The sequence below is a fragment of the Streptomyces sp. NPDC008313 genome (assembly GCF_042956125.1).
Lineage (GTDB): Bacteria > Actinomycetota > Actinomycetes > Streptomycetales > Streptomycetaceae > Streptomyces.
In genome coordinates this window covers 1-55662 of sequence record NZ_JBIBFR010000011.1, presented here as the reverse complement: position 1 = coordinate 55662, position 55662 = coordinate 1, and the positions used below count along the sequence as shown (strand labels likewise).

Annotated in this window: 53 protein-coding genes, 1 rRNA gene, 3 pseudogenes and 1 riboswitch; of the genes and pseudogenes, 19 read left to right on the top strand and 38 right to left on the bottom strand. The window is 72.2% G+C overall.

Annotation, left to right across the window (positions count from 1 at the left end; genetic code table 11):
- Nucleotides 1–11 precede the first annotated feature (11 nt).
- Nucleotides 12–569, bottom strand: coding sequence for a YbaK/EbsC family protein (locus tag ACFY93_RS16485; protein WP_391358787.1), 558 nt, complete (start codon nt 567–569; stop codon nt 12–14).
- A 43-nt stretch (nt 570–612) separates the two neighbouring features.
- Nucleotides 613–1185 (bottom strand): cupin domain-containing protein, encoded by a 573-nt coding sequence (locus ACFY93_RS16480; RefSeq protein ID WP_391358784.1) that lies wholly within the window; start codon nt 1183–1185, stop codon nt 613–615.
- Between the two features lie 93 nt (nt 1186–1278).
- On the opposite strand from ACFY93_RS16480, the gene ACFY93_RS16475 reads away from it, so the two are divergent.
- Nucleotides 1279–2145 (top strand): EamA family transporter, encoded by an 867-nt coding sequence (locus ACFY93_RS16475; RefSeq protein ID WP_391358780.1) that lies wholly within the window; start codon nt 1279–1281, stop codon nt 2143–2145.
- A gap of 11 nt (nt 2146–2156) precedes the next feature.
- Here the strand turns inward: ACFY93_RS16475 and ACFY93_RS16470 are convergent, their stop codons facing one another.
- A complete protein-coding gene (locus ACFY93_RS16470; protein ID WP_391358777.1) occupies nt 2157–2957 on the bottom strand; it encodes a DapH/DapD/GlmU-related protein in 801 nt (266 codons plus the stop codon).
- 139 nt (nt 2958–3096) lie between these two features.
- On the opposite strand from ACFY93_RS16470, the gene ACFY93_RS16465 reads away from it, so the two are divergent.
- On the top strand, nt 3097–3630 hold the full coding sequence (locus tag ACFY93_RS16465; protein WP_391359345.1) for a DapH/DapD/GlmU-related protein: 534 nt from the start codon (nt 3097–3099) through the stop codon (nt 3628–3630).
- Between the two features lie 69 nt (nt 3631–3699).
- On the opposite strand, the gene ACFY93_RS16460 is transcribed toward ACFY93_RS16465, so the two are convergent.
- Nucleotides 3700–4362 carry a VTT domain-containing protein gene (locus ACFY93_RS16460; RefSeq protein WP_391358775.1) on the bottom strand — a complete coding sequence of 221 codons (663 nt, stop codon included), beginning with the start codon at nt 4360–4362 and terminating at the stop codon, nt 3700–3702.
- A gap of 176 nt (nt 4363–4538) precedes the next feature.
- Nucleotides 4539–4976 carry a DUF4442 domain-containing protein gene (locus tag ACFY93_RS16455; RefSeq protein ID WP_391359342.1) on the bottom strand — a complete coding sequence of 146 codons (438 nt, stop codon included), beginning with the start codon at nt 4974–4976 and terminating at the stop codon, nt 4539–4541.
- A gap of 85 nt (nt 4977–5061) precedes the next feature.
- On the opposite strand from ACFY93_RS16455, the gene ACFY93_RS16450 reads away from it, so the two are divergent.
- Together ACFY93_RS16450 and ACFY93_RS16445 are read left to right on the top strand one after the other, a co-directional pair.
- A complete protein-coding gene (locus ACFY93_RS16450; protein ID WP_391358773.1) occupies nt 5062–5988 on the top strand; it encodes a hypothetical protein in 927 nt (308 codons plus the stop codon).
- 66 nt (nt 5989–6054) lie between these two features.
- Nucleotides 6055–7062: a hypothetical protein gene (locus tag ACFY93_RS16445; RefSeq protein ID WP_391358771.1), complete on the top strand. Its 1008-nt coding sequence runs from the start codon at nt 6055–6057 to the stop codon at nt 7060–7062.
- 151 nt (nt 7063–7213) lie between these two features.
- Here ACFY93_RS16445 and ACFY93_RS16440 read toward each other — a convergent pair whose 3' ends face one another.
- Together ACFY93_RS16440 and tuf are read right to left on the bottom strand one after the other, a co-directional pair.
- On the bottom strand, nt 7214–8059 hold the full coding sequence (locus ACFY93_RS16440; protein WP_391358768.1) for a fused MFS/spermidine synthase: 846 nt from the start codon (nt 8057–8059) through the stop codon (nt 7214–7216).
- Between the two features lie 90 nt (nt 8060–8149).
- A complete protein-coding gene (tuf, locus tag ACFY93_RS16435) occupies nt 8150–9331 on the bottom strand; it encodes an elongation factor Tu (protein WP_391358765.1) in 1182 nt (393 codons plus the stop codon).
- Between the two features lie 445 nt (nt 9332–9776).
- Between tuf and ACFY93_RS16430 the strand changes: the two genes are divergently transcribed.
- Entirely contained in the window at nt 9777–10583 is an 807-nt protein-coding gene (locus ACFY93_RS16430; protein WP_391358762.1) for a VTT domain-containing protein, read from the top strand.
- A 202-nt stretch (nt 10584–10785) separates the two neighbouring features.
- On the opposite strand, the gene ACFY93_RS16425 is transcribed toward ACFY93_RS16430, so the two are convergent.
- Both ACFY93_RS16425 and ACFY93_RS16420 read right to left on the bottom strand, forming a co-directional pair.
- Nucleotides 10786–11802, bottom strand: coding sequence for a DUF6807 family protein (locus tag ACFY93_RS16425; RefSeq protein ID WP_391358759.1), 1017 nt, complete (start codon nt 11800–11802; stop codon nt 10786–10788).
- Nucleotides 11799–13061: a Gfo/Idh/MocA family oxidoreductase gene (locus tag ACFY93_RS16420; RefSeq protein WP_391358756.1), complete on the bottom strand. Its 1263-nt coding sequence runs from the start codon at nt 13059–13061 to the stop codon at nt 11799–11801. Before ACFY93_RS16420 ends, ACFY93_RS16425 begins: the two co-directional genes overlap by 4 nt.
- A gap of 251 nt (nt 13062–13312) precedes the next feature.
- Between ACFY93_RS16420 and ACFY93_RS16415 the strand changes: the two genes are divergently transcribed.
- Nucleotides 13313–13492 carry a hypothetical protein gene (locus tag ACFY93_RS16415; protein WP_391358753.1) on the top strand — a complete coding sequence of 60 codons (180 nt, stop codon included), beginning with the start codon at nt 13313–13315 and terminating at the stop codon, nt 13490–13492.
- Between the two features lie 73 nt (nt 13493–13565).
- Here ACFY93_RS16415 and ACFY93_RS16410 read toward each other — a convergent pair.
- Nucleotides 13566–14308: pseudogene (locus tag ACFY93_RS16410) on the bottom strand (SDR family oxidoreductase).
- 275 nt (nt 14309–14583) lie between these two features.
- On the opposite strand from ACFY93_RS16410, the gene lnt reads away from it, so the two are divergent.
- A complete protein-coding gene (gene lnt / locus ACFY93_RS16405; protein WP_391358750.1) occupies nt 14584–16248 on the top strand; it encodes an apolipoprotein N-acyltransferase in 1665 nt (554 codons plus the stop codon).
- On the opposite strand, the gene ACFY93_RS16400 is transcribed toward lnt, so the two are convergent.
- Nucleotides 16166–17077 carry a Gfo/Idh/MocA family oxidoreductase gene (locus tag ACFY93_RS16400; RefSeq protein ID WP_391358746.1) on the bottom strand — a complete coding sequence of 304 codons (912 nt, stop codon included), beginning with the start codon at nt 17075–17077 and terminating at the stop codon, nt 16166–16168. The two genes, lnt and ACFY93_RS16400, sit on opposite strands and share 83 nt — an antisense overlap.
- A gap of 303 nt (nt 17078–17380) precedes the next feature.
- Between ACFY93_RS16400 and ACFY93_RS16395 the strand changes: the two genes are divergently transcribed.
- Complete coding sequence (locus ACFY93_RS16395) at nt 17381–17839, top strand: hypothetical protein (RefSeq protein WP_391358744.1); 459 nt, start codon at nt 17381–17383, stop codon at nt 17837–17839.
- A 37-nt stretch (nt 17840–17876) separates the two neighbouring features.
- Here the strand turns inward: ACFY93_RS16395 and ACFY93_RS16390 are convergent, their stop codons facing one another.
- From ACFY93_RS16390 to ACFY93_RS16360, 7 genes are all read right to left on the bottom strand, one after another.
- On the bottom strand, nt 17877–18395 hold the full coding sequence (locus ACFY93_RS16390; protein ID WP_391359339.1) for a hypothetical protein: 519 nt from the start codon (nt 18393–18395) through the stop codon (nt 17877–17879).
- A gap of 319 nt (nt 18396–18714) precedes the next feature.
- Complete coding sequence (ung, locus tag ACFY93_RS16385; protein ID WP_391358741.1) at nt 18715–19398, bottom strand: uracil-DNA glycosylase; 684 nt, start codon at nt 19396–19398, stop codon at nt 18715–18717.
- Between the two features lie 164 nt (nt 19399–19562).
- The gene (locus tag ACFY93_RS16380) at nt 19563–21146 is read right to left on the bottom strand and encodes an ABC transporter substrate-binding protein (RefSeq protein WP_391358739.1); all 1584 of its coding nucleotides are present in this window, start codon (nt 21144–21146) and stop codon (nt 19563–19565) included.
- 191 nt (nt 21147–21337) lie between these two features.
- On the bottom strand, nt 21338–22099 hold the full coding sequence (locus ACFY93_RS16375) for a glucose 1-dehydrogenase (protein WP_391358736.1): 762 nt from the start codon (nt 22097–22099) through the stop codon (nt 21338–21340).
- A 17-nt stretch (nt 22100–22116) separates the two neighbouring features.
- Entirely contained in the window at nt 22117–22878 is a 762-nt protein-coding gene (fabG, locus tag ACFY93_RS16370) for a 3-oxoacyl-ACP reductase FabG (protein ID WP_391358733.1), read from the bottom strand.
- A gap of 204 nt (nt 22879–23082) precedes the next feature.
- Nucleotides 23083–23436, bottom strand: a complete 354-nt coding sequence (locus ACFY93_RS16365; RefSeq protein WP_391359336.1) for a DUF3037 domain-containing protein — start codon at nt 23434–23436, stop codon at nt 23083–23085.
- A gap of 98 nt (nt 23437–23534) precedes the next feature.
- A complete protein-coding gene (locus ACFY93_RS16360; protein WP_391358730.1) occupies nt 23535–24296 on the bottom strand; it encodes a HipA family kinase in 762 nt (253 codons plus the stop codon).
- Between the two features lie 190 nt (nt 24297–24486).
- Here ACFY93_RS16360 and ACFY93_RS16355 point away from each other — a divergent pair, with 190 nt between their 5' ends.
- Complete coding sequence (locus ACFY93_RS16355; protein WP_391358728.1) at nt 24487–24975, top strand: Rieske 2Fe-2S domain-containing protein; 489 nt, start codon at nt 24487–24489, stop codon at nt 24973–24975.
- Nucleotides 24976–25125: 150 nt separating this feature from the next.
- Here the strand turns inward: ACFY93_RS16355 and ACFY93_RS16350 are convergent, their stop codons facing one another.
- Nucleotides 25126–26028, bottom strand: a complete 903-nt coding sequence (locus ACFY93_RS16350; RefSeq protein WP_391358726.1) for a LysR substrate-binding domain-containing protein — start codon at nt 26026–26028, stop codon at nt 25126–25128.
- A 73-nt stretch (nt 26029–26101) separates the two neighbouring features.
- Here ACFY93_RS16350 and ACFY93_RS16345 point away from each other — a divergent pair, with 73 nt between their 5' ends.
- Nucleotides 26102–27172: an EamA family transporter gene (locus ACFY93_RS16345; protein WP_391358724.1), complete on the top strand. Its 1071-nt coding sequence runs from the start codon at nt 26102–26104 to the stop codon at nt 27170–27172.
- A gap of 54 nt (nt 27173–27226) precedes the next feature.
- On the opposite strand, the gene ACFY93_RS16340 is transcribed toward ACFY93_RS16345, so the two are convergent.
- Nucleotides 27227–28558 carry an aminotransferase class I/II-fold pyridoxal phosphate-dependent enzyme gene (locus ACFY93_RS16340; protein WP_391358722.1) on the bottom strand — a complete coding sequence of 444 codons (1332 nt, stop codon included), beginning with the start codon at nt 28556–28558 and terminating at the stop codon, nt 27227–27229.
- Nucleotides 28559–28594: 36 nt separating this feature from the next.
- On the opposite strand from ACFY93_RS16340, the gene ACFY93_RS16335 reads away from it, so the two are divergent.
- Nucleotides 28595–29284: a pyridoxamine 5'-phosphate oxidase family protein gene (locus ACFY93_RS16335; protein WP_391358719.1), complete on the top strand. Its 690-nt coding sequence runs from the start codon at nt 28595–28597 to the stop codon at nt 29282–29284.
- 222 nt (nt 29285–29506) lie between these two features.
- On the opposite strand, the pseudogene ACFY93_RS16330 reads toward ACFY93_RS16335, so the two are convergent.
- From ACFY93_RS16330 to ACFY93_RS16315, 4 genes and pseudogenes are all read right to left on the bottom strand, one after another.
- Nucleotides 29507–30484: pseudogene (locus ACFY93_RS16330) on the bottom strand (DMT family transporter).
- Nucleotides 30485–30790: 306 nt separating this feature from the next.
- Nucleotides 30791–31858, bottom strand: a complete 1068-nt coding sequence (locus tag ACFY93_RS16325; RefSeq protein ID WP_391359335.1) for an EamA family transporter — start codon at nt 31856–31858, stop codon at nt 30791–30793.
- Between the two features lie 86 nt (nt 31859–31944).
- Nucleotides 31945–32613, bottom strand: coding sequence for a Clp protease N-terminal domain-containing protein (locus ACFY93_RS16320; protein ID WP_391358717.1), 669 nt, complete (start codon nt 32611–32613; stop codon nt 31945–31947).
- A gap of 303 nt (nt 32614–32916) precedes the next feature.
- The gene (locus ACFY93_RS16315) at nt 32917–33591 is read right to left on the bottom strand and encodes a helix-turn-helix transcriptional regulator (protein WP_391358715.1); all 675 of its coding nucleotides are present in this window, start codon (nt 33589–33591) and stop codon (nt 32917–32919) included.
- 246 nt (nt 33592–33837) lie between these two features.
- Here ACFY93_RS16315 and ACFY93_RS16310 point away from each other — a divergent pair, with 246 nt between their 5' ends.
- From ACFY93_RS16310 to ACFY93_RS16295, 4 genes and pseudogenes are all read left to right on the top strand, one after another.
- Complete coding sequence (locus tag ACFY93_RS16310; RefSeq protein ID WP_391359333.1) at nt 33838–34200, top strand: MarR family transcriptional regulator; 363 nt, start codon at nt 33838–33840, stop codon at nt 34198–34200.
- Nucleotides 34197–35630, top strand: coding sequence for an MFS transporter (locus ACFY93_RS16305; protein WP_391358712.1), 1434 nt, complete (start codon nt 34197–34199; stop codon nt 35628–35630). The genes ACFY93_RS16310 and ACFY93_RS16305 overlap by 4 nt, the downstream gene beginning before the upstream one ends.
- Nucleotides 35631–35664: 34 nt before the next feature.
- A pseudogene (locus tag ACFY93_RS16300) lies at nt 35665–35959 on the top strand (DUF1330 domain-containing protein).
- Nucleotides 35960–36178: 219 nt separating this feature from the next.
- Entirely contained in the window at nt 36179–36988 is an 810-nt protein-coding gene (locus ACFY93_RS16295; protein WP_391358708.1) for a PhzF family phenazine biosynthesis isomerase, read from the top strand.
- A gap of 69 nt (nt 36989–37057) precedes the next feature.
- Here the strand turns inward: ACFY93_RS16295 and ACFY93_RS16290 are convergent, their stop codons facing one another.
- Together ACFY93_RS16290 and ACFY93_RS16285 are read right to left on the bottom strand one after the other, a co-directional pair.
- Entirely contained in the window at nt 37058–37858 is an 801-nt protein-coding gene (locus ACFY93_RS16290; protein ID WP_391358705.1) for a type II CAAX prenyl endopeptidase Rce1 family protein, read from the bottom strand.
- Between the two features lie 381 nt (nt 37859–38239).
- A complete protein-coding gene (locus tag ACFY93_RS16285; protein WP_391358702.1) occupies nt 38240–39736 on the bottom strand; it encodes a glutamate-cysteine ligase family protein in 1497 nt (498 codons plus the stop codon).
- A 156-nt stretch (nt 39737–39892) separates the two neighbouring features.
- Here ACFY93_RS16285 and ACFY93_RS16280 point away from each other — a divergent pair, with 156 nt between their 5' ends.
- From ACFY93_RS16280 to ACFY93_RS16270, 3 genes are all read left to right on the top strand, one after another.
- On the top strand, nt 39893–40036 hold the full coding sequence (locus ACFY93_RS16280; RefSeq protein WP_391358700.1) for a hypothetical protein: 144 nt from the start codon (nt 39893–39895) through the stop codon (nt 40034–40036).
- 246 nt (nt 40037–40282) lie between these two features.
- Entirely contained in the window at nt 40283–40867 is a 585-nt protein-coding gene (locus tag ACFY93_RS16275) for a hypothetical protein (protein WP_391358697.1), read from the top strand.
- A 326-nt stretch (nt 40868–41193) separates the two neighbouring features.
- Nucleotides 41194–41400: a DUF5999 family protein gene (locus ACFY93_RS16270; RefSeq protein ID WP_391358694.1), complete on the top strand. Its 207-nt coding sequence runs from the start codon at nt 41194–41196 to the stop codon at nt 41398–41400.
- Between the two features lie 109 nt (nt 41401–41509).
- Here the strand turns inward: ACFY93_RS16270 and gcvP are convergent, their stop codons facing one another.
- Nucleotides 41510–44395 carry an aminomethyl-transferring glycine dehydrogenase gene (gene gcvP / locus ACFY93_RS16265; RefSeq protein WP_391358692.1) on the bottom strand — a complete coding sequence of 962 codons (2886 nt, stop codon included), beginning with the start codon at nt 44393–44395 and terminating at the stop codon, nt 41510–41512.
- Between the two features lie 176 nt (nt 44396–44571).
- Nucleotides 44572–44667: riboswitch (glycine riboswitch) on the bottom strand.
- A gap of 136 nt (nt 44668–44803) precedes the next feature.
- Here gcvP and ACFY93_RS16260 point away from each other — a divergent pair.
- On the top strand, nt 44804–45172 hold the full coding sequence (locus ACFY93_RS16260) for a PRC-barrel domain-containing protein (protein ID WP_391358689.1): 369 nt from the start codon (nt 44804–44806) through the stop codon (nt 45170–45172).
- Here ACFY93_RS16260 and ACFY93_RS16255 read toward each other — a convergent pair.
- From ACFY93_RS16255 to rrf, 11 genes are all read right to left on the bottom strand, one after another.
- Nucleotides 45097–46599, bottom strand: a complete 1503-nt coding sequence (locus ACFY93_RS16255; RefSeq protein ID WP_391358687.1) for a DNA polymerase IV — start codon at nt 46597–46599, stop codon at nt 45097–45099. The two genes, ACFY93_RS16260 and ACFY93_RS16255, sit on opposite strands and share 76 nt — an antisense overlap.
- A 94-nt stretch (nt 46600–46693) precedes the next feature.
- A complete protein-coding gene (locus tag ACFY93_RS16250) occupies nt 46694–47368 on the bottom strand; it encodes a MerR family transcriptional regulator (protein WP_391358684.1) in 675 nt (224 codons plus the stop codon).
- A 185-nt stretch (nt 47369–47553) separates the two neighbouring features.
- A complete protein-coding gene (locus tag ACFY93_RS16245; RefSeq protein ID WP_161300298.1) occupies nt 47554–48027 on the bottom strand; it encodes a bifunctional nuclease family protein in 474 nt (157 codons plus the stop codon).
- 85 nt (nt 48028–48112) lie between these two features.
- The gene (locus ACFY93_RS16240; protein WP_391358682.1) at nt 48113–48856 is read right to left on the bottom strand and encodes a MerR family transcriptional regulator; all 744 of its coding nucleotides are present in this window, start codon (nt 48854–48856) and stop codon (nt 48113–48115) included.
- 41 nt (nt 48857–48897) lie between these two features.
- The gene (locus ACFY93_RS16235) at nt 48898–49872 is read right to left on the bottom strand and encodes an FHA domain-containing protein (protein WP_391358679.1); all 975 of its coding nucleotides are present in this window, start codon (nt 49870–49872) and stop codon (nt 48898–48900) included.
- A 61-nt stretch (nt 49873–49933) separates the two neighbouring features.
- Nucleotides 49934–50812 (bottom strand): DUF881 domain-containing protein, encoded by an 879-nt coding sequence (locus ACFY93_RS16230; RefSeq protein WP_391358676.1) that lies wholly within the window; start codon nt 50810–50812, stop codon nt 49934–49936.
- 5 nt (nt 50813–50817) lie between these two features.
- A complete protein-coding gene (locus tag ACFY93_RS16225) occupies nt 50818–51150 on the bottom strand; it encodes a small basic family protein (protein WP_003988855.1) in 333 nt (110 codons plus the stop codon).
- Nucleotides 51147–52052 (bottom strand): DUF881 domain-containing protein, encoded by a 906-nt coding sequence (locus tag ACFY93_RS16220; RefSeq protein ID WP_391358674.1) that lies wholly within the window; start codon nt 52050–52052, stop codon nt 51147–51149. Before ACFY93_RS16220 ends, ACFY93_RS16225 begins: the two co-directional genes overlap by 4 nt.
- Nucleotides 52053–52160: 108 nt before the next feature.
- Nucleotides 52161–54656, bottom strand: coding sequence for a sugar phosphate nucleotidyltransferase (locus tag ACFY93_RS16215; RefSeq protein WP_391358671.1), 2496 nt, complete (start codon nt 54654–54656; stop codon nt 52161–52163).
- A 114-nt stretch (nt 54657–54770) separates the two neighbouring features.
- Complete coding sequence (locus ACFY93_RS16210) at nt 54771–55379, bottom strand: CDP-alcohol phosphatidyltransferase family protein (RefSeq protein ID WP_391358668.1); 609 nt, start codon at nt 55377–55379, stop codon at nt 54771–54773.
- 171 nt (nt 55380–55550) lie between these two features.
- A 5S ribosomal RNA gene (gene rrf, locus ACFY93_RS16205) occupies nt 55551–55662 on the bottom strand; the annotation flags it as partial.

Sequence of the window (55662 nt, the reverse complement as noted above, 5' to 3'; positions counted from 1 at the left end):
CGGGGCGGCCGTCAGGCCACGCCCAGGCCCTCCAGCACCACCGCGTTCGGCAGTTCGGCGAACGCCTTGCCCGGTACGAGGAGTTTGCCCCGGCGGCGGCCGCTGCCGACCAGGACGTACGGCAGGTCGACGACGGCCTGGTCCACCAGCACCGGCCAGTCGCCGGGCAGTCCGACGGGCGTGATGCCGCCGTACTCCATGCCGGTCTCGCCGGTCGCCGTGTCCATCGGGGCGAACGAGGCCTTGCGCGCGCCGAGGTGGCGGCGCACCACACCGTTGACGTCGAGGCGGGTGCCGGAGAGGAGGACGCACGCGGCGAGCGTGGCCTCGCCGCCGCGCTTGCCCGCGACGACGACGCAGTTGGCGGACGTGTCGAGGAGTTCCTTGCCGTAGTGCTCGACGAAGGCCGCGGTGTCGGCCCGGCCGGGGTCCGTGTCGACATAGAGGATCTGGTCGGCGGGCACGCCGCCGCCCCAGCGGCGCACGGCGTCGGCGACGGGGGCGGTCAGTTCGCCGAGGCAGTCGGGAGCGGGCGTGGCGTGGTCGAAGTCTCCGATGGGTGCGCGCATGGCGGCACGCTAACAGCCGGGTGGCCGGTGCCGGCCGGGCGTCTCAGTGCACCGGCGGGACGGAGACCGTCATGATCAGCTCGACGGGCACGTCGCCGTCGTTGCCGTACGTGTGCGGGGTGTTGGCCTCGAAGGAGGCGCTGGCGCCGGCCGGGACGCGGTGCTCCACGCCGTCGACGGTGAGGGTCAGTTCGCCGGTCGTGACGTGGATGAGTTCGACGGTGCCGCCGGGGTGCGGATCGGAGGGGCTGCCCTCTCCGGGCATGAGCCGCCAGTCCCACATCTCCAGGGGGCCCGGGGCCTCGGTGCCCGCGAGGAGCCGGTTGTAGCTGCCCCCGTCGGTGTGCCACAGCCGTACGGCCTGCTCGGCCGGGACGATGCGGACCTTCGGGCCCTGCTCGTAGTCGAGCAGGGTCGTGATGCTGACGCCGAGCGCGTCGCCGATCTTGACGACCGTCCCGAGGCTGGGGTTGGTCCTGGCCTGCTCGATCTGGATGAGCATGCCGCGGCTGACGGCCGCACGGGCGGCGAGCGCTTCCAGGGTGAAACCGCGCTCGGTGCGCCAGCGTTTGACGTTGCGCGCCAGGGACTGGGTCAGCAGGTCGAGGTCCGACACATTCCGTCCAATATTCTGGATGACAGAGTTCAGTGCAATGAACTACGGTGTGGTGCACCCGATCGTTCACCGCACTGTACTGCGAGGCCTCCCATGACAGCACTCCTCGCCCTGGCCACCAGCCTCCTGTGGGGGCTGGCGGACTTCGGCGGCGGGCTGCTGACCCGCCGCGTCCCGGCCCTCACCGTGGTGGTCGCCTCGCAGACGGTGGCCGCCGCCGTCCTCGGCGCGATCGTGCTCGCCACGGGCGGCTGGAGCGAGGCCGGACCCCAGCTGTGGTTCGCCGTCGCCGCGGGCCTGGTCGGCCCGGTGGCGATGCTCGCCTTCTACAAGGCCCTCGCGCTCGGTCCCATGGGCGTCGTCTCGCCGCTCGGCTCACTGGGCGTCGCCGTCCCCGTCGGTGTGGGCCTGGTGCTGGGCGAGCGCCCGGGCCTGCCGCAGTTCGCGGGCATCGCGGTCGCCGTCGCCGGCGTGGTGCTCGCGGGCGGTCCGCAGCTGAAGGGGGCGCCGGTGCAGCGGCAGGCGATCCTGCTCACGCTGGTCGCCGCGTTCGGTTTCGGCGCGGTGATGTCCCTGATCGCGGAGGCGTCGACGAACCTCACGGGGCTGTTCCTGGCACTCTTCGTGCAGCGCGTGACGAACGTCGCCGCGGGCGCCGCCGCGCTCGGCCTCTCCGTACGGCGCGGGGCGAGGGCACTGCCCGAGGACGGCGGCATGGCGGTCGTGCGCCGGGCCCTGCCCGCGCTCGCCTTCGTCGGCCTCGCCGACGTCGCGGCCAACGGCACGTACTCCGTCGCCGCCCAGACGGGCCCGGTCACGATGGCGGCCGTGCTCGCCTCCCTCTACCCGGTCGTGACCGTCCTCGCGGCGCGCGGCTTCCTCAGCGAACGCCTGCGCGGCGTGCAGGCCGCGGGCGCGGGCCTCGCCCTGGTCGGCACGGTGCTGCTGGCGACGGGCTGAGCCCGCCCCGCTCAGGACTCCGCGCGCACGTCGTCGCGGGCACCGTCCCCGTCGAGGGTGTCCAGCCCCGCCAGGCCCGCGACGCTCTCGTCGTCGAGTCCGGCCAGGGCCAGCAACTGGTCCGGCGTGACACCCTCGGGGACGGGGACCGGCGCCGGGGTGCGCATCGGCGGCTGCCAGCCCTCCCGCGGGTCCCACCGGCGTACGACGCGCGCGGGGGCGCCCGCCACGACGGCGTGGTCCGGCACGGTGCCCCGGACGACCGCGCCGGCCGCGACGACGACGTTCCGCCCGATCCGCGCCCCCGGCAGGATCACCGCACCGGTCCCGATCCAGCAGCCCGGCCCGATCTCGACCGGCTCCATCCGCGGCCACTGCTTGCCGATGGGCTGGTGCGGATCGTCGTACGAGTGGTTCGTGGACGTGACGTACACGTACGGCCCGAAGTAGCAGTCGCTGCCGATGGTGACCGTGGTGTCGGCGATGACGTGGCTGCCGCGGCCGAGCACGACGCCGTCGCCGACGCGCAGGATCGGGTCGGGGCCGAGGTCGAGGTCCGGCATCAGACCGGCCGTCAGCGTCACCTGTTCGGCGACGATGCAGTGGGAACCGAGGTGGATCCACGGCTCGCCGAAGACCGTGCCGAGCGGGAAGGCGAGCCGGGTGCCCGCGCCGATCGCGCCGAAGCGCAGCCGCCCCGGCCGGTCGGCGCAGACCGCGCCCGTGCGCTGCACCCACGCCCATCCCGCGTGCACGGCGCGCTGCGCGAGACGTCGTCGCCATGATGTGAACGTGTTGCTGCTCCTGGGCACCCGCTCACGGTACTCAGCGTGACGTGCGCCGACGGCGCCCGCCTCCTGTGATCTTCGCCCCACCCGGCCACGAAGGGCCGGCGGTCATCGCCTACCGTGCCCGTAGCGACGGCCGGTGACGAGGGACGAGGAGACGGCGATGACGCACGAGGCGCTGATCACGGGCGTGGGCGGCAAGGCCCCGGAGGTGGACCCGGACGCGTTCGCGGCCCCGACGTCCGTGGTGCTCGGCGAGGTGACGCTGCACGCGGGCGCGAGTGTCTGGTACGGAGCGGTGCTGCGCGCCGACTGCGGGCCGATCGTCATCGGCACGGACAGCAACATCCAGGACAACTGCACGCTGCACGTCGATCCCGGCTTCCCGGTGACGGTCGGCGAGCGGGTCTCGGTCGGACACACCGCGGTGGTGCACGGCGCCACCGTCGAGGACGACTGCCTGATCGGGATGGGCGCCACCGTGCTGAACGGCGCGGTGATCGGGGCCGGTTCACTGGTGGCGGCGCAGGCGCTGGTCCCGCAGGGGATGCGGGTGCCGCCGGGCTCGCTCGTCGCGGGCGTGCCCGCCAAGGTCAAGCGCCCGCTGACCGACGAGGAGCGCGAGGGCATCTCGTTGAACGGCACGATGTACGCGGAGCTGGCCAGGGCCCACCGCGCGGCGCACGAGGAGAGCTGACCCGGCGTCCGGCGGGCCGGAGAATGTCCGACACATGGGCGCGACGCCGCGGGCATGTGCCGGACACCCCTACTCGGCGGCCGCGACCGGCTTCGGCTCGGCCGGCTCCAACGCGGCGGCCGCCTCGGCCGCCGTCTTCCTCGCCTTGCGCTTGAGGACCAGCATCGAGGACAGGCCGATGAGCACCGCGACGACCAGGCCGAGCCACGAGAAGCGCTTGAGCCAGTCCTCGGCGACCACGCCCACGTAGTAGATGACGGCGGTGGTGCCGCCCGCCCAGATGATCCCGCCGAGCACGTTGGCGATCAGGAACTTCCAGTACGGCATCCGCAGCACGCCCGCGAGCGGGCCCGCGAAGATGCGCAGCAGGGCGACGAAGCGGCCGAAGAAGACGGCCCACATGCCCCACTTCTGGAAGGAGCGCTCGGCCGTCGCGACATGGCTCTGACCGAAGTGCCGGGGGAACTTCGCGCCCAGCCAGGCCAGCAGCGGACGTCCGCCCTTGCGGCCGATGGCATAGCCGATGGAGTCGCCGACGATGGCTCCCAGACTGGCGCAGACGCCGAGGACGACCGGGTTGATGCCCGTGTGCTGCGAGGAGAGCAGCGCGGCGGACACGAGGATGATCTCCCCGGGCAGCGGGATGCCGAGGCTCTCCAGCATGATGACCAGGGCCACCAGGGCGTAGATGCTGACCGCCGGCACCGTCTCGAGCCACTCCTGGACGTGCAACGCCGGTTCCTCCCGTTGTCCCTGTGCGTGAGCTGTGCCGGGGCCGTGCACGCGCGGAACACGCGTCACATGCGTCGCACACGCACAGGAGAACGGCCCCGGCGTGCGCGCGGCGTGCGCTCCCCCCGGAGCGCACCCCGAAAGCCTACCCGCTCACCCGCGCGGACGGCGTCGGCTCAGCCGTGGGGACGGAGGGTCCAGACGACGGTCATCTCGCCGGTCACCGCGCCGTCCTCGCGCCGGATGGCGATGGAGACGGGGAATTCCGGACGCTCGCCGGCGTCGAGTTCGGCGACGACGCCGGCGGCGGGACGGCCCAGCGTGGCCGTGGCCGTGACCGGACCCATCGCCAGCTTCCGGTAGGCGATCTCGGCGCTGACGGCGAGGGGCACGGCGCGCGACAGCTGCTCGCCGAACGCGGCCAGCACGATCGCGCCGCTCGCCGACTCGCCGAGCGTGAACATGGCTCCGGCGTGCGGTCCGCCGACATGGTTGTGGAAGTCGCCCTGGTCCGGCAGGGACACCACGGCCTTCTCCGGGGTGGTCTCCAGGAACTCCAGGTGAAGGGTGCGTGCCATCGGCACCGTGGCGGCGAGCATCTCGCCGATCGACATCTGTTCTGCGCTCATGGCGCGAGGTTACCCGTGAGTAGCACCTGGTGAACAGGCCCTGCCGATGATCGTCGTATCGTTGCCGTCCATGCGGCCAGGAGAGAACCCACCGGACGGCGGACAGCCCAACCCGTACCGGCAGCCGGGGTATCGGCAACCGAACCCGTATCAGCAGCCGGCGCCCTGGGACGCCCCGACGGTGACCGCCGGCGCGACGACGCCCCCTCCCCCGAGCGGCGGGGGCAGCCGCACGAGGATCGTCGCGATCGCCGCCGCGGCGGCCGTCGTGATCGCGTCGGGCGTGACCGGCTTCGCACTGCTGGGCGGGGACGGGGACGACGGCGCGGACCCCGGCCCGACCGCCTCGCCCACGCGGACGTCGAGCCCGTCCGGCGACGACCGGGCACGCGACGACGGTCCGAAGCCGACCGTCGCGGGCTGGAAGAGCGTGGTGAACCCCGAACGCGGCATCGCCTTCGACGTGCCCTCCGGCTGGAACCTGAAGTCCACCAGCTGGGCCACCTTCGTCACGGACCCCGACGACAAGCCCCTCATCGGCTTCCGGGCGCCCGCCTTCATCCAGGAGAAGTGGTGCGGCTCGGACGACGACAGGGACGGCACCAAGGAGTACTCACCGCTGGGCGCGGCGGGCACCCGGCGCGTCAAGGGCGCCAGGAACACCGAGGAGGCCGCCCGCGAGAACGCGGCGACCTGGGTCTACGGCGCCTTCGCCCAGCCCGACAGGAAGCTGGTCACATCCGGCCCGGTGACCTCGTACACGACCAAGTCCGGCATCAAGGGCAGTCTGGCCACGGCGTCGTCGTCCGGTGTGGAGAAAAAGCAAAAGTGTGACAGCGACGGCAAGGCCACGGTGTTCGCCTTCGAGGACCCCTCGGGCGACATCGTGTCGTGGGCGTTCTTCGGCGCGAAAGGCGTGTCCGACGAGGTGTCCGACGCGACGGTCCGGAAGATCGTCGCCACCGTACGCCTCTACGACGACCCCACCGGATCCTGATCCGGTACACGGCTGACAAGAGGCAGTGACCTGAACGTGTCACAGGCGGCATTAGTGTTGCTGCCCATGTGGCCAGGACAGCAGCCGCCCGGGGGCGAGCAGAACCCGCAGGATCAGAACCCGTACCAGCAGCCGGGGTACCAGCAGCCGAATCCGTATCAGCAGCCCGGATATCAGCAGCAGAACCCTTACGGCCAGTCGCAGCCGCAGTGGGGGGCTCCCACGGAGCCGATCGGGGCTCCCGCCCCCCCGAGCGGCGGTGGCGGCAACAGGACGAAGCTCACCGCCGTCATCGCGGCGACGGCCGTGGTCGTGGCCGCCGGCGTCACCGGTTTCCTCGTACTCGGAGGGGACAAGGACGACGAGGCCGACGGCGGCGGCAAGAGCGCCAAGACGTCGAGTGCCGCGCCCAAGGACCCGACCTCGTCCGCCTCGGCCGACAACCCGCGCGGCGGCGAGGAGGAGAAGGCGACCGTCCCGGGCTGGAACGTCGTCATCAACCCCAAGTGGGGTACGGCCTGGGACGCCCCGTCCGACTGGACGGTCGAGTCGCCCGACACGTTCATCGGCTTCGAGGACGAGCAGAAGGACGACGGCTCCGCGATCATCGGCATGTCGGCACCCGCCTACTACAAGGACAAGTGGTGCTCGTCCGACGACGACAAGGACGGCAACAAGGACTACACCCGGCTTGCGGCGGCCGGCACCAAGGGCCAGAACGGCGCCAAGAGTCTCGCCCAGGCCGCCCGCAGCGACTCGGCGACGTGGGCCTTCGCGGGCTACACGGGCCAGTCGAAGGCCGAGGAGAAGAAGATCAAGATCGGCAAACCCAAGGACTACACGACGAAGTCCGGCCTCAAGGGCAGCATCGCGACGAGCTACACGACCGGGGTCGAGAAGAAGAACAAGTGCGACTCCAACGGCAAGGCCACGACGTTCGCCTTCAAGAACTCCAAGGGTGACTTCGTCTCCTGGAGCTTCTACGGGGCGAAGGGCGTCGACGAAGAGGTGTCGGAGGAGACGATCATGAAGATCGTCGACACGGTACGGCTGCACGGGGAACCGACCGGCTGACCGGGACCCACCGGCGCCCGCACGGACGGGCGCCGGGCCACGGACCCCTGCCGCTCCCGGCCCGCGCGGTCACGGCCCCGCCCGACCGCGCCGCGTGCCCGTCACGGGACCGCGCGGGGGCGGGACCGTGCCCGTCACGGTCCCGCCCCGCTCATCCGATGCCGAAGGCTCCGCTCGGCGGAACCGGGGACGGGACCGCGTCTGTGTCGTGCACGGGCTCGGCGGTGCCGATGAAGTCCCGTAGCGCCGCGCCGTGTTCCACGCGCGCGGGGAAGGCGTCCGAGGCGGTACGGCGGGCCAGCGCGGCCGTGTCGAGCGGCCGGTGGGAGGCCAGCAGCACCGCGTTGCCGAACCGGCGCCCGCGCAGCACCCCCGGTTCCGCGATCAGCGCCAACTCCTCGAACACGGTGGCGAACGTGGCCAGCTGGGACCTGAGGAAGGCGAACGGCGCCGCGTCGGCGAGGTTGGCGAGGTAGACCCCGTCGGGGCGCAGCACCCTCTCGGCCAGCCGCGCGTACGTCACGGACGTGAGGTGGGCGGGGATCCGGGAGCCGCCGAAGACGTCCGCGATCACCACGTCGGCGCGGCCGGGCTCCGCGTCCTCCAGCCAGCCGCGGGCGTCCGCTCCGTGCAGGGTGATCCCCGCGTCTCCGGGCACCGGAAGACACTCCTCGACCAGGGCCAGCAGGCCCCGGTCCGCCTCCATCACGTCCTGCCGCGAGCCGGGCCGGGTCGCGGCGAGATACCGGGGCAGGGTGAGCGCGCCGCCGCCGAGGTGCAGTACGTCGAGCGCGGCCGCGGGCCGGGCGACCAGGTCCAGCACGTGCCCGAGCCGGCGCGCGTACTCGAACTCCAGGTGCGTGGGCACGTCCAGGTCGACGTACGACTGGGGCGCCCCGTCGACCGTGAGCAGCCATGCCCGGTCCCGGTCGACGTCGGGCAGCAGCTTGGCACGCCCGTGATCCACGTCCCGCGTCACGGGTATCGGCTCGTCCACGGATCCATTGTGCCGTGAGCGGCAATCCGTCACGGCGCGCGGGGAAGCGTGTGCCCGCCCGTCCCCCGGAGGGACGGGCACACGCGCCGGTCAGCCGACGGAGGTCACCGTTCCGGCGCCGACCGTCCTGCCGCCCTCGCGGATGGCGAAGCCCAGGCCGGGCTCCAGCGGCACCTCGCGGCCCAGCTCCACCGTCATCGTGACGGTGTCGCCGGGCCGCGCGAGCGCCGTCCCACCGAGGTCGACGTCCCCGACCACGTCCGCGGTGCGGATGTAGAACTGCGGCCGGTAGCCGGTCGCCACCGGGGTCGTACGGCCTCCCTCGCGCGCCGACAGCACGTACACGCGCGCCGTGAAGCGGCGCGCGGGCGCGACGCTACCGGGCGCGGTGACGACATGCCCGCGTCGCACCGCGTCGCGCGGCACCCCGCGCAGCAGCAGCGCCACGTTGTCGCCGGCCTGGGCCTCCTCCATGGGCTTGCCGAAGGTCTCCAGGCCGGTGACGACGGTCTCCACGGACGCGCCGAGCACCTCGACCCGGTCGCCGACGCGGACCGTGCCCCGCTCGACGGCGCCGGTCACGACGGTGCCGCGCCCGGTGATCATGAGCACGTTCTCGACGGGCAGCAGGAACGGCGCGTCGAGGTAGCGCTCGGGCATCGGCACGTACGTGTCCACGGCGTCGAGCAGCGCGTCGATCGACGCGGTCCAGCGCGGGTCCCCGTCGAGCGCCCGGAGCCCCGACACCCGGACGACGGGTACCGAGTCGCCGCCGTAGCCGTGCGCGGTGAGCAGCTCGCGGACCTCCAGCTCCACGAGGTCGGCCAGCACCGTGTCCTCGCCGTCGTCGACGGCGTCCGCCTTGTTGAGGGCGACGACGATGTGGTCGACGCCCACCTGCCGGGCCAGCAGCACGTGCTCGGCGGTCTGCGGCATGATCCCGTCGAGCGCGGACACGACGAGGATCGCCCCGTCGAGCTGGGCGGCGCCCGTCACCATGTTCTTGACGTAGTCGGCGTGGCCCGGCATGTCGACGTGCGCGTAGTGCCGGGTGTCGGTCTCGTACTCGACGTGCGCGATGTTGATGGTGATGCCGCGCGCGGCCTCCTCCGGGGCCCGGTCGATCCGGTCGAACGGGACGAAGGCGGAGGAACCGCGGTCGGCGAGGACCTTGGTGATGGCGGCGGTCAGGGTCGTCTTGCCGTGGTCGACGTGACCCATCGTGCCGATGTTGAGATGCGGTTTGGTGCGGACGTAAGCCGTCTTGGGCATGGCTCTGCCTCGAAGCCTCTTCTGCGGGAAACGCGTGATGGTCCCGGCGGGCGGGACGGGGACCCCGAGAACCTGCCGACCCTCCCCCTGCGGGGTCCGCCGGACGATCCGGGGAGGGTCAGCTTCGTGCGCCGTCGACGGCGGCGAGGATGACGGGGACGGCAGCCTTCGGGGCATCCGCGACCGCGGATGCTGCGAGGAGGAAGGCGTGCCGGAACATGAGACAGATCATCGCCGACGCGTGACGCCACGTCGAATGGTTTTGGGACTGGGGGAGTTGTCGCCGCGGCGGCCGGGCTCCGCGCACCCGCCTCCCCGCCGATGCCCCGGCTCCTCCGTGCCCCCGTGACGCCGGGACGCTGTGACGCCCGGATGCCGGGACGCTGTGACGCAGGTGAGACGGACCCTACGGCGATCACACACATTTGTCGGTTAGTGTCACCGGATGCTCGATGCCACCACCCGCTCTGGGGGCACCGCCACGGCCTCTCCCCCGGCCACCGCTTCCGTCACGGCGCCCGGCGTCGCGGCGCCCGGTGTCTCGGCGCCCCTCGCCCTCGACCCGCCGAGAGCCGCGGGTTTTGCCGCCCGGTGCACGAGAGCACTGCTCTCCCCCTGGTCACGGCTCTCGCTGCTCGTGGCGCTGCTGGGCGGTGCGGCGTCGTGCGTGCTGCTGTTCCAGCCGCAGCGGCTGCTGTCCGACGGCTGGCCGCCCCAGCTCGGCGGTGCCGCGGCGGCGCTGGTGTTCGCGGTGGCGTACGGACTGTGCACCGTCGCGTTCGTACCCCGGCCGCTGCTCAACCTCGCGGCGGGCGCCCTCTTCGGCTCCCAGCTGGGGATCGGAGCCGCGCTCGCGGGCACGGTGCTCGGGGCAGGGGTCGCCTTCGGACTGGGCCGGATCCTCGGACAGGACGCCCTGCGCCCCCTGCTGCGGGCCCGCTGGCTCAAGGCGGCGGACGGTCAGCTCAGCCGGCACGGCTTCCGCTCGATGATGGCCGTCAGACTCTTCCCGGGCGTCCCGTTCTGGGCGGCGAACTACTGTGCGGCCGTCTCCCGCATGGGCTGGCTGTCGTTCCTGCTCGCGACGGCCCTGGGCTCGATCCCGAACACGGCGGCGTACGTGGTCGCCGGGTCCCGCGCCTCGGCGCCGACGTCACCGGCGTTCCTCATCGCGATGGGTTTCATCGCGGTACCGGCCCTGGCGGCCACGGTCGTGGCCTGGCGCAAGCGCCATCACCTGCGCGGCCACTGACGCGGCGAGCCCGCTGAAGGCCCTCCGGCGCCGGAGGAGCGGGCCCGGGGCGGCGCCCCGGAATCGGGACGGGAAGGGGCGGAGGGGGCGGAAACCGCCGCAGGCGCCCCACCCGCCGCAGGCCCGCTCCTGCGCGACCGACGAGGCAGGCACAGCGGGCTGGGCCGGTGGCCCGCGCCACCCGCACGACCGAACCCGCCCCTCACCACGGCCGCCCCCGCAGATACCCCTCGACCTCCTCCCGCCCCCACACCCCGTCGGCCACGACGACCCGGTAACGCCGGGTCAGCGTGTCCCCCACTCCCAGCTCCAGCTCCTCGTGGAACGCCCACGACGGGGCGACCGCCGCGAACGGCTCCACCCGGACGAACCAGTGCGCCGGATGACCCCCGGCCCGCCCCGCGTGGTCGTTCTCCGGCGCGTGCGCGAAGACGACCGTCGCGTGCCCGTCCGCCCCGTCGTGCTCCCCCGAGTACGCGAGCCACGGCGCCTGCCGCCCCATCAGCCCGCCGTCCGCCGGACCCGTCTCCGCCCCCGCGCCCGCGCGGTCCGCTCCCTGCGAGCCGGAAGGCGCCGCCGGGCCGGCCGGCTCCGGGCCGGGCCCGGTGACCCGGCCGCCCCGGAAGCCCCTCGGCCCGCGCCAGAACAGGCCGGTGTACCCGGCGCCCTCCCGCCCCGCCGTGCCCGGGCTGCCGAACCTCAGCGGCGTGTCCCGGCGGTTGGTGACGGCCGTGGTCCAGGTCAGCGCCCACGACCGCGACCCGAGGTCGACGTCGTGCACCTCGATGCGGCGCTCCTCCTCGGCCCACAGCTCGCCGCCGTGCGGATGCCAGGTGAGCCGCTCGGCGATGACCGCCCGCCCGCCGCCCGAGGCGACCTCGTCGAACGCGACGTGCGCCATGGACCCGACCCGCTCCGGGAGTTCGAGATACCCCTGCCCGTGCACGTAGGTGTTGCCGCCCCACAGGTTCTGGCCGGAGAGGTGCGAGGCCGTCATCTGCAGTCCCTTGTGCCAGCGGTGGTCGTTGGGGCGGTAGTCCGTGACGACGTCGCCGGCCAGCGTCCGGAGCGGGTGCAGATACGGTTTCGGGGCCTCCCAGGCCGCCTCCGGACGGTAGACGTAGCTCAACAGCTCCACGCCGGTGACCGGTTCCGTGACCGTGATCCGGTCGCCGAGGACATGGACGACGCGCAGGCCGTCCGGCGGGGTCGCGCTCACGGGGCCGCCTTCTCCCCGGCCGGGGTCCCGCACGGGCCCCGGTCCCCGGCGGAGACGGCCGCCGGCGCCCAGCCCGGCGCTCCGCCGTGCAGCGCGGTGTAGTAGGGATCACCGGGGCCGATGTCCCCCGCCCGTACCGTGGTGTCCGTGAACGCCGACTTGTAGAGGGCGGTGATCAGTTCCAGGCTGTTGCGGCCGTCGGCGCCGCTGGCACGCGGCCGCTCGCCCGCGCGCATGCTGGCGACCAGCTCCCGCAGCTGGGCGAGGTGGGAGCTGGGCACGTCGGTGCCGAAGTCCCGCCAGGCCGCCACGTCCGCCTCGGCGGTGCCCGGAGCGGGGGTGATGCGCCAGTCGGCGTTGCCGTGTCCGTAGAGGTGGGTCAGTTCGACGGTGGCGCGTTCGCAGTCGATGCGGATGCGGCTCACCTCGTCCGGGCTGAGCACGCTGTTGACGACGGTGGCCATCGCGCCGTTCCCGAAGCGGACCAGGGCGGTCGAGACGTCCTCCGTCTCCACGTCGTGGACCAGGCGCCCGGCCATGGCGCGGACCTCGCTCCACGGCCCCAGGAGGTCGAGCAGCAGATCCATCTGGTGGATCCCGTGTCCCATGGCGGGGCCGCCGCCCTCGGTCCGCCAGCGCCCCCGCCACGGCACCGCGTAGTAGGCGGCGTCGCGGTACCAGGTGGTCTGGCAGTGGGCGACGAGCGGACGGCCCATGCTCCCTGAGGCGAGCAGCCGCCGTACGTGCCGTGCCCCCGAACCGAAGCGGTGCTGGAAGACGATGGAGGCGTAGGGACCGCCGTGCGTCCCCTCCTCCGCCTCGATGGCGTCGAAGTCGGCCGGCGTCGGCACCGGTGGCTTCTCGCACCACACCCAGGCCCCGGCCCGCAGCGCGGCGACGGTCTGCTCGCGGTGCAGGGTCGGCGGGGTGCAGACGGCGACGAGGTCCGGCCGCCGCTGAGCGAGCATCAGGTCCAGGTCGGTGTAGGCGTGCGGGATGCCGCCGCTCGCGCAGAACGCCTCCACCGCGGCGGAGTCGATGTCGACGGCGGCGACGATCTCGACCTCGCCCTCCGCGGCGAGTTCGGCGAGGGCCGGCAGCTGGCAGAGGCGCGCGATGGCGCCGGTACCGACGACGGCGGCCCTGATACGCCGGCCGTCCAGCGGCGCCGGGCCCCGGCCGGGGGACGGCGTGGGACCGGGAGCGGCGAGGGACGCGGAAGCCGTCACGGAACCGGCCGGGGTGCGGGAGGTGGGCATGGACGTGATCAGCGCTCCATCGAACGGGACGTCGGACGCGGACCGGCACTCGCCGTTTCGGAGACCCGATGACAGCAAGCGCTTTCTCCGACTGCCGCAACGTATGCGCCGCTCCGGGTTCCGGTCAACACCGCTCCCGCGCCGCCTTCCGGGTGACGCGGCCGCCCCGCCGGTCCGCCGTGAGCAAGCACATACGGTGTGCGTAGCCGACCGGTAGCGGAGTGTCAGTCCCTGCCCCTAGGCTTGCGCCCATGTCCCGCGATGTCACGCCCCTTGGTTCCGTGCGGTCTGCCGCCGCGTTGAACGAGCAGATCCGCGCGCTGTGGACGCGCGCGGGCGGTTCCCTGTCCCCGCAGGAGCGCAGGGAGTACGAGCTGCTGGTCGTGCGATGGGCGGAGGCGATACGCGACGAGGTCATCGAGGCGGCGTGAGACCGCCGGGGTGAGCGCCCTTCTCCCCGGCGGCCGGCCTCCCCGTGCCCCCGCCGGCTCCCGCCCGCCGCGCTCAGCGCCCGCCCGACACCCGCAGTACGGCCCCCGTGGCGTACGAGGCGTCCGGGGACAGCAGCCAGGCGATGGCGGCGGCAATCTCGTCCGCCCGGCCGGGGCGGCGCAGCGGGACGGTGGCGGCCGCGCGTGCGGCGCGTCCCGGGTCGCCCATGGTGGCGTGCATCTCGGTGTCGATCACTCCCGGCGCGACCGCGTTGACGCGGATGCCGTCGGGGCCGAGCTCCTTGCCCAGTCCCACGGTCAGCGCGTCGATCGCCGCCTTGGTCGCCGCGTAGTGCACGTACTCGCCGGGGCTGCCCAGGGTGGCGGCCGCCGAGGAGACGTTGACGATGACGCCGCCCCCCGTGGCCGTCATGGACCGGGCGGCCCGGCGGGAGCAGAGCAGCGTGCCCAGCAGATTGACGTCCACGACCCGGCGCAGCACGGTGGTGTCGGTGTCCGTGAGCCGGCCGAGCGGGCCGGTCACCGCCGCGTTGTTCACCAGGCCCGTCACGGGGCCGAGTTGCGCCTCCGCGGTGTCGAAGAGCCGTTCCACGTCGGCCTCGACCGCGAGGTGTCCATGCGGACGGTGACGCAGCGCGCCCCGGCCGAGCGCACCGCGAGGGCCGTCGACTCCGCGGCCTCGTCGTCGCTGACGTACCCGATCGCCACGTCGTGCCCGTCGGCCGCGAGACGCCGGCTGGTGGCGGCACCGATCCCCCGGCTGCCGCCCGTGACCACCGTGACCGGACGTGACATGCGTGCCTCCTGGCGTCGTCGGGGACCGCGCCGTGGCGGTCGCGCCGTAGAGGCCGCCGCGCAACGGATCGCGTCGTGACTGATCACCTCACGATCGCAGACGGCCACGAGGCGAACCGATCCGGCCCGGCCATGTCCGGACTGGATCACAGCCCGCCGGGTACTGGCCCTCTCACCAGGCCGGATGCCTGACCGCCCCGCCGGCGGACGCCCCCTGTCGGAGATCCACTCGGGCGCGCACACTGGAGACCACGCACGACGAGGGAGGCCACCGCATGAGGTTGCCAGACATCCGGGAGCCGGTCGTCGGCCGTCGGTCCGGCCGACGCTCTCCCGGGCGGCCCTCCTCCGGGCGGCCCTCCTCCGGCCGGTGGCAGGACCGGCTCGGCTCCCGCTGGTGGCGCGGTGCCGCGGCCCTGGCGGCGGGAGCGATACCCGCCGTCGCCTTCCCCGCACCCTCCCTGTGGTGGTTCGCGTACGTCGCCCTGGTGCCCTGGATGCTGCTGGCCCGCTCGGCCCCGATCGGCCGGCGGGCCGCGTACGACGGCTGGCTCGGCGGGCTCGGTTTCATGCTGGCCGTGCACCACTGGCTGCTGCCGAGCCTGCATGTGTTCACCGTCGTCATCGCCGCGCTGCTCGGGGCGCTGTGGGCGCCCTGGGGCGCGCTCGTGCACCGGTTCCTCGCGGGGGTGCCCTCTCACGGCCGGGTCGGGGCGGCGCTCATGGTGCTGCCGTCGGGCTGGCTGATGGTCGAGCTGGTCCGGTCGTGGCAGGGCCTGGGCGGCCCGTGGGGACTGCTCGGGTCGAGTCAGTGGCAGGTGGAACCCGCCCTGCGGCTCGCGTCCGTCGGCGGCGTGTGGCTGCTCAGCTTCCTCGTCGTGGCCGTCAACGTCGCCGTCACCGTGCTCGTGGCCGTGCGCCGGTCGCGGATGCCCGCCGTGGCCGGGCTGGTCGCCACCGCCGCCGCCACGTCGGCGGCGTGGGTGTGGTCGCCGCGCCCCGATCTCGACGGCAGCGTCGCCGTCGCGGTCGTCCAGCCGGGGACGGTCGCGGACGGCATGGGCAGCGCCGAGCGGCGGTTCGACCGGGAGGAGGCGCTGACCCGGAAGCTGGCGGGGCGCGACCCCGATCTGATCGTGTGGGGCGAGAGCAGCGTCGGCTACGACCTCGCCGGGCGGCCCGACCTCGCGGACCGGCTCGCCGCGCTGTCGCGCCGGACGGGCGCCGACATCCTCGTCAACGTGGACGCGCGCCGCTCCGACAGCCCCGGCATCTACAAGAGTTCGGTCCTCGTCGGTCCGCACGGGCCGACGGGCGACCGCTACGACAAGATGCGGCTCGTCCCCTTCGGCGAGTACATACCCGCGCGGTCCCTCCTCGGCTGGGCGACCTCCGTCGGCAAGGCCGCCGGCGAGGACCGCAGGCAGGGGACGCGGCAGGTGACGATGGACGTGGGGCACGGACTGCGCGTCGGCCCCATGGTGTGCTTCGAGTCCGCCTTCCCCGACATGAGCCGTCATCTCGCCCAGGACGGCGCCGAGGTGCTGCTCGCCCAGTCGTCGACGTCGAGCTTCCAGCGGAGCTGGGCGCCCGAGCAGCACGCCTCGCTGGCCGCGCTGCGGGCCGCCGAGACCGGCCGTCCGATGGTGCACGCCACCCTGACCGGCGTCTCGGCGGTCTACGGCCCGGACGGCACCCGCGTGGGCTCCTGGCTCGGGACGGGGACGAGGGGATCGGCCGTGTACGAGGTGCCGCTGGCCCGGGGCGTCACCCCGTACGTCCGCTTCGGCGACTGGCCGCTGGGCGTGGCGCTGCTGACGCTGGCCGCGCTGTGCGCGGCCGAGGGCGCGCAGGCGTTCAGGCCGCGGCGGAGCTCTCCTCTACCGCACGTACCACCCGTTCGCACAGCTCATGAGTCTCCAGCGCGTCCCGGGCGCTGAGCACCCTGCCCTCCCGCACGGCGTCCAGGAAGCCGGTGACGCACTGCTCGATGCCGCGCTGCCGCGCCACCGGCACCCAGTCGCCGCGCCGCCGCACGGTGGGCTGCCCCTTGTGGTCGACGACCTCGGCGAGGTGGAACACCTGCCGCTTGGTGTCCTGCCCCGAGACCTCGAGGATCTCCTCCGTCGAGCCGCTCAGCCGGTTCATCACACCCAGCGCGGTGAAGCCGTCGCCTGCGAGTTGCAGGACGACGTGGTGCAGCAGCCCGTCCCGCGTCCGTGCCCGCACGGTCACGTCGTCGATCACTCCCGGCACCAGGAACCGCAGGGTGTCCACGACGTGGATGAAGTCGTCGAGGATCATCGTGCGGGCCTGCTCGGGCAGCCCGACCCGGTTCTTCTGCATGATGATCAGCTCGCGCGGGTGCTCGGCACACTGGGCGTACCCGGGCGCGAGGCGCCGGTTGAAGCCGACGGCCAGGCTGACGCCGCGCTCCTCGGCGAGCCGTACGAGCCGCTGCGATTCGGCGAGCTCGTAGGCGATCGGCTTGTCGACGTAGGTGGGCACTCCCGCCTCCAGGAGCCGGCCGACGATCTCCGGGTGCACGGCCGTGGGCGCGTGCACGAAGGCGGCGTCGAGCCCCTGGGCGATGAGCCCGGAGAGGTCGGTGTGGCAGCGCTCCGCCGGGACATGGAGGCTGCCGGCGACCCTGGCGAGCGTCGCGGGCGTCCGGGTCTGGAGGTGCAGCTCGATTCCCGGCTGGACGGCGAGCACCGGCAGATACGCCTTCTGCGCGATGTCACCGAGTCCGATGCAGCCGACCTTCACGGGGGTCTCCTCAGGGAATGCGTACGGGCTTGCCGACCTCGCCGGAAGCATACGGCCGGCCGGGGCGGACGCCGGCCGGGGGCCCCGCCCGCGGGGACCGTCCCGGTGCCGGAGCGGGCGCGCGCGTACCCGGCCGACGCCACCCGCGACGGGCCCCGGCCCGGGTGCGGGCCGGCTTCCTCGGCGCCGCCTGCGCAACCTGTCCGAAAACAGCTGGGCAGGACGGGTGGAGCGCTCACTCATGCGGGGCATCCTGCGCCTGTCCGCTCCCCAAGGGCTGCCCGGCGCAGCAGAGTTGCCCGGGTGTATCGAACGACGACCACCGCAGCGCTCCTGGTCACCGTGGCTGTCACGGCCCTCTCCGGCTGTATGACCGTCCACCGGCCGTCCCCTTCCGACCCCGCCGCCGGGCAGCACCGTCCGCCTGCGCCGCACGCGGACGGCAGAACCGCTCCCCCCGCCGTGCAGGGCCCGGCGGGCGAGGCCCTGCAGCGCGTCGGGCCGCCCCGAAAGCCCACGAAGGGCGAGGCCGCCCCGTCCCGGACGGCCTCACACGCCCCTGCGGCACCGGCCGCTCCACCGCACCGCCCGCACACCGACCCGCGCCCCGCACCCCGCCACGCCGTACCGCCCGGCGTCCCGGTGGCGCCGCCGCGCAAGGTGCCGCGCAACGCGGACGTCTGCGCCCTCGGCCGCACCTACGGGGGCTGGAACCCGGGCAGCCCGGAGTCCGTGATCTGCAAGGGGACGTACGGAGGCTGAACCCTCCCCCTGCCCTCGCGGCAGGGGAAGGTGACGGTCAGGGCCGCTGTCTCGGCGGTCCCGGCATCCAGCCGCCGGGCCCCCGGGGTCCGGGAGCGGGGCCCGCGTCGCCGTCGCCCTCGCCGTCGAGGCGCCGTTCCAGACGGGTGAGGGCCGCACGGACCCCGTCGCCGTAGGCGTCGTCGCCGAGTGCGCCGACGGCGCCGCGGGCCCGGCGCAGATGACCGCGGGCGGCCTCCGAGCGGCCGAGTCTCACGTAGTCGGCCGCCAGGTTCAGATGCAGCGACGGATAGAACGCGCGGACCGCGAGCGACCGGTGCTGCTCGGCCAGGCGGTCGTCGGTGAGTTCCTCGGCCGCCGACAGGGCTCTCAGGTCCCAGGCGAGCTCGTCGGCGGGGTCGTCCTGGGTGTCGGCCATGTAGTGGGCGAGGGTGCAGCGGTGCAGGGGGTCACCGGCCTCCCCGATCTCCGCCCACAGGTCGTGGAAGCGGAGCCGGGCCTCCTCACGGTCTCCCCCGTGGTGCAGCATGACGGCCTGCCCGATCCGGGTCATCATGGCGTCCGGCGCCGCCTGCTCCCGCTGCTCCGCCACCGCGTCCTCCACACTCGTCACCGTCGTGCACGAAGCCGGGGCCTGCCCGGCGCGACCGCCGCGGCGCGGGACCCGGCCCGCACGTCCGCTTCGATCAGTCGTCGTCGCGGTCGTCGTGGCGCACCCGCGACCCGGCCCGCCGGACAGACCCTAGAGCCTGACCGGCCGAATCACACCGGAGACACGGCTCCCTCCCCCGCACCGGTCGGCACGGCGGTCCGGCCGGAGGGCGGCGGGGCGGCCCACCGCCGGTCCCTCCCCCGCCCGGCCGCGCCGGACGGTCTCAGCCGAGGTCCGGAATGCGCCAGTCGATCGGCTCGTGGCCCTGCGCGGCCACCGCCTCGTTGATCTGCGTGAACGGGCGCGAACCGAAGAACCGCTTCGCCGACAGCGGCGAGGGGTGCGCCCCCTTCACCACGACGTGCCGCTCCTCGTCGATCAGCGGGAGCTTCTTCTGTGCGTAGTTCCCCCACAGGACGAAGACCGCCGGGTCGGGGCGGCCGGCCACCGCGCGGATCACCGCGTCGGTGAACTTCTCCCAGCCCTTCCCCTTGTGCGAGTTGGCCTCTCCGGAGCGGACGGTCAGCACCGCGTTGAGCAGCAGGACACCCTGCTCGGCCCACGGCATCAGACAGCCGTTGTCGGGGATCGGGGTGCCCAGCTCCTCCTTCATCTCCTTGTAGATGTTGCGCAGCGACGGCGGGGTGCGCACTCCGGGGCGGACGGAGAAGCACAGACCGTGTCCCTGGCCCTCGCCGTGATAGGGGTCCTGGCCGAGGACCAGCACCTTCACCCGCTCGAACGGCGTCGCGTCCAGGGCGGCGAAGACCTCCTCGCGCGGCGGGTAGACGGGACCCCGCGCGCGCTCCTCCTCCACGAACTCGACAAGCTCCTTGAAGTAGGGCTGCTGCAGTTCCTCGCCGAGGACGCCGCGCCAGGACTCGGGCAGCATGGCGGTATCGGTCACGTCAACTTCCTCCGGTGTGCGGTTGCTTCACGACCGCACAGCGCGCGGCCGCCGTGCGGGCGCACAGGGTGCGGCCGCGCCGGCACCACAGAACCTACCGCCGCCCACTGACAATCGGACCGGGGGCCGCCAGGGCCCGGCCCCGTCCGCGGGCGGGCGGGGGATCACCAGCTGGTCTTGCGGTGCAGCTGCCACATCATCATGATCGTCGAGGGGTCCAGGGCCTGTTCGCTGCCCGCGATCTCCTCGCTGGCCGCGATGAACTGCTTGCCCTGCCACAGCGGCAGCAGCCGGACGTCGTCGACGAGGATCTGCTGGGCCTTCTCGAACTCCTTGACCACGGCGCCGCGGTCGCTCTCGCGTCGCGAGCGGGGCAGCAGCACGCCGGTGATCCGGGGGGCGTCGTAGGGCGTGCCGAGGGCGTTCTCCCGGCCCACGAACGGCGCGATGAAGTTCTCGGCGTCCGGGAAGTCGGGGAACCAGCCGCGCCCGAACACGGGGTACTCGCCCTTGCGGTAGCCCGCCTCGTACGTCTTCCAGGGGCGGCCCTTGACGGTGACGTCGAAGAGGCCGGACTCGTTGAGCTGGCGCGCGATCTCCTTGAACTCGGGCGCGGTCTCGGAGCCGTAGCGGTCGGTCGTGTACCAGAGCGTGAGCGGGACGCGTTCGGTGATGCCCGCGTCGAGGAGGATCTTGCGGGCCTTGGAGGAACTGGGGTCCCCGTAGTCGTCGAAGAAGCCCGTCGTGTGGCCCGTGAGGCCCTGCGGGACCATGGAGTAGAGCGGGTTGACGGTGTCCTTGTAGACCTTGTGGGCGATCGCCGCCCGGTCGATGATCTGAGCGACCGCCTTGCGGACCGCGGGCTTCTCGGCCCACGGGTCCTTCGGGTTGAACACCAGGTAGCTGATCTCGGTGCCGGCGCCCTCGATGAGCTGGACGTCCTCCTCGGCCCGGTCCTGGAGGGAGACGATGTCCTTGGAGGCGAGACCGCGGAAGGTGACGTCGATGTCCTTCTTGCGCAGGGCGTCGACCATGTCGGCCGAGGTCGTGAAGTAGCGGATGGTGACGGCGTCGTTCTTCCGGTCGGCGTAGCCCTTGTAGTGGTCGTTCTTGACCAGTTCGGCCTTCTCGCCGTCCTTGTAGGACCGCAGGCTGTAAGGCCCGGAGCCGAAGACCTCGCCGTCCTTGCGGATCGCGTCGGCCGGGTAGTCGTCGGGGTCGACGATCGACATGGCGGGCGTGGCGAGGACGAACGGGAAGGTGGCGTCGGGCTTGTTGAGGTGGAAGAGGAGTTCGCGGTCGCCCCTGACCTGGACGCGGTCGAGACTGCCGAGCAGACCGGCGGGGCCGCCCTTGAGGTTGATCTTCCTGATCCGGTCGATCGAGTACTTCACGGCCCGGGCGTCCAGGGTGTCGCCGTCGGAGAACTTCATGTCCTCGCGCAGCACACACCGGTAGGTGAGGTTCGTGTCGTCCGTGAAGCGGCAGCTCTGCGCGGCGTCCGGCTGCGGCTCGGTCGCGCCGGAGGGGTAACTGAGCAGCGTCTGGTAGATGTTGCGGAACAGCTCCCAGGAGCCGTCCCAGGAGGCGGCCGGGTCGAGCGTGCTGGGCGCGCTGGTCGTGCCCACGACGATCGGTCCCTCGTCGTCCGAGGAGTCCGACGACAGGACACCGCATCCGGCCACCAGCGATATCGACGCGATGACTGCCACCTCACGCAGGCACCGATTCCGGTTGAACACGCGCACGCTCCTCGATCTGCCGTACCAAGGGTCGGCAGACCATACCGCAGTGCCCCGCCGGGTGAACCCTTTCCCGGCGGGGCACTTGATCAGCATGTTTATGACTACGTTGTCATGCCCCTGTTGATCTTGGAGCGGCGCTCCGGGGGCGGCGGACCGGCCGGCCGGAGTGGGCCGGCCGGTCCGCCGTCACGGGGTCAGCCGACGCCCGCGTTCAGGAAGATGCCGCCGTCGACCACCAGCGTCTGGCCGGTGATCCAGTCGGACTGGTCCGAGGTGAGGAACGCGGCGGCGCCGCCGATGTCCGAGGGGACGCCGAGCCTTCCGAGGGGGTAGGCCGCGGCGGCCTCCGCCTCACGGCCCTCGTACAGGGCCTGCGCGAACTTCGTCTTGACGACGGCGGGCGCGATGGCGTTGACCCGCACCTTGGGCGCGAACTCGTGCGCCAGCTGCAGGGTCAGGTTGATCATCGCCGCCTTGCTGATGCCGTAGGCGCCGATGAACGGCGAGGCCGAGACACCGGCGACCGAGGCGATGTTGACGATCGCACCGCCGTTCTCGCCCTGCCATGCCTTCCAGGTCTGCTGCGCGAAGCCGAGCGCCGAGACCACGTTGGTCTCGAAGACCTTGCGCGCCACGTTCAGGTCGAGCTCGGCGATCGCCCCGAACACCGGGTTGGTACCGGCGTTGTTGACCAGGTGGTCGACCCGGCCGAAGGCCTCCATGGTGCGCTCGACGGCGACGGCCTGGTGGGCCTCGTCGTGCGCCTTTCCTGCGACACCGATGGCGCGGTCGGCGCCGAGCGCCTCGACCGCTTCCTTCAGCGCGTCCTCGTTGCGGCCCGTGATGCAGACCCTGTCACCGCGTGCCACCAGTGCCTCGGCGATGCCGTAGCCGATGCCGCGGCTGGCACCCGTGATCAGCGCGACCTTGCCGGAGAGTTCCGGACGTTCCGTCATGTCCCTGTCTCCCGGATTCAGTTGAGCGGTCCGCCGGCCACGTACATCACCTGGCCGGAGACGAATCCGGCCTCCTCGCCGGTGAAGAACGCGATGGCGTTGGCGATGTCGTCGGGCCTGCCGACGCGCTGCACCGGGATCTGGGTGGCGGCCGCGGCCTGGAAGTCCTCGAAGCCCATGCCCACGCGGGCGGCGGTGGCGGCCGTCATGTCGGTGACGATGAACCCGGGCGCGACGGCGTTCGCGGTGACGCCGAACTTGCCCAGCTCGATGGCCAGGGTCTTGGTGAAGCCCTGCAGCCCGGCCTTGGCGGCGGAGTAGTTGGCCTGGCCGCGGTTGCCGAGCGCGGACGACGACGACAGGTTGACGATCCGGCCGAACTTCGCGTCCACCATGTACTTCTGGACGGCCTTCGACATCAGGAAGGCGCCCCGCAGGTGGACGTTCATGACGGTGTCCCAGTCGGACGCGGCCATCTTGAAGAGCAGGTTGTCGCGGAGGACGCCCGCGTTGTTCACCAGGATCGTCGGCGCGCCGAGCTCCTCGGCGATGCGCGCCACCGCGGCCTCGACCTGCGCCTCGTCGGAGACGTCGCAGCCGACCGCGAGAGCCCTGCCGCCCGCGGCGGTGATCTTCTCGACGGTGTCCTTGCACGCGGCCTCGTCGAGATCGATGACCGCGACGGCCCGGCCCTCGGCGGCCAGTCGTACGGCGGTCGCGGCGCCGATGCCGCGCGCGGCACCGGTGACTACGGCAACGCGCTGCTCAGTGGTGGACATTGCTGGTTCTCCTCGCCCTTGGAAAGCCGGCCGTCGCCCGGCCCGGCTGTCTCGACAACCTCGCGGAGCCTCCGGGGAACCCCGAAGGACCTGCGGCTCACACGGTACGCCCGTCCGGTGAGCGACCGCTTAGTACCTTCGACAGACGTGACGCTAGAAGGCACGGCACCCGGTGTCAACGGCACACGGGGCCGCTGTGATCGATTACCTGACCAGCAGATCGAGCAGCCGCCGGGTCTCGACGCCCGGATCGGCGGTCAGACCGGTGTGCACGGGACCGGGCTGGACGATCGTCGACCGGGGCGCGATCAGCCAGCGGAAGCGCCGCCCCGCGTCGTCCCCGGCCGCCTGCCCGGCCTCCGCACCGCCGGCACAGACCCCTTCCACCGCCCGCAGCGCCGCGCGCACCGCGGCCACGTCGGCCCGCGGGTCCAGCGCCCGGAGCCTGGCCTCGTCCAGATGGGTGAGGGCGGCCACGTACGACCGGGCGCGGCAGTACACCAGCACGCCCGCGTTGATGCACTCCCCCCGCTCGACCCTCGGCACCACACGCAGCAGCGCGTACTCGAAGACATCACGTCCGGCCGCCCGCCCGCCCGCCGGTCCCCCGCTCCCCGGCGTCCGGTCGACGGCGGTTCCGTGTCCTGCCGTCCCGCTCACTTGTCCTCCTCGGTCACGACACGCTCATGGATGACGGCCGCCCGCGCGAGGAGCGGCTCGGCATAGGCGCGGCGCAGCGCGTCGGCCGTCTCGAAGCCGGGCTCGTCCGCCAGCCACTCCCCGGGGATCTCGGCGGTCACCTCGTCCAGCAGTTCCCTGGTGACGAGCGGCGCCAGTTCGGCCGCGGCCGCCCCGATGTCCGGGCCGAAGGGGGCCAGAGCGTGGTCGCGGGCGTCGTACGGCTTGGCGGCCGACACGGCGGCGCCGGGCCAGTGGTGGTGCCAGATCATCGTGGCGCCGTGGTCGATGAGCCACAGCTCGCCCCGGCGCACCAGCATGTTGGGGTTGCGCCAGGAGCGGTCCACGTTGTTGACCAGCGCGTCGAACCAGACCACGCGCCCGGCCTCGGCGGGGCTCACCTCATGGGCGAGGGGGTCGAAGCCGACCGCGCGGGAGAGGAAGTCCATGCCGAGGTTGAGCCCGCCGCTGGACTTGAGCAGCTCCTGGACCTCCGGGTCCGGTTCGCCGAGTCCCAGCACCGGGTCGAGCCCGATGGTCACGAGGCCGGGCACCCGCAGGCTGAGCCGGCGGGCGAGCGCGCCGCAGACCACCTCCGCGACCAGTGTCTTGCGTCCCTGCCCCGCGCCGGTGAACTTCATGACGTACGTGCCGAGATCGTCCGCCTCGACGAGGCCCGGCAGCGAGCCGCCCTCGCGCAACGGGGTGATGTAACGCGTGGCGAAGACTTCCTTGAGCATCGCCCCAGGCTACTGGGGGTGCCTCCCGCGACCCCGGACGGTCCTCCGCCGTTGCTCCGCGGCGGCGTCCCGATCGGGTGAAGTCGTGGCGCACCCACTGAACGGCGCGACCGGACCGGCCGTACCTTTCAGCAGATCCACGTCCGGCTCTCGGCAGTCCGGCGTCACGTCCGGCGAAGGGAACGTCAGCATGACCAGCGAATCGCTCCAGCCCGTATCGGCTCCGGCCCGCCGCACCGTCGTGGCGGCGGTCGGCGCGGCGGGGCTCGCCGTCGCGCTGACCGCGTGCGGGTCGGACGACACGTCCTCCGGCTCCTCCGAGGTGGGCAGTGACGGTGCGAGCAGCGGTGGCACGGGCGGCGGCGACAACGCCGCGGCCGGTGCGGCCGGTGGCACGGTCCTCGCGAAGACCGCCGACATCCCCGAGGGCGGCGGCAAGGTCTTCGCCGACCAGGGGGTCGTGGTCACCCAGCCCTCGGCCGGCACGTTCAAGGCCTTCTCCTCCAAGTGCACCCACCGGGGCTGTGCCGTGAAGGGCATCTCCGACGGTGTCATCAACTGCCCGTGCCACGGCAGCCAGTTCTCCGCCGCCGACGGCAGCGTGAAGAAGGGCCCCGCGACGAGCCCGCTGGCCGCCACCAGGATCACCGTGGACGGGGACTCGATCAAGCTGGCGTGACACGGTCCCGCGCGGTGACGGCAACCGGGCTCGGCCGGGCGTGCTGCTGTCCTCTTCCCCTTCGTCTCAGGCGCCGCGCCCGGCCGGCCGTCCGCTTCCCATCGCGCCTCACGCGCTCGCCCGGCCGGCCGTCCGGTTTCCCATCGCGCCTCAGGCGATCGCCCGGCCGGCCGTCCGCAGCGCCTGCACCGCCGCCCTGATCGACGGGCGGCGGTCCGCGTCCGCGCGCCACACCACGTACACGTGCCGCCGCACCCGCTGGCGCAGCGGCACGGTGACGACCGTGTCCGGCATGGGACGGCGGCCCAGCAGGGGCGCGATGCACACGCCGAGCCCCGCGGCCACCAGGGCGAGCTGGGTGTGCGTCTCCGCCGCGCGGTGACCGATGCGCGGCTCGACACCCTTCGAGCGGAGGGTGAAGATCAGCCACTCGTGGCAGAACTCGCCTTCGCCCCAGGTGATCCACTCGTCGTCGGCGAACTCGGTCAGGTCGACCTCGTCCCGGCCCGCGAGCGGGTGGCCGACGGGCATCGCCACATCGGCGGGGTCGTCGAGGATCGCCGCCTTGACGAGCCCGTCGGGCAGCGGCATGGGCTTGTTGTACCAGTCGAGGACCACGGCCAGATCGAGGTCTCCGCGCACGACCCCGGCGACTCCCGCCTCCGGCTCCAGCTCGCACGAGCGGACCCGCAGCGAGGGGTGGTCGGCTCTGAGCGCGGCGAGCGCGCCGGGGAACAGCCCGCGCGCGCCGGTGGGGAAGGCGGACAGCCGCAGCTCGCCGACCACCTGGCCGCGCTGCGCCTCCAGGTCCGACTGGGCGAGTTCGACCTGGGACAGGATGCGCGCGGCGTGCTCGGCGAGCAGCTTCCCGGCATCGGTGAGGCGGACGCCCCGCCCGTTCTTCGCGAGGAGCCGCTGGCCGACCTCCCGTTCCAGCTTGGCCATCTGCTGGGACACCGCCGACGTCGTCACGTGCAGTCCCTCGGCCGCGCCGCTGACCGAGCCGTGCCGGGCGAGGGCGTCGAGCGTACGCAGGCGCTCCAGGTTCAACATGTAAGCGATACTACGAGGTATCGCTCCAGAAATCTCGCTTGTGCTACGAGGTCCTCTGCCTCATCGTGATCCCATGAGCACCGCCGCCACCGCCCCCGGGGCCAGTACACCCGCAGACGCCCCAGCCGTCGCTCCCTCGGACGAACCCTCCGGGAGCCGTACGCCCGTCGCCCGGTCCACCGGCCGTCCCGGCGGCCGTACGGCCGCCACCGCGTCCGCCGCCGCACCGGTCCCCGCGCCGGCGGCCGTCCCCACCGCGCGTCGGCGCCCCGCCTCCGACTGGCGTGTCCGCTTCGTCCTCCTGTCCTCGATCTGGGGCTTCAGCTTCCTGCTGATCAAGGTCGGCACGGACGGGTTCGCGCCGTTCCAGGTGACGTTCGGCCGGCTTCTCTTCGGCTCGGCGGTCCTGGTCGCCGCGCTGCTGGTGAAGCGCGAGCGGCTGCCGCGGGGGATCCGCACCTGGGGCCATCTCGCGGTCGCCGCCTTCCTGCTCAACGCCCTTCCGTTCTCCCTCTTCGCCTACTCCGAGCTCACGATCCCCTCCACGCTTGCGGGCATCTGCAACGCGACCTCCCCGCTGTGGGGCATGGCCCTGTCGATGGTGGCGCTCTCCGAGGACCGGCCCACCCGGCGCAGGGTCGCCGGCCTCGGCATCGGCTTCGTCGGCGTGCTGACGGTGCTGGGCGCCTGGCAGGGCTTCAGCGGCCTGGACGTCAGGGGGACGACGATGGCCCTGGCGGCCTCGCTCAGCTACCCGGTCGGCTGGATATACGTCCGCCGCACCCTGGCCGGCTCCGGCCAGTCGCATCTCTCCCTGACCGGCGCCCAATTGCTCCTCGCCACCGCGCAACTGGCCGTCGTCACCCCGCTGTTCACCTCCCTGCCGAGCAGCGTGCCGGTCGTCCCGCTGCTCGCGGTCGTCGTGCTCGGCGCCCTCGGCACCGGGCTGGCCATGCTCGTCCAGCACGGGCTGGTCGCCGAGGTCGGCCCGACGACGGCCCAGATGGTCACGTACTTCGTCCCGGTCATCGCCACCGCGGCGGGCGTCGCGATACTCGGCGAGTCACTGGCCTGGTCGACGCCGGTCGGTGCCGTCATCGTCCTGGCGGGCGCGGCCCTCACGCAGGCCAGGCCGCGCTCGTGAGGGATGCGCGGCGCTCCCGCGGCCGGCGGTTCGGCGCGGGGCGCTGACGCGCCGTCACCCGTAACGGCGGGCCGGTGCGGGGCCGACGGCGGCGGCCACGGCGTCCGCGAGCGGCTCGATGTCACCCGGCCGGAGCGCCGAGACGGTGATACGGACGGCCGGGGGCGCGCTCAACCGGAAGCGGGCGCCGGGTGCGACCGCCCAGCCCGCGTGCAGCAGCCGCGCGACGGCTCCCGTCTCGTCCGGCACCGGGACCCAGACGTTCATGCCGCTGCGCCCGTGCGCCGCGACTCCCCGCCCGGCGAGCGCGGCGGTCAGCGCGTCGCGGCGCACACCGTAGGCCACCGCCACCGCCACCGGGTCCACCGCGCCGCTCGTCCACAGGTGGACGACGGCCCGCTGCAGCAGACGGCTCACCCAGCCGGGGCCCAGCCGCTGGCGTCCGTGCACCCGGTCGAGGGTGACCGGGTCCCCGGTGAGGACGGCGAGCCTCAGGTCGGGCCCGTAGGCCTTCGCGACGGAGCGGACCAGCGCCCAGTGCCGCGTGACGCCCGCGACGGGATGCAGCGGCCGGTCGACGATGCGGTGACCGTGGTCGTCCTCGACGAGCAGGGTCTCCGGGTACTCCTCCAGCACGGAACGCAGCGCACGCGCGCGTGCGGCGCTCACCGCGGCGCCGGTCGGGTTCTGCGCCCGGCAGGTGACGAGGAGGGCGCGCGCCCCCGCCGCCAGCGCCCGCCGCACGTCGTCGGCGAGGGGACCGTCGTCGTCGACGCCCACGGCGACCGTCCGCAGCCCGAGCGCGGGGACGAGGTCGAGCACGCTGCCCCAGCCGGGGTCCTCGACCGCGACGGCGTCCCCGGGCCTGAGGTGGGCGGCCAGGACCCGCTCGATCGCGTCGAGCGACCCGGAGGCGACCAGGACCGGTCCGTCCGGCACACCGTCCGCGTCGAGGTCCGCCCTGGCGAGCCGCGCCAGCTCCGGCTCCACGGCGTCCGCCCCATAGACCACCGGCTCCTTCTCGGCCTGCCGGGCCGCCGCCGCGAACGCCTCGGCGAACCCGGGCAGCAGGGCGGGGTCGGGGTTGCCGTCGGACACGTCCCGCACACCGGCGGGCACCTCGACGCGGATGTGGTCGCGCCCCGTCGTCGCGGGCTTGGAGCGGACGCGGCTGCCGCGCCGGCCGGCGGTCTCGATGACCCCGCGCTCCCGCAGCGTGCGGTACGCGGCCGCGACCGTATTGGGATTCACCCCGAGGTCGGCCGCCAACTCCCTCATGGGCGGCAGCAGTTGACCCGGCTGCAGCTCCCCGGAACCGACGGCACCCTCGACGCCGGCGGCAATCTCGGCTGCGCCGCGCCCTGTGATCCGATACTCTCCTAGCACAAAGACGATTATGCACTAGTGCAATGGGAGTACGCAATGCCGGAGACGGGTACCCAGCAGGCCACGACACCGCCCGCCGCCTACACGCCGACCGACCGCACCGTCCCCAGCCGCTCCCGGGAACGCGCCGCGTACGACCACGAGACGGTGCACGCGATACTCGACGAGGGCTACGTCTGCCATCTCGGGTTCGTCCGCGACGGAGCGCCGGTCGTCCTGCCGACGCTGTACGCGCGGGTCGGCGACCGCCTGTACGTGCACGGTTCGACCGGCTCCCGCCCGCTGCGCATGACGGGCAAGGCCGAGCCGGGCCTCCCGGTCTGCCTCACCGTCACCCACGTCGACGGGGTGGTCCTCGCCCGCTCCGCGTTCCACCACTCGATGAACTACCGCTCCGTCGTGGTGCACGGCCTCGCCCACCAGGTGACGGACCCGGAGGAGAAGCGGCAGGCCCTGGACGCGCTGGTGGACCAGGTCGTGGCGGGGCGCTCGGCGGACTCCCGCCCCGCCGACGCCAAGGAGCTCGCCGCCACCGCGGTGATCCGGCTGGACCTCGACGAGGTGTCCGCCAAGGCGCGCACCGGCGGCCCGAACGACGAGCCCGAGGACATGACGCTGCCCCACTGGGCCGGCGTACTCCCCCTGCGCAAGGGGTACGAGGCCGCCGTCCCCGCCGCCGACCTCGCCCCCGGCGTCGAACTCCCCGGCTACCTCACGCAGCCGTGACCGGGGGCAAGTCCTTCACTCGGCCGTGACCGGGCAAGGCCCCCTGAGCCGGCCGGTGGCCCCGCGCGGGCCACGACCCGTTCGGCGGCCGGTCTCGCGTGGGCGGTGCGGCCCGCGTGGGCGGTGCGGCCCGCGTTCGCGGCGGCCACTCGTCCGGCGGCGCGACCCCCGGCCGGGGGTGCGACCCGCGTGGATGGCGCGGCTCTCGACCACCGCTCCGGGTCAGACGGGTACCGTCGCCCGCTCGGCCTGCGCCCGTGCGGCTCCCGCCTCGGCGAGGGCGAGGCCCGCCACCGAACCCAGCATCAGCAGGGTGCCCGTCAAAGTCGCCGCCGTGAGCCGCTCGCCCAGCAGCGCGACGGCCAGGACGGCGGCGCTCACCGGCTCCAGAAGCATGATCACGGAGACGGTCGCCGAGCGGACGACCGCGGCGCCCGCGAAGTACAGGGCGTACGCGAGGGCCGTCGGAACCGCGGCGATGTAGACCAGCATGCCGAGCAGACGGGCGGGCTCGGCGGCGGACGGGAACAGTCCCTCCGCCAGGCCGAACGGCAGCAGGCAGAGCGTCGTGACGGCGAACGCCCCGACGGTGGTGCCGGACGCGTCGGCCCGGCCGTCGCGCCCCCACCACCGGGTGAGCAGCGTCATCACGGAGTATCCGGCGGCGGAGACCACGGCGAGCACCACACCCCACGGCCGTACCGTCGCGTCCCCGCTGCCGAGCACCAGCACCGCGAGCCCGGCCAGCGCCCCGGCCACGGCGGCGACCCCGCCCCGGCCGAGCCGCTCCCCCAGGGTCAGCCGCGCGCCGAGCGCGATCAGGACGGGACCGGCGCCGAGCGTGACGACGGTGGCCACGGCCAGGCCCGTCGCCTGGACGGCGGCGAAGTAGGCGGTCTGGAAGACGGCGAGCGCGAGCCCGGTGGCCGCGGCCCGCACGGACCTGCGCCGCAGCGGTTCACGCACGGCGGCCCGGCGCGCGGCCGCGCGGGCCGTCCGCACGCGCGGCCGGACCGAGCGGGTGGCGAGCAGCAGGACGAGTCCGCCCGCGCACCGCCAGAAGGAGAGGGCGACCGGGCCCATGTCACTGGCCCGGTAGACCAGCGACGCGGCGGCGCCCGCGGTGCCTCAGGCGACACCGGCGACGATCAGATGGAGGAGGCCCCGCCCGACGGGCAGGCCCGAAACAGCATTCGACACGTGTTCTCTCCGCGGCTACGCGGCCGCACCACCGCGCGGCCGCTCAGAAGTTCGGCAATGGACCACGTCGCGGCCGGTGCGCGGGCACCGGTACACGGAAAGGTCCTCGGACTTCGTCTGCGGGCAGCGCCGAGCGGCCCGGCCGAACAGCCGGGCGTGGTGTCCGCGGAGCCCGCGTCAGGCGGCCGGAGGCGGAAGGACGAGCGCGCGTGCGTGCATGGTCCGCACTCCAGTGGTGTCTGACACATGCCCGCGGCGTCGCGGCGCCCGGCACGCACGCTCGCGGCACCGCTCCTTCTCCCACGCTCATGTATCAGACACCCCCTGGACCGCGCCGCCACGGGCGGACAACTCCCTCTCGGCCTCGCCCGGCCCGCTCGCGACCGGGCCGTCGGACGGCTTCACCGGCGTCGACGACTGCGCGATGAAGGCGCCGGCCAGCACCACCGCGCCACCGGCGATCTGCGGAGCCGACAGATGCTCGCCGAGCAGGATCCAGGCGAGGACGGTCGCGATGACGGCTTCGAGACAGGCGACGACTCCGGCCACCTGGGGCGAGAGCCTGCGTACGGAGACCACGCCGGTGACGTAGGCGACGGCGGTCGCGATCAGCACGATCCAGCCGAGGAGCAGCCAGGCGGCGACGGCGGTGCCGTCCATGTCCGCGCTGCCCGCGAGCACGGACCAGTGCATGGTCCAGGGGCGCGCGACGACCGTCAGCACGACGGCGCCCAGGAGCAGACCGTAGGCGATGACGCCGAGCGGGTCGGGCGCCTCGTGGCCCGCGTCGCTGCCCTGGTCGGAGAGGACGAAATACCCGACCTGGCAGCAGGCGGCCCCCAGCGCGAGCAGCAGTCCGACGGCGTCGAAGCCCAGCCCCGACCACACCTCGACGACACAGGCGAGGCCGCCGACCGCGAGGACGACGCCGAGCGCCGCCGCGCGGGTCACGGGCCGCCGCTGGACGAACTTCACCCAGCCGAGGACCAGCGCCGGTGCCAGGTACTCGACGAGCAGGGCGACACCGACGGGGATCCGGGAGATCGCGGCGAAGTAGCAGGCCTGGACCCCGGCCACGGCGAGCAGGCCGTACCCGGCGAGCAGCGCGGGCCTGCGGAGGAGCAGTCCCCGGTGGCGGACGGCCCACGGCAGCATGACCAGGGCGGCGCCGGCGACCCGTAGCCACACCACGTGGAGCGGGGAGAGACCGGCCTCGATCAGCGGCTTGGCGGCGACGCCCGATCCTCCGAACGCGACCGCCGAGACGAGCGCGAGGCCGAGGCCGACGCTCTTGCCGCTGTGGCCCTGACCGCTCGTACTGCCTGAGCTGCCTGAACTGCCTGTACTGCCCTGAGACGACGTGTGCACCGGCACATGATGACAGGCCACGACAGGAGCGTCACCCCCGATAACACCTGTCTCAGAGCATGGACCCCGGCGACCGGGCAGGCCGGCCGTGCTCAGAAGCCGGCACCGCCGCCCGGGGCCGGCTGCCCGCTCACCACACGGGTACGGGGCCGGCCGCGCTCCGTGCCTTCCGCCACCCGTGCCACCCCACCCGCCTCCGGATCCGACGCCGGGTCCGACGCGGCATCCGTCCCCGTGCCGTCAGCCGCAGCGGCCTCGATCCGGTGCGCCAGCCCGGCCGCGTCCACGCCCACGCGGGCGATCACTTCCGCTGCCCGCGACCGGGGGTCCACGAGGACGGCCGCCAGCAGGTCGAGCCCCCGGGGATGCGCGTCACCGCGTCGCCCGGCGCGCTCGCACGCGTGCTCCAGCGCCTCCGCCGCCACGGGCGACCAGCCGGCGCCGGGGGCCGTCACCGGCGCCGTTCGGGACACCTCGGCCGCGCTCTGCCAGCGCAGCCCGTAGCCGATGCTGCGCTGCACGAGGTAGCCGAGCAGCCGCGCGAGGTGCTGACCGTCCTCGAAGACCGCGCGGACCCCGGGGTCCGACTCCAGCAGGGCGTGCAGCAGGTGGGCCGTGTCGATCTGCCGGTCCCCGTCACGCACCGCCCTTCTGCGCGCACCGGCGACCACCGAGGCCAGCTCGGCAGTGAGCCTGGCGTCGATTTCCGCGTGCTTCGGACCGCTCCCGGCGGCCGCTTGCTGGGAAGTTCGGGATCGCACTGTCCCACCTCATCAGCCTCTCCGGGCGAACACATCCTCGGTGGGCACCATGTTCCCGTCCCACGGAGGTAGTGCACGGGCGGGCGGTCCTCCTTCTTACGGATGACATCGCGCCGACATCGTTTCAGGGGCGCGCGCCGCCTCGTCCCACACCCGGCGCGTACCGCCGGACGCCCGCCGCTCAGCACGACCCCGGCCTGCCGCCGGCCCCACCCGGTCCGTCGGCGCGGCATGACGAAGGCGTCCCGCTGAATCGCTTCAGTGGGACGCCTCACCGGGCCGGGGCCCCAGGCCCCCGGCCGGTCAGTCCTCGTCGGCGAGGATCAGGTACAGCTTCTTGCGGGCCTCGTTGATGACCGAGAGCGCCTTCTCGCGCTGGTCCTTGCTGCCGGTCTTCCAGACCTGGCCGAAGGCCTCCATGAGACCGAAGCCGGCCTGCCGGATCTCGTTCAGGGATTCCCAGTCGACCCCGCGCCCGGCCTCTTCCCACGGCGCCTCGGGCCCCTCGTCGGCCGCAGCGCGGCCCGACTCGGTGAGCGAGAACAACTTCTTGCCGCCCTCGCTGGCGCTGGTGATCAGGCCCTCGTCCTCCAGCAGCTGGAGGGTGGGATAGACCGAGCCGGGGCTGGGCTTCCACGCCCCGCCGCTGCGCTCGGCGATCTCCTGGATCATCTCGTAGCCGTGCATGGGCCGGTCCTTGAGCAGGGCCAGGATCGACGCGCGTACGTCGCCGCGCCGCGCCCTGCCCCGGGGCCCGCCCCGGCCTCCCCGTCCGCCCCAGGGGCCGGGGCCGAAGCCCGGTCCACCGAAGCCGGGGCCGCCGTGTCCACCCGGCCCGAAGGGCCCGAAGGCCCCGCGCAGCCCCTCGAAGCCGCCCCGACCCCGATGGCCCGGACCGCCGTGCTGTCCATGTCCGTGTTCGTGTCCGTAACCGAATTCCGGCCCGAATGCCTGTCCATGGGAACGCATCGCCATCACTCCATTCCATCGTTGATCGATCGCGATGCCTCAACGATATATCGCGAACTCGCGTCCGACAACCCCCTGGAGAACCTCGCGGGAGCCCACCGAGGTCTCCGCGTCCGCGATTTACATAAACTATGAATATAAAAAGACTATGCTTCGACCATGAGTCGTCACGACACCGAATCCGGTGCGTCCGCCGCCATCGGGGCAGCCCTCTACGGCCTGGCCACCAGGGCCGCGAGACGCCTGCCCCGGGACATGACCCTGACCTCCGCCGCGACCCTGGCCACCCTGGACCGGACCGGCCCGCGGCGCATCACCGATCTGGCGGCGGTCGAGGGCGTGACCCAGCCCGCGATGACCGCCCTGGTCCGGGTGATGGAGGAGTCCGGCCTGGTCGAGCGGCGGGGTGACGCGTCCGACAAGCGGGTCACCCTGGTGTGCCTGACCGAGGCCGGCGCCTCCTATGTCCGGACGCGGCGCCAGGCGGGCGTCCACGCGTTCGAGCGGCTGATCGGCGAGCTCACCGGCGACGAGGTCGAGGCGCTGGTGGCGGCCCTGCCGGCGCTGAGGCATCTGGCGGAACTCGAAAGCCAGGACCGCGAAGGGCCGAGGCAGTGACCGGGCAGCCGGTCGGCGGGAGTGCGGTGAAGGCGTTCCCGGTGGCACGCTCCGAGACGCGGCTGCTGGTCCCCGCCCTGATGTTCATCGCTCTGGTGGTGGCGGCGGTCGCCAGCCTCGGGACGCCGCTCATCACCAGCGTGGCGACCTCGTTCCACGTCTCGCTCGGCAGCGCCCAGTGGACGCTGACCGTCGCGCTGCTCAGCGGCGCCGTCGCCACGCCGGTCCTGGGCCGCCTAGGAGCCGGCCCTCACCGGCGCGCCACGATCCTCGCCACGCTGATGGTCGTCGTCGCCGGCAGCACGCTCACCGTGCTGCCGCTGCCCTTCGCGTGGCTGCTGGCCGGCAGGGCGGCCCAGGGCGTCGGGCTCGGGCTGACGGCGCTGATGATGGGCGTGGCCCGGGACCACCTCCCCGAGAAGCGCGGCGCGGCCGTGATCGCCCTGATCTCGGTGGTCTCGGTCATCGGGGCCGGCGTCGGCTACCCGCTGGCCGCACTGCTCGCCGAGTTCGGCGGGGTACGGGCCGCCTACGGCCTCGGCCTGGTCGTCACCGCCGCCGCCCTCCTGACCGCGTGGCGTTCCATGCCCGAAGCCCCCGAGGGCCGCTCCGCCCACGTGGACGTGGCAGGCGCGGTCGTCCTGGCCGCTGCGCTGCTCCTGGTGCTGTTCCTCGCCGGCGAACGGGATCTGTGGAGCCGGCACCTCGCCATGGCGGCGGGCCTCGCCGTCGTCGCGGTGGTGCTGCTCTGCTTCTGGGCCGTCATCGAGCTGCGCAGCACGACGCCCCTGGTGGATGTGCGGGCGGTGCGGCACCCGGCGGTCGCCGGGGCGAACCTCGCGATGTTCTTCGGCGGGATCGGCATGTACCTCCTGCTCACGCTCATCACCCGGTACGCGCAGACGCCGCACGGCGCCGGCTACGGTTTCGGGCTGACGACCTTCGTCGCCGGGCTGGTCCTCGTCCCGTTCTCTGTGCTGGGGTTCGTCGCCGGCAAGCTCACGCCGCGGGTCCGGACGCGGATCGCCGACCGCCTGCTCCTGGCCGGCAGCGCCGTCGTGGTCGGCGGCGGGTTCGCCCTGTTCGCGGCGGCCCGGTCGGACCTGGCCGAACTGTTCGCGGCGATGGGCGTGCTCGGCTTCGGCGTCGGCGGCTTCTCGGCCGCGATGCCCGGCGTCATCCTGGCCGTCACCCCCACGAGCGAGACGTCCAGCGCCATGAGCTTCAACTACGTCGTCCGCAGCGTCGGGTACTCCCTGGGCAGCGCCATCGGCGGCCTGATCCTCGCCGCGGGCACCGGCCCCGGCCGCCTCTTCCCCGACGACAGCGCCTACACCACCGCGGCGCTGGCCGGCATCGGCGCCATGGCGATCACGACGCTGGCAAGCCTCGCTCTCGCCCGCCGACGCACGTCCGAGACCAACCCGTAAGTCAGATGCGCTCATTTCCGACACTGGAGGTTCCATGCCCAAGGGCTACTGGGTCAGCGTCTACCGCGCCATTGCAGACCCTGCGAAGCTGGCTGCTTACGACAAGCCGGCCGGTCCGGCCGTCGCGGCCGGGGGCGGTCGGGTCCTCTCCCGCGCCCAGCCGGGTCGTGGCGTATGACGCCGGAATCGCCGAGCGCACCATCCTGATCGAGTTCGACAGCTTCGAACAGGCCGTCGCGGCGCGCGAGAGTGCGGCCTACCAGGAGGCGCTGGCCGCCCTCTCCGACGGCGTCGAGCGCGACTTCCGCATCGTCGAAGGCATCGACTGACCTAGGTTCTTTCGTTCGGATCAGGCCGGGCTCGCGGGGTCCGGCCTGATCCGAACGAAAGACCCTGGGTTCCGTCTCGACACGTACGGTCGCCGCGGGCCACCGGGGTGGCCAGGGACCAGATCGTTCAGGGCGTGGGACGGGTGAGCCCTCGAAGGCGGTCCAGATCCCCGGGATTGGCCTTGGCCTGCGGCCCTGGCCGCCCTCTAGCGTCGTCCTATGCGCATCCGAATCGTCGACGCCTTCACCGACCGCCCCTTCTCCGGCAACCCGGCCGGTGTGCTCCTGCTGGACGCCTTCCCCGACGACGCCCGGCTCGGGAACATCGCCCTGGAGGTCAACCACGCCGAGACCGCGTTCGCCCACCCTCTCCCCGGGGGAGGCGAGGCCGACTGGGCGCTGCGCTGGTTCACTCCCGCCACCGAGGTCGCGATGTGCGGTCACGCCACGCTGGCCACCGCGCACGTCCTGCACTCCACCGGCGCCCACCAGGGGCCGGTGCGGTTCGCCACGCGCAGCGGGGTGCTCATCGCCACGCCGCACGAGGACGGGTCGATCACCCTGGACTTTCCGACCGCGCCGCTCACCCCGGTCGACGTCCCGGCGGGCCTCGCCGAGGCCCTGGGCGCGGAGCCGCGCTCGGCCCTCGACACCGGCCCGAACGTGGGCGACCTGCTGGTGGAACTCGCCGACGAGCAGACCGTCCTCGATCTCGCCCCCGACTTCCGGGCTCTCACGCGCCACTCCGAGCGGGGCGTCATCGCGACCGCCCTGGCCGCCGATCCGTCACACGGCTACGACTTCGTCTCCCGCTGCTTCTTCCCGAACGTCGGCATCGACGAGGACCCGGTCACGGGCAGCGCCCACACGGCCCTGGCCCCCTTCTGGTCCGAACGTCTCGGCAGGGCAGGTCTCACCGGGCGTCAGGCTTCGCGCCGCTCCGGGCTCGTCCGCACCGAGGTCCGCGGCGAACGCACCCTGCTCACCGGCCGCGCGGTCACGGTCATCGAGGGCGAACTGCTCGCCTGACGATCACGCCGGGCACCCTGAGGCCGCACGCCGGAGCGTACGGCGCCCGACGCTCCGGGCGGGCGGCCGTCACGGCGTGGGCAGCCACCCGACCCGGCCGGCCAGCAGGGCGTATCCCACGAAGGCGCCGATGTCGAGCAGCGAGTGCGCCACCACCAGCGGCCCGACGCGGCCCCAGCGGCGGTACAGCCAGGCGAAGACCACACCCATCGCCATGTTGCCGACGAAGCCGCCGACGCCCTGGTAGAGGTGGTAGGAGCCCCGCAGCACCGAACTCGCCACCAGAGCGGTGCCCGGGCTCCAGCCCAGTCGGTCGAGGCGGCGGAGCAGATACCCGACGACGATCACCTCTTCGAGGACCGCGTTCTGGATCGCGGAGAGGATCAGCACCGGGTACTTCCACCACACGTCGGGCAGGGCCTCGGGCACCACGGTGAGGTTGAACCCGAGGCCCCGGGCCGCCAGGTAGAACGCGATGCCGGTGCTGCCGATCACCGCCGCGAGCGCGGCGCCACGGCCGAGGTCGGACCACGGCCGCGTACGGTCGAACCCGAGCGTGCGCAGCCCCTCTCCCTCGCGCACCAGGAAGTGCGCGACCAGCGCCACGGGCACCAGCGCCGAGGCGATGCCGAAGAGTTGCCAGGCCAGGTCGAGCCAGGGGCGCCCCGGAGCCGCCGACGCGTTGAGGGTCGCCGCCTGGTCCTTGAGCCCGCCCGGTTCGGTGACCGACCCGACGAAGCTGATCAGCGCCGACACCCCGCTCGCGCCGAGCGAGAGGGCCAGCACGAGGATCGTCTCGTCACGGAGGATCTGCCGTGGGGACCGCTTCACCGGAAGGGATGCGCCCGCCGGCCCCGGCTCCGCCTGCACTGCTGCCTCCCGCTGAGTAGTCCCGCACCACCGCCCCGCCGGTCCGGCTCTCCGACGACTCGGCGACGTGACGCGTGACGACGTGACGCGTGACGACGACGACGATCGCGTGCGACAGGCCGGCGAGGCGACGGGGCGACACCGCGGGGAGGTCACAGCATGCCCGACGCGCCCGTCACGGACGGCACCGGCCCCCGGTGACGGGCGCGCCGCTCGGCGCGCGGGCGACCACGACAGCGGCCCGGCCGAGGCACCCTGAGCTTCGGCCCACAGCCCCCCGGCGTCGGGCCGCTCACCCACTCGCCCGGCGGGACCCTCCGGGCGTCGTCCGGGAGATGCCGAGAAGAAGGTGTGCCGCCCTCACCCCAGCGGCACGGGCTCCTACAGCCCCACCGGCCAGGTGTGCACGGGCTCCCCCAGCCGCGACAGCTCGCTGTAGCGCCGGGTCGTCGCGGCCAGGGCGGCCTCGCGGTCGAGACCCTTCTCCAGCGCCCGGTGGAAGGTCGCGGCCTGCCAGCTCGCGCCGTTCGTCCGGCGGCGGCACCCCTCCTCGATCACTCCGAGGTAGAAGTCCCGGTCGGCGGGCTCGATGCCCCAGGCGTCCAGCCCCGCCGCGGCCAGCGGCAGCAGCTCGTCGCGCACCAGGTGCACGGCGTCCACCTGCGCGGTCCCCGCGTACCGGCCCCGGCGCGGCCACTCGAGGCGCGCGTCGATCCCGTACCGGCAGGCGGCGTCGAAGTTGGCCTCGGCCGCCTCGAACGGCAGCCTCGTCCACACGGGCCGCGCGTCCTCGGCGAGGGCGCGGACCACCCCGTAGTAGAAGGCGGCGTTGGCGACCACATCGGTGACCGTGGGTCCCGCGGGCAGGACGCGGTTCTCGACACGCAGGTGCGGCGCGCCCTCGGCGATCCCGTACACGGGCCGGTTCCAGCGGTACACCGTCCCGTTGTGCAGGACGAGTTCGGAGAGCTGCGGGACGCCTCCCTCGTCGAGCACCTTCAGCGGGTCCTCTTCGTCGCAGATGGGCAGCAGCGCCGGGTAGTAGCGCAGGTTCTCCTCGAACAGGTCGTGCGCCGAGGTGATCCACCGCTCGCCGAACCAGGTCCGCGGCCGCACTCCCTGCGCCTGGAGCTCCGGCGGCCGGGTGTCGGTGGACTGCTGGAACAGCGGGGGCCGCGACTCGCGCCACAGCTCGTGACCGAAGAGGAACGGGGAGTTGGCGCCGAGGGCGACCTGCACGGCCGTGACCGCCTGCGCCGCGTTCCACACGTCCGCGAAACGCCCGGGAGTGACCTGGAGGTGGAGCTGCACCGAGGTGCAGGCCGCCTCCGGGGCGATGGACTTCGACGTACAGACCAGCCGTTCGACGCCGTCGATGTCGAGTTTGAAGTCCTCGCCGCGGGCGGCCACGATCTGGTCGTTGAGCAGGGTGTAGCGGTCGACGTCGGACAGGTTCGAGGAGACCAGGTCGTCCCTGCCGAGGGTCGGCAGAATGCCGATCATCACGATTCCGGCGTCGAGCTCCTTCGCTTTCCGGTGGGCGTACGCCAGTGACGTGCGCAACTCCTCGGCGAGCCGGTCGAAAACGCGGCCGCCCAATCGGTGGGGAGCGATGTTGACTTCCAGGTTGAACATGGCGAGTTCTGTCTGGAAATCCTGACTGGCTATGCGCTCCAGTACTTGTCCGTTCATCATTCTCGGCATGCCGTCCGGACCCGCCAGATTCAACTCGATCTCCAGGCCCATCAGATTCCTGGGCCGATCGAACCGCTGCTCGTCCAGCAGCCGCGCCAGCCCCGTCAGACACTGCTGGAGCTTCTCGCGGTAACGCCGGCGATCGGACAGGTCGAACGGCCCTGCCACGACCTTTTCCCCCATCGAAGTGTCCTTCCTCGGATGGGCAGGCCGACACTCCGGCCGCTGATGTCCACGGTCACGGAGGATGATGCCCCCCAAACGCGATCCATAACGCCCCCCGGACTGCCCGCCGGCCGCTACCCTGGACCGGACAGGCTCCAGGCACATTCACCGGGCATGAAGCACCACGCAGTTTCAGCTCACTGCGGCCTCGTGAAAAACGCCGACGACAATCGGCCGACCGCATCGGCGGCATATTCCGAGGTCATCGCCGAGTACCCGTCCGGAATCGGGATGAAACCCTTCGTTTTGCCGACCTGATAACGCCTTGTTCTTCATATTGACGACGGGTAGCTGAAACACCATGTGAACACCTGTCGTATAAACTTGCCGAACGAGGCAGAGAGTTGGCGCTCGCGGTCGTGGGTCCTGGCGTCGAGTCGACGTGCGGCAGGCATCACCTTGATGGCAGGGTCCGGCCCCGCCACCTCTGACCTCGAGAGCTGACAGCGCCGTCCGCCCCCGCCCTCGCGCCACTGTGCCTGTCGAATTGAGAGGCGATCCACCATGCCCCTGCTTGTCCCGCCGGCTCCCGCGCCCGCCCTCCGCACCGTCCTCACCGCTCTCGGTTCCCCCACCGCGGTCAGTGAGGCCCGCACACCCTCCCTGCGGACCGCACAGGGACCCTGCACGCCCGATCTCCCCCTGCCGGTCCACGTCCTGGACCAGGCCACTCCGGCGGGGACGCCGACCACCCGGCTGGCCGGATGGCGCTTCCTCATCCGCTCGGGCGACCGCGCGGTGGCCGCCGCGGAGACCGTGCTGACGCCCGACGGCTGGGCCTTCTCCCGCTTCTTCGAGGGGCCGTACATCGCCGCGACCGAGCGCGCCCTGCGTCAGGCGGAGAGCGTGCAGCAGCCCTACCAGGCCCGTCTGCTGTCCGTACCCGAGCTCTACATGCTCACGCTCTGGCTGCACGGCGACCTCACGGCGGACGGGGACACCGGCCATCCCGCCGCCACGGACCTCCTGGTGCCGCTCGCCCCGGCGCCTCCGGGCATCGCCTCCCACCGTCCGCACCGTGTCGCCGACCTGCTGCCGGTCCTGACGCTGCGGCTCACCCCCGCGCCCCTGCTCAGCTCGCCCGCCTGACACCCGGCCCGCACCGCACCCCCGCCGCCGCACACCCGTGCCCCGCCGCCGCCCGCCGGCCGCGGGGCACGCCGGCGCCCGGACCAGTCCCATACGGCCACGCCGAACCACCCGAAGGGACAGTGCAGTTGCACTGAACCGTCCGCGTGGGTGACGCGTCATCAACCTGTGAGAAGCGCTGCTGCCAAATCCCTGCGGATTGACGCCCGTAGGGCAACACTGGGTCCTGACCACACACACAAACGGGGGGCGGCATGAGTACATCAAGCCGCAGGACAGACACCACAGCCATCACTCACATCACCACCCAGCGAGAGATCCCACCCATGTGCCAGCACCAACCACCGTGTCCCTCAGCCGACTCCGCCGACCGGGAAGCCGCTGTCCTCGTGGCACACCACCCGGAGCAGGGCTGGAGCCTGCTGTGCAACGGCGTTCTGATCTTCGAGGACACCGGTGAGCTCCTGCCGGACGGGCAGATCATCGCCCCGCACCGTCCGCTGGGCGCCGACACGGTGATGACGGCGGCCTGAGCCGTCCGCGCACCACTCACCACCGAGGGCGGCCGCGGCCGCCCTGACAGACGAGGGGCCGGCCCGGAGACACTCCTCCGAACCGGCCCCGACGCATGTCCGTACGCGACTACTCGTCGTAAGCGTCCAGCGGCGGGCAGGAACAGACCAGGTTCCGGTCGCCGAAGGCCTGGTCGATGCGGCGCACCGGCGGCCAGTACTTGTCGGCGGCCGAGACCCCGGCCGGGAAGACGGCGTCCTCGCGGCTGTAGGCGTGCGTCCACTCGCCGCCCAGCGACGCCGCGGTGTGCGGCGCGTTCCGCAGCGGGTTGTCGTCCGCCGGCCACTCGCCCGCGCCGACCCTCTCGATCTCGGCACGGATCGCGATCATCGCGTCGCAGAACCGGTCGAGCTCACCGAGGTCCTCGGACTCGGTCGGCTCGATCATCAGGGTGCCGGCCACCGGGAACGACATGGTCGGCGCGTGGAAGCCGTAGTCGATCAGGCGCTTGGCGATGTCGTCGACGCTGACGCCGGTCGCCTTGGAGAGCGGGCGCAGGTCGATGATGCACTCGTGCGCCACCAGCCCGCCGGGGCCCGTGTAGAGCACCGGGTAGTGCGGCTCCAGGCGCTTGGCGACGTAGTTCGCCGACAGCACGGCCACCTGCGTGGCCCGCTTGAGGCCCTCGCCGCCCATGAGACGCACGTACGCCCACGAGATCGGCAGGATCCCCGCGGAACCCCACGGCGCGGCCGAGATCGGGCCGACGCCCGTCTCCGGCCCGGCGGCGGGCTGCAGCGGGTGGTTCGGCAGGTACGGGGCGAGGTGGGCGCGGACACCGACCGGGCCGACACCCGGGCCGCCGCCGCCGTGCGGGATGCAGAAGGTCTTGTGCAGGTTCAGGTGGGAGACGTCGCCGCCGAAGTGGCCCGGCTTGGCGAGGCCGACCAGCGCGTTCAGGTTGGCGCCGTCGACGTAGACCTGGCCGCCCACCTCGTGCACCTGGGCGCAGATGTCGGCGACGTGCTCCTCGAAGACACCGTGCGTCGAGGGGTACGTGATCATCAGCACGGCGAGCTCGTCGCGGTGCCGCTCGATCTTGGCCCGCAGGTCCTCGACGTCGATCTCGCCGTCGTCCGCGGTCTTCACGACGACGACCTTCATCCCGGCCATCACGGCGCTCGCGGCGTTCGTCCCGTGCGCCGAGGACGGGATCAGGCAGACGGTGCGCTGTTCGTCGCCGTTCGCGCGGTGGTACCCGCGGACGGCGAGAAGACCGGCCAGCTCGCCCTGCGAACCGGCGTTGGGCTGCAGCGACACGTTGTCGTAGCCGGTGACCTCGGCGAGGCGCTCCTCCAGCTCACGGATGAGCGTGAGGTAGCCCTGGGCCTGCTCGGCGGGCGCGAAGGGGTGCAGCGAGCCGAACTCGGGCCAGGTGACCGGCTCCATCTCGGTGGTCGCGTTGAGCTTCATCGTGCAGGAGCCCAGCGGGATCATGCCGCGGTCGAGCGCGTAGTCCCGGTCGGAGAGCCTGCGCAGGTAGCGCAGCATCGCCGTCTCGGAGCGGTACTGGTGGAAGACCGGGTGGGTGAGGTACTCGTCGGTCCGCAGCAGCGCCGCGGGCAGCGCGTCCGCCGCCGCCCCGTCCAGCGCCTCGATGTCGCCGTCGACGCCGAACGCGTCCCAGACGGCGGTCAGCCGCGCCCGCGTGGTCGTCTCGTCACAGGCGATCGACACGTGGCCGGCGTCGGCGAGGTGGAGGTTGACCCCGCCCCGGCGCGCGGCGGCGACGATCTCGGCGGCCTTGCCGGGCACCCGAACGGTCAGCGTGTCGAAGTAGGCGCCGTGCACCACCTCGGCCCCGCCGGCCCGCAGCCCCTCGGCGAGGACGGTGGCGTAGCGGTGGGTGCGGCGAGCGATCGTGCGCAGTCCCTCGGGGCCGTGGTAGACGGCGTACATGCCGGCCATGACGGCGAGCAGCACCTGCGCGGTGCAGATGTTGCTGGTGGCCTTCTCGCGCCGGATGTGCTGCTCACGGGTCTGCAGGGCGAGGCGGTAGGCCTTGTTGCCGTCCACGTCGACGGAGACGCCCACCAGCCGGCCCGGAAGACTGCGCGCGAAGGTCTCGCGGACCGCCATGTATCCGGCGTGCGGGCCGCCGAAGCCCATCGGGACGCCGAAGCGCTGCGTCGTGCCGACCGCGATGTCGGCGCCGAGCTCGCCGGGCGAGGTCAGCAGCGTGAGCGCGAGCAGGTCGGCGGCGACGGTGACGACCGCGCCGAGCTCGTGCGCCTGGTCGACGAGGGGCTTCAGGTCGCGTACGGCACCGGAGGCACCGGGGTACTGGACCAGCACACCGTTGATCTCACGCTCGGCGATCCCCGCCGGGATCCCGTCGCTGAGGTCGGCGACGACGACCTCGACACCGGCCGGCTCCGCGCGGGTCTGTATCACCGCGATCGTCTGGGGCAGGGCGTCCGCGTCGACGAGGAAGAGGCCCTTCTTGTTCTTGCCCATCCGCCGGGACAGCGCCATGGCCTCGGCGGCCGCGGTGCCCTCGTCGAGCAGCGAGGCGCCCGAGGTCGGCAGGCCGGTCAGCTCGGCGACGACGGTCTGGAAGTTCAGCAGCGCCTCCAGGCGGCCCTGCGAGATCTCCGGCTGGTAGGGCGTGTACGCCGTGTACCAGGCCGGGTTCTCCATGACGTTGCGCAGGATCACCGGGGGCGTGAAGGTCCCGTAGTAGCCGAGCCCGATCATGGAGCCGAGGACCTCGTTGCGGTCGGCGAGCTCGCGCAGTTCGGCGAGCACCTCGGCCTCCGTGCGCGCACCGGGCAGGTCCAGGGCGTCGGCGTTCTTGATGACGTCCGGCACCGCGGCGGCCGTCAGCTCGTCGAGCGAGCCGTAACCGACCTGCGCGAGCATCTTCGCCCGGGCCTCGGAGTCGGGGCCTATGTGACGCTGCTCGAAGGGGATTCCCTGTTCGAGCTCGGAGAGCGGAATGCGACTGGCGGTCATTGAGGAGGCCTCCTGGTCGATACGACCTTCGAGGGGCACCACGGCACGGGTACCCCGACGGCCTCCCCCTCTGTCATATCAACCTGAGAGCTTCACCGGTCCGCCCTGGGGCGTGCCGGTTTTCACCGTCGGTGAGAGCGGAAGCCGTCGACACCCGCTCTGCTTTCCAGAGTGACCTCGTCCATGCGGTACGTGAGCCTGAGAGATTCCGGGGAGGATTTGCTCCTTCGGCGCCTCCGGTGTCTTCCGGAGGACTCTCCCGCACGGGGTCAGCGGCCATCGCCAGCCTACCAGCGGGGAGGGAGCACGAGTCCTCGAGTGGCCGCCTCACGGGATGTGCCCTTTTGTAGTGACTAGGCACGATGCACGCAGTGACGCAGTGACGACGGGCGACCTTGTGGAGGGACCGTGCAGACCGACATCGATCCGCGGAGCCTGATCGGCCGCAGGGCGTTCGACCGCAACGGCACCAAGATCGGCACGATCGACGAGGTCTACCTCGACGACGCGACCGGCGCCCCGGAGTGGGCGGCGATACGGACCGGTCTGTTCAGCAGGGACGCCTTCGTGCCGCTGGAGCCGAGCGAGCTGGTCGAGGGCGCGTTGCGCATTCCCTTCGACCGGGCCCTGATCAAGGACGCCCCCGACTTCGGTGTGGGCCGCCATCTCTCACCCGAGCAGGAGCTCCAGCTCTACCACCACTACGGGCTGGACGTCGCCTCCCCTCCCCCGCCGGACCGCGACTTCGGTCGGCTGGCGGGCAGCGGCGAGACCTGATCCGCGGCCTGGTCCGCGGCCCGGTCCGCGGGCCGCGCCGTCGCGGGGCCGGGCTCGGCGGCGGCGGCCGGGTCCACCAGCGGCAACGGATCCGCCGGCTCCAGCTGAGGGTCGTCCGTCCGGAACGTCCGCACACGGCCGGGCGCCGAGTACGGCGTCTCGAAGCGGACCGTGACCCGCCCGACCCCGCTGCCCTGCACCCACCCGTGCCCCCACTCCGCGTGGCGCACATCGTGACCCGCGGGCCATCTCCGCTCGGCCGGCTCCGCCGGTGCCCCGGCCGGCCCCGCGGCCGGGGCGTCACCGACCGGTTCGCTCCCCGCGTCCTTCTCGGCCCCGGCACGCTCCTCCGCCGCAGCGGCCTGCGCGAACAGGTCCTCCTGCGTGTAGTCGGCCAGCCCCGTGACGCCGACCCCGAGCAGCCGCACGCCCCCGGTCGTGTCCACCGCCTCCAGCAGCCGCGCGGCAGCCTCCCGCACCACCGCCGGATCGTCCGTCGGTCCCCTCAGCGTCTCCGAACGGGTCAGCGTGGAGAAGTCGTACCGCCGCACCTTGAGCACCACGGTCCGTCCCGACCGTCCCGTGCCCCGCAGCCGCCCCACGCACCGGTCCGCGAGCCGCTGCACCTCCACGCGGACCCGCACACGGTCGTGGATGTCGACGTCGTAGGTGTCCTCCACCGACACGGACTTGCTGTCCCGCTCCGCCACCACGGGCCGCTCGTCCTGGGCGAGCGCCATCGCGTACAGGGCGTGCCCGTGGGCCTTCCCCACCAGCCGCACCAGCTCGTCCTCGCCCGCCTCGGCGATCTCCTCGACGGTGGTGATGCCGCCCCGCCGCAGATGGTCCCCCGTCGCGGGCCCGACGCCCGGCAGGGTGCGCACGGACATCGGACCGAGCAGCGCGCGCTCGGTCCCCGGCTCTATCAGGACGAGGCCGTCCGGTTTCGCCTGCTCGGAGCCGATCTTCGCGAGCATCTTGGAGGCGGCGAGCCCCACCGAGCCGGTCAGCCCCGTCACCGCGCGGATGTCCGCGCGGAGCTTCGCTCCGGCCAGCCGCGCCGAGGCGGCGTCCCAGGCGCTCCCTCCGGCCTCCAGGTCCACGAACGCTTCGTCCAGGCTCAACGGCTCCACCAGCGGGGAGAGCTCTCTCAGCAGCCCCATCACCTGCTCGCTGATCTCGCGGTAGAGCCCGAAGCGAGGCACCAGATACGCCGCGTTCGGTGCCAGACGGCGGGCCTGGGCCATCGGCATCGCCGAGTGCACCCCGAACACCCGTGCCTCGTACGACGCGGTCGCCACCACGCCACGCGGGCCGAGCCCGCCGACGACCACCGCTTTCCCGCGCAGGCTCGGCTTGGACGCCTGCTCCGCCGCCGCGAAGAAGGCATCCATGTCGAGGTGCATGATCGTGGGCGCGGTTCTCACAGGTCCGATGCTGCCCTACACCACTGACAACGGCCCCGGCTCCCGCCGCCGTGGCGGCCGGGGAAGCCGGGGCCGTCGTGCGGTCCTCCGGGCGTCAGACGGCGCGGTTGCGCCGCCGCGCCAGCTCGTCCATGGGATTGTTCCCGACCAGCGTCTCGCCGGTGTCCACGCGCTCCGAGTGCAGGTGCGACAGGGCGCCCTCGACGTCCCGCCAGACCACGCCCACGGCGATCCCGAACACACCCTGACCGCCCTGCAGCAGGGCGTGCACCTCATCGGACGACGAGCACTCGTAGACCGTCGCTCCGTCGCTCATCAGCGTCATCCGCTCCAGATCACGCAGAACTCTCCCGCGCAGATGCTGGACGGTGGTGCGGATGTTCTGCAGTGACACCCCGGTGTCCAGCAGCCGCTTGACGATCTTGAGGACGACGACGTCGCGGAAGCTGTACAGCCGCTGCGTCCCCGACCCGCAGGCCGACCGCACGCTCGGTTCGACGAGGCCGGTGCGGGCCCAGTAGTCGAGCTGCCGGTAGGTGATGCCGGCCGCCGCGCACGCCGTCGGGCCTCGGTACCCCACCTTCTCGGAGGTGTCCTCGCCCCCGCCGGGCACTGCCGTCGGCCGCTGCGGAACGTGATCGGCAGCGCTGCCGTGGTGCGCGTACCCCCTGCTCGAGCGGAGCCGAGAGCTTGAGGGAGGGTACGGACCGCCCTCCCCCGGATCCAGTCCGGGGGCGCTCCCAGCCGTACCGTCGCCGCTGCTTCTCACGCCGACCTCCGTCCTTGACCTGCCTTCTCGACCGTAGGCAGTCACCCGGGGTGCGTCAACGATCGCCACACTCGGCACGCCGAGTGATAATCACCCTAGGGGTGGTTTCCCCAGCGCTCAGGCGGGGAAAGGGTGGCCGGTTGTGGTCCGCCGTGCCGAACGTCACGTCGCCGGCGGGACGACGCTCACTGGCTGTTGGTGCCGAAGTCCTCGGGCGAGATCTGGTCGAGGAACTCGCGGAACTTCTCCACCTCGTCCTCCTGCTCGTCCGGGATCGCGATACCGGCGTCGTCGAGCACACCGTCACTGCCGAAGATCGGCGTCCCGGTGCGCAGCGCCAGCGCTATGGCGTCGGACGGCCGCGCGCTCACCTCAACTCCGCTGGCGAACACCAGCTCCGCGTAGAAGACGCCCTCACGCAGATCCGTGATGCGCACTTCGGTGAGTTCCTGACCGACGGCCTCCAGCACGTCCTTGAACAGGTCGTGGGTCAGCGGCCGCGGGGGTGCCATGCCCTGCTGTGCGAAAGCGATCGCCGTGGCCTCCCCCGGTCCGATCCAGATGGGGAGGTAGCGGTCGCCTCCCACTTCACGCAGGAGCACGATCGGTTGGTTGGAGGGCATCTCGACCCGGACACCTACGACATCGAGCTCGTTCACACAGCAACCCTAGGCCGTGCTCGGGACGTTTGGGTAGTCGGGCACAGAACGGGTGGACGATCCGCAGTCCGGCGAGTGCGCCGGGTCACGGCAGCCGCACCCCCAGGGCCGTCTGCACCAGCGCGGCGTGCAGTTTCACCGCGAGTCCGGCAAGCTCCTTCGTGCGGGCCTCCGCGTGTGCCCTGGTCTGCGGATTGCGATGGCGCCGCAGAGGGGCCACGACCTGGTCGACGAGCCCCGCCTCCCGGTCGGCGGCCGCCTTCATCACCCGCAGGTGGCGCGGCTCGATCCCGAACCGCCCCAGCTCCACGACGAGCGCGGCGACGGTGACCGCCTCCGCGTCGTAGGCGCCGTCCGGCAACGGGCTGATGAGCCCGTACGACTCCCACTCGGCGAGTTCCGGTTCGCCGATCTCGGCGGCGGCGAGCAGCTCGTCACGGCCCACACGCGCCGCGGTCGGCTCCTCGGATCCCTCCAGCGGTTCGCCGGCGCTCCCGTCGCTCCTGCGCCCCAGGGGCGGCAGCCGCACCGGCTCACCACGCTCCAGCGCGTCCAGGTGCTCGCGGATCACCTTCAACGGCAGATAGTGGTCCCGCTGCATCCTCAGGACGAGGGCGAGGCGCTCGACGTCCTGGGAACTGAACTTGCGGTAGCCCGAGGCGGTCCGCCGCGGCTCGACGAGTTGCTCCGACTCCAGGAAGCGGATCTTGGAGATCGTCACTTCGGGGAACTCGTCGCGCAGCACGCCCAGCACCGTGCCGATGCTCATCAGCCCACTGTCCGCGGCGGCGGTACCGCTTCCGGCACCGCCGCTCGGTGTATGAAGCATGGACCTTCCCTGGGGGTCCCCCGGACGGAGATCCGGACGGGTCAGATGCCGCGCTGGCTCGCGTAGAACACCAGCCGGTACTTGCCGATCTGCACCTCGTCGCCGTTCGACAGCGGAACCGAGTCGATCCGCTCCCGGTTGACGTACGTACCGTTGAGGCTGCCGACGTCGGCGACCGTGAAGGCCCCGTCCGCACCGCGGCGGAACTCCACATGGCGCCGCGACACGGTCACGTCGTCCAGGAAGATGTCGCTCTGCGGATGGCGCCCCGCCGTGGTCAGCTCGCCGTCCAGCAGGAACCGGCTGCCCGAGTTGGGACCGCGGCGCACCACCAGCAGAGCCGAGCCGATCGGCAGCGCGTCGACGGCGGCCTGGGCCTCCGGCGAGAGCGCGGGCGACGGCGTCTGGCCCGTCGCCTCGGCGTCGTAGGCCTCCAGGCCCGAGATGGAGATCGTGGACGTCGTCTCGGACGGACGCTCGGGGGTCGCACCGGCCCGCAACGGCGCTCCGCAGTTGGAGCAGAACCGGCTGGCCTGCGCGTTGCGGTTACCGCACCTCGTACACACCAGGACCGACATGGACGGATCCTCCTGCCGCGGCTGCCCACCAGGGGCATGGGACGCGTACGGGTCGGGGGCAAACCCTCCACCCGTACTTGAGGTTGACGGTTCCCCGAAACCTATGCGGCCGGACTGGGCAGGGTCAACAGACGGCGCGCCCTGTCCACCGGGCAGGTCACCGCCCGGACCCGCCACCTGGTCCCGGAACAGCGGACGCTCGCCGCCCTGCCCCTCCACGTCTCCCTGACGCGGGGCGCGATGGCGGGCCGTAGCGTTGTCGCTGCCCTCTCGTGCGCTCTTGCCGAACAACTTCGCAAACAACTTCACGGGCGATTCCCCTTGACCGAAACAGACCCGCCCGTGGGGCAGGACGAACCCTGAATGACCACACCGGTCGACCCGGACACCCTCACAACGTCCGTATCCACCAGACAGTTTCCACCACGCACCACCCATTCGGTGCGCCGACCCCCCGCAACCTCCTGCCCTAGCCGGGCAACCCCCATGCACCCCGCGTTCACTGGGAGGACGACCGAGCGTAGTCAGGCCGCTCCGCGGCTCGCAAGGCGTCCACAACGATCTTCGTCGACCGCTCCACCGTGACGGTGGCCTGCTCCTTCTCCAGAGTCTGCACCACACCCCCGGGGATGTTGAGCGCCGGCTCCAGGTCCTGCGGCTTGCCGATGACCTTGAAACGGTACGGCTGGCTGATCTTGTTCCCGTCGACCTTCACCCGGCCGCCCGAATCCGTCAGGAACGTGTCGGCGACCACTCGCACGCCGTTCACCTGGATCGCCTCGGCACCGGCCGCACGCAGCTCCTGGATCGCGTCGAGCAGCATGTCCGCCTCGACCGTCCCCTTCGTGTCGTCGATCGTCACTGTGATCCCCGGGCCCTGGGCCGCCACCGTGCCCGCCAGAATGCCGAGTTGCTTCTCCTTCTCGACCGTCTGCTTGCGCGCCTCCTCGGCCTGGTCCGAGCTGTTCTCCAGCTCGGCGCGCTGGTCCTCAAGGCCTTGCTTCTCGTCTTCAAGACGCTGTGTGCGGTCGTCGAGTTCATCGAGGATGCGGACGAGATCCTCCTGGCGGGCGCCACGCAGGGCGCTGCCGCTGTCACTGTTCGAGGCCACCTGGACCGCGAGCCCGAAACCGAGGCCGAACAGCAGCAGTGCCACGATGAGTTGGGCGCGGGTCACCCGCGGTGGCCACAGCCCCTTCACGAGCCGCTGGCGTCCGGTCAGCCCGGACCCCGCCCCACCGGCACCGGCCGGTTCCGGGGCACCGGACGGCCCGGGGCCGTCCGCCGCGCCCGGTTCGGCAGCCGGGGCCCGGACCTCCTCCGGCAGTTCCCTGCGCAGAGGGCTGCCGGCGCTCTCGTTGTCGTTCTCGTCGCTCATCGGCCTCACGCCCGGAACACGTGCCGACGGATCGCCGCGGCGTTGGAGAAGATGCGGATGCCCAGGACGACCACCACACCCGTGGACAGCTGGGCGCCGACACCCAGCTTGTCGCCCAGGAAGACGATCAGCGCGGCCACGACCACGTTGGACAGGAAGGACACCACGAAGACCTTGTCGTCGAAGATGCCGTCGAGCATGGCGCGCAGCCCTCCGAACACGGCGTCGAGTGCCGCGACGACGGCGATCGGCAGATAAGGCTCCACCACTGCCGGAACCTCGGGCCGGACCAAGAGGCCGGCCACGACTCCCACGACGAGGCCCAGTACGGCGATCACGATGTGCCCTTCTCTGTGCTCGGTTCTGCTATGCGTACGATCACACTCGGTGCCGCGGGCAGCCGGACGTCGTCCCGGGCGGTGATGCTGGTCCTGATCCGGAAGTTCTCGTGCAGGGCCGCCAGGTACTGCCCGTCGGCGGTGTTCTGGAACCTGGTGCGCAGCTTCTGGCCGTCCCCCACCGCGAGCACCGTGTAGGGCGGCACCAGCGGCTTGTTGTCGACCAGTATCGCGTCGCCCGCGGCCCGGATCGCCGACAGTGCCGTCAGCCGCTGGCCGTTGATCGACACGGCCTCGGCGCCCGACTCCCACAGCCCGTTGACGACGCGCTGCATGTCACGGTCGCGGACACGGCCGGTGTCCGAGAAGCCGGAGGTTTCCCGGGGATCCCCGTCCCCGCCCTCGTCGGCCTCCTTGGCGTCGTCCACGACGAGCTCGACACCGGGGCCGTGCACTTCGACGGCCCCCGACAGAATGCCCACCAGATCGGTCCGGCCGCCGTCCCCGTCCTTCTTCAGCGCTTCGCGCTGCCGTGCGCCGACGTCGTCACGCAGGGTGTCGACACGGCCCTCGAGCTTGTCCGCCGCCGCCGTCTCGCTCTCGATGCGGTCGATGAGCTCCTCGCGCTCCTTGGCGACCACGGGAGCCGCGATCCGCGCGTTCGCCGCCCCGAGCGTGACCACCAGGGCCGCGACCACGAGACCGGCGGCGAGGCCCAGCTTCGCCCTGGCCGTCTTCGGCATCCCGGCCGTGCCCTCGGCCCTCCTGCGGGCGGCGGCCTCGGCGTAACCGTCGTCGAGGCTGTGGTCCATGACGTTGGTGAGCAGCGACATGGAGGCGTCCGGACGCGGGGGGCGCGTGGGGCTGCTCCGAACGGGGGGCTGCTGCGGCATGCCGCACATCGTCGCACGTCGTGCGCGCTACCTCCGAATGGCCCCACCGACGTGCCGGACAGGCCCCCTTGGGGCCACTTGTCCGGCACGTCGGTGCGGGGCTTCAGCCAGGCCGGTTCAACGCCCTGCGCTGTCGACGACGGCCGACCACTCGTCGAGCAGCTCCTGGGCGGAGGCGTCGTCCGGTCCCTCGGCCCACAGATGGGTGACGGCCTCGGCGGGGTCGGGCAGCACCATGACCCAGCGCCCGTCCGCCTCCACGACCCGCACTCCGTCGGTCGTGTCCACGTGCCGGTCACCGGCCGCCTCGACGACGCGCCGCATCACGAGCCCCTTGACGGCCCAGGGAGTCGCCAGATCGCGCTTCAGCACATGCGCACGGGGAATCCGCGCGTCGATCTGGCTGAGCGTGAGCTGTGTACGCGCCACCAGTCCGATCAGCCGCACGAACGCCGCCGCGCCGTCGAACACGGAGCTGAACTCCGGGATGATGAAGCCGCCCCGGCCGTCACCACCGAAGATCGTCGACTCGTCGCGCCCGACCCGCGTCAGATCGTCGGGTGACGTCGTCGTCCAGTCGACCTGGGTCCCGTGATAGGCGGCCACCTGTTCGGCGATCCGCGTGGTCGTCACCGGCAGAGCGACCCGTCCACTGCGCCGCTCGGCGGCCACCAGGTCGAGCATGACGAGCAGCGCGCGGTCGTCCTCGACGATCCGGCCCTTCTCGTCCACGAGGGACAGCCGCTCACCGACCGGGTCGAACCGCACACCGAACGCGGCCCGCGCCGACGCGACGATCTCACCGAGCCGTACGAGGCCCGAGCGCCGCGCGTCCACCGTCTCCGTCGGCCGGGACTCGTCGAGACCGGGATTGATGGTCAGGGAGTCGACTCCGAGCTTCCCGAGCAGGCTGGGCAGCACAAGCCCGGCGCTGCCGTTCGAGGCGTCCACGACCACCTTCAGCCCGGACTCCGCGATGCCCGTGGTGTCGACGTTTCTCAGCAGCGAGCCCGTGTACGAGTCGAAGACGCTGGCCGGGAAGTGCAGGTCACCGATCTCACCCGGGAACGCCCTGCGGTACTCCTGCCGCGCGAACACCCGGTCCAGCTTCCGCTGGCTGCCCTGCGACAGGTCGGCTCCTCCGCCGTCGAAGAACATGATGTCGACGGAGTCCGGCACACCGGGCGTCGTCCGGATCATGATGCCGCCGGCGCTGCCGCGGGCGGTCTGCTGTCTGGCCACCGGAAGCGGCACGTTCTCCAGGTCGCGTACGTCGATGGCGCTGGCCTGCAGCGCCGAGATCACCGCCCGCTTCAGCGCACGGGCGCCTCGCGAGTGGTCACGCGCCGTCGTGACGGTGGACCCCTTCTTCAGGGTCGTGGCATACGCTCCCGCGAGCCGTACCGCGAGCTCCGGAGTGATCTCCACGTTCAGGATCCCGGAGACCCCGCGGGCGCCGAAGAGATGCGCCTGACCGCGTGATTCCCAGATCACAGAGGTGTTGACGAAGGCGCCGGCCTCGATGGTCTTGAACGGATAGACCCGTACGTTGCCCTGGACGATCGATTCTTCACCGACCAGGCACTCGTCCCCGATGACGGCACCGTCCTCGATGCGGGCGGCCCGCATGATGTCGGTGTTCTTCCCGATGACACAGCCCCTGAGGTTGCTGTGCTGGCCGATGTAGACGTTGTCGTGCAGGACGGCCTTGTGGAGGAACGCTCCGGACTTCACCACGACGTTCGAGCCCACGACCGTGTGCTCTCGTATCTCGACTCCGGCCTCGACCTTGGCGTAGTCCCCGATGTACAGGGGTCCTCGAAGCACGGCGTCGGGGTGCACCTCCGCGCCTTCGGCGACCCAGACGCCGGGTGAGATCTCGAAGCCGTCGAGTTCGACGTCGACCCTGCCCTCGAGGACGTCGGCCTGCGCCTTGACGTAGCTCTCGTGAGTGCCGACGTCCTCCCAGTAGCCCTCGGCGACATAGCCGTAGATCGGCTTGCCTTCCTTCATCAGCTGAGGAAAGACGTCTCCGGACCAGTCGACGGAGACATCGGCCTCGACGTAGTCGAAGACCTCGGGCTCCATGACGTAGATGCCCGTGTTCACCGTGTCGGAGAAGACCTGGCCCCAGGTCGGCTTCTCGAGGAAGCGCTCGACCTTTCCCTCCTCGTCGACGATGGTGATGCCGAATTCCAGAGGGTTCGGTACGCGCGTCAGGCAGACGGTGACGAGCCCGCCCTTTTCCTTGTGGAAATTGATGAGGTCGGTGAGATCGAAGTCGGTCAGGGCATCGCCGGAGATCACGAGGAACGTGTCGTCCTTCAGCGCGTCCTCGGCGTTCTTCACGCTCCCGGCGGTACCGAGTGGCTTCTCCTCATTGGCATAGGTGAGCTCCATGTTGAGCTCTTCGCCGTCGCCGAAGTAGTTCTTGACGAGTGAGGCCAAGAACTGCACTGTCACGACGGTTTCGTTGAGCCCATGCCGCTTGAGCAGCCGTAGCACATGCTCCATGATTGGGCGGTTGGCCACGGGCAGGAGCGGCTTGGGCATGCTTGAGGTCATGGGGCGAAGGCGCGTGCCTTCGCCGCCGGCCATCACGACGGCCTTCATGTCGGAAGCGTCCTCCTTGAAGAGACGACTGTCTAGCCGACTTCACCCGTCCTGATTGTCCCGCATTCTTCGTCCGCGGGCCAACGAGCCGCTACAGCCGCACAATGGGCGAGTTCAGTCGGCCATGGCGTCCACCCTGACCAGACGGCGGACCTGGACCATGTAGAGGATCCCTGCCCACCAATACAGGGTTGTACCCCATCCGGCGAACGCCCATCCGAAAATAGCAGCGAGTGACGCGATCCACCCGTTGGAGTCACTGAGCAGCAACAACGGGAAGGCGTACATCAGGTTGAACGTGGCTGCCTTCCCCAGGAAGTTCACCTGCGGCGGCGGATAGCCGTGGCGCCGGAGGACGCCCACCATGACAAGGAGAACCAGTTCTCGGGCCAGCAGGACGGAGGTCAGCCAGAGCGGCAGAATTTCCCGCCAGGTGAGTCCGACCAGAGTGGACAGAATGTAGAGCCGGTCGGCGGCGGGATCGAGCAGCCGGCCGAGGCTGCTGATCTGGTTCCAGCGGCGGGCGAGCTTGCCGTCCAGGTAGTCGCTGATGCCGCTAAGCATGAGCACCAGAAGCGCCCAGGCGTCACTCTTGGGGCCGCCGAACTCCGGCCTGAGGATCAACCACAGGAAGACGGGCACGCCGACGAGACGCGCCATGCTGAGGATGTTCGGGATGGTGAGGACCCGGTCTGTCTGTACGCGGGTCTCCTGGACCTCCACCCGGGAGCCTCCATGTGGGGAAACGAGCCAACGATGCCCCCTGACCTTACCCGCAAGCGTTCACGCCGTGCCGCGGAGGGGGCACGAAGGCAGGGGGGTGGGCGGAAGCCCTCAACGCAAAAAAGCTCCGGCTCTCGGGCAGAATGCCCGAGAGCCGGAGCTGTAAAGGTAGTTCGGCGGCGTCCTACTCTCCCACAGGGTCCCCCCTGCAGTACCATCGGCGCTGTGAGGCTTAGCTTCCGGGTTCGGAATGTAACCGGGCGTTTCCCTCACGCTATGACCA

Bases quoted from the DNA above. Each gene is read 5' to 3' on its own strand.
- ACFY93_RS16485 (WP_391358787.1), bottom strand. From the start codon at position 569: ATGCGCGCACCCATCGGAGACTTCGACCACGCCACGCCCGCTCCCGAC.
- ACFY93_RS16475 (WP_391358780.1), top strand. From the start codon at position 1,279: ATGACAGCACTCCTCGCCCTGGCCACCAGCCTCCTGTGGGGGCTGGCG.
- ACFY93_RS16465 (WP_391359345.1), top strand. From the start codon at position 3,097: ATGACGCACGAGGCGCTGATCACGGGCGTGGGCGGCAAGGCCCCGGAG.
- ACFY93_RS16455 (WP_391359342.1), bottom strand. From the start codon at position 4,976: ATGTCGATCGGCGAGATGCTCGCCGCCACGGTGCCGATGGCACGCACC.
- ACFY93_RS16450 (WP_391358773.1), top strand. From the start codon at position 5,062: ATGCGGCCAGGAGAGAACCCACCGGACGGCGGACAGCCCAACCCGTAC.
- ACFY93_RS16445 (WP_391358771.1), top strand. From the start codon at position 6,055: ATGTGGCCAGGACAGCAGCCGCCCGGGGGCGAGCAGAACCCGCAGGAT.
- tuf (WP_391358765.1), bottom strand. From the start codon at position 9,331: ATGCCCAAGACGGCTTACGTCCGCACCAAACCGCATCTCAACATCGGC.
- ACFY93_RS16430 (WP_391358762.1), top strand. From the start codon at position 9,777: ATGCTCGATGCCACCACCCGCTCTGGGGGCACCGCCACGGCCTCTCCC.
- ACFY93_RS16420 (WP_391358756.1), bottom strand. From the start codon at position 13,061: ATGCCCACCTCCCGCACCCCGGCCGGTTCCGTGACGGCTTCCGCGTCC.
- ACFY93_RS16415 (WP_391358753.1), top strand. From the start codon at position 13,313: ATGTCCCGCGATGTCACGCCCCTTGGTTCCGTGCGGTCTGCCGCCGCG.
- lnt (WP_391358750.1), top strand. From the start codon at position 14,584: ATGAGGTTGCCAGACATCCGGGAGCCGGTCGTCGGCCGTCGGTCCGGC.
- ACFY93_RS16390 (WP_391359339.1), bottom strand. From the start codon at position 18,395: ATGATGACCCGGATCGGGCAGGCCGTCATGCTGCACCACGGGGGAGAC.
- ACFY93_RS16375 (WP_391358736.1), bottom strand. From the start codon at position 22,099: ATGACGGAACGTCCGGAACTCTCCGGCAAGGTCGCGCTGATCACGGGT.
- fabG (WP_391358733.1), bottom strand. From the start codon at position 22,878: ATGTCCACCACTGAGCAGCGCGTTGCCGTAGTCACCGGTGCCGCGCGC.
- ACFY93_RS16360 (WP_391358730.1), bottom strand. From the start codon at position 24,296: ATGCTCAAGGAAGTCTTCGCCACGCGTTACATCACCCCGTTGCGCGAG.
- ACFY93_RS16355 (WP_391358728.1), top strand. From the start codon at position 24,487: ATGACCAGCGAATCGCTCCAGCCCGTATCGGCTCCGGCCCGCCGCACC.
- ACFY93_RS16350 (WP_391358726.1), bottom strand. From the start codon at position 26,028: ATGTTGAACCTGGAGCGCCTGCGTACGCTCGACGCCCTCGCCCGGCAC.
- ACFY93_RS16345 (WP_391358724.1), top strand. From the start codon at position 26,102: ATGAGCACCGCCGCCACCGCCCCCGGGGCCAGTACACCCGCAGACGCC.
- ACFY93_RS16335 (WP_391358719.1), top strand. From the start codon at position 28,595: ATGCCGGAGACGGGTACCCAGCAGGCCACGACACCGCCCGCCGCCTAC.
- ACFY93_RS16310 (WP_391359333.1), top strand. From the start codon at position 33,838: ATGACCCTGACCTCCGCCGCGACCCTGGCCACCCTGGACCGGACCGGC.
- ACFY93_RS16295 (WP_391358708.1), top strand. From the start codon at position 36,179: ATGCGCATCCGAATCGTCGACGCCTTCACCGACCGCCCCTTCTCCGGC.
- ACFY93_RS16285 (WP_391358702.1), bottom strand. From the start codon at position 39,736: ATGGGGGAAAAGGTCGTGGCAGGGCCGTTCGACCTGTCCGATCGCCGG.
- ACFY93_RS16280 (WP_391358700.1), top strand. From the start codon at position 39,893: ATGAAGCACCACGCAGTTTCAGCTCACTGCGGCCTCGTGAAAAACGCC.
- ACFY93_RS16275 (WP_391358697.1), top strand. From the start codon at position 40,283: ATGCCCCTGCTTGTCCCGCCGGCTCCCGCGCCCGCCCTCCGCACCGTC.
- ACFY93_RS16270 (WP_391358694.1), top strand. From the start codon at position 41,194: ATGTGCCAGCACCAACCACCGTGTCCCTCAGCCGACTCCGCCGACCGG.
- gcvP (WP_391358692.1), bottom strand. From the start codon at position 44,395: ATGACCGCCAGTCGCATTCCGCTCTCCGAGCTCGAACAGGGAATCCCC.
- ACFY93_RS16240 (WP_391358682.1), bottom strand. From the start codon at position 48,856: ATGCTTCATACACCGAGCGGCGGTGCCGGAAGCGGTACCGCCGCCGCG.
- ACFY93_RS16235 (WP_391358679.1), bottom strand. From the start codon at position 49,872: ATGGGTGGTGCGTGGTGGAAACTGTCTGGTGGATACGGACGTTGTGAG.
- ACFY93_RS16230 (WP_391358676.1), bottom strand. From the start codon at position 50,812: ATGAGCGACGAGAACGACAACGAGAGCGCCGGCAGCCCTCTGCGCAGG.
- ACFY93_RS16220 (WP_391358674.1), bottom strand. From the start codon at position 52,052: ATGTGCGGCATGCCGCAGCAGCCCCCCGTTCGGAGCAGCCCCACGCGC.
- ACFY93_RS16215 (WP_391358671.1), bottom strand. From the start codon at position 54,656: ATGAAGGCCGTCGTGATGGCCGGCGGCGAAGGCACGCGCCTTCGCCCC.